Annotated in this window: 49 protein-coding genes and 2 pseudogenes (1 of these 51 running past the window's edge); 28 read left to right on the top strand and 23 right to left on the bottom strand. The window is 70.4% G+C overall.

Annotated elements, in window-relative coordinates; all coding sequences use genetic code 11:
- Positions 1 to 686 carry the final stretch of a SulP family inorganic anion transporter gene (locus tag DQW85_RS43635; protein WP_113705607.1) on the top strand. Its footprint begins 958 nt before the window's first position, so the window shows 686 of its 1644 coding nt (coding positions 959-1644); its start codon lies off the left edge, out of view; its stop codon occupies positions 684 to 686.
- On the opposite strand, the gene fdhF is transcribed toward DQW85_RS43635, so the two are convergent.
- The 3 genes and pseudogenes from fdhF to DQW85_RS47855 form a co-directional block, all read right to left on the bottom strand.
- On the bottom strand, positions 683 to 3361 hold the full coding sequence (gene fdhF, locus DQW85_RS43630) for a formate dehydrogenase subunit alpha (RefSeq protein WP_113705614.1): 2679 nt from the start codon (positions 3359 to 3361) through the stop codon (positions 683 to 685). The two genes, DQW85_RS43635 and fdhF, sit on opposite strands and share 4 nt — an antisense overlap.
- The gene (locus DQW85_RS47860) at positions 3358 to 3600 is read right to left on the bottom strand and encodes an NADH-ubiquinone oxidoreductase-F iron-sulfur binding region domain-containing protein (protein ID WP_476703631.1); all 243 of its coding nucleotides are present in this window, start codon (positions 3598 to 3600) and stop codon (positions 3358 to 3360) included. The genes fdhF and DQW85_RS47860 overlap by 4 nt, the downstream gene beginning before the upstream one ends.
- Before the next feature lie 345 nt (positions 3601 to 3945).
- A pseudogene (locus tag DQW85_RS47855) lies at positions 3946 to 4986 on the bottom strand (NAD(P)H-dependent oxidoreductase subunit E); the annotation flags it as partial.
- Between the two features lie 227 nt (positions 4987 to 5213).
- Between DQW85_RS47855 and DQW85_RS43620 the strand changes: the two are divergent.
- The 3 genes from DQW85_RS43620 to hypF all read left to right on the top strand — a co-directional run bounded on the left by DQW85_RS43620 (position 5214) and on the right by hypF (position 8367).
- The gene (locus DQW85_RS43620; RefSeq protein WP_113705605.1) at positions 5214 to 5381 is read left to right on the top strand and encodes a universal stress protein; all 168 of its coding nucleotides are present in this window, start codon (positions 5214 to 5216) and stop codon (positions 5379 to 5381) included.
- An 85-nt stretch (positions 5382 to 5466) separates the two neighbouring features.
- Entirely contained in the window at positions 5467 to 6123 is a 657-nt protein-coding gene (locus tag DQW85_RS43615) for a CBS domain-containing protein (protein ID WP_240197802.1), read from the top strand.
- A 9-nt stretch (positions 6124 to 6132) separates the two neighbouring features.
- Entirely contained in the window at positions 6133 to 8367 is a 2235-nt protein-coding gene (hypF, locus tag DQW85_RS43610; protein WP_113705604.1) for a carbamoyltransferase HypF, read from the top strand.
- On the opposite strand, the pseudogene DQW85_RS43605 reads toward hypF, so the two are convergent.
- The 3 genes and pseudogenes from DQW85_RS43605 to DQW85_RS43595 all read right to left on the bottom strand — a co-directional run.
- A pseudogene (locus tag DQW85_RS43605) lies at positions 8364 to 8902 on the bottom strand (LuxR C-terminal-related transcriptional regulator); the annotation flags it as partial. The gene hypF and the pseudogene DQW85_RS43605 sit on opposite strands and share 4 nt — an antisense overlap.
- Positions 8895 to 9236 (bottom strand): hypothetical protein, encoded by a 342-nt coding sequence (locus DQW85_RS43600; RefSeq protein ID WP_113705603.1) that lies wholly within the window; start codon positions 9234 to 9236, stop codon positions 8895 to 8897. The gene DQW85_RS43600 and the pseudogene DQW85_RS43605, both read right to left, overlap by 8 nt.
- Complete coding sequence (locus DQW85_RS43595) at positions 9233 to 9673, bottom strand: SigE family RNA polymerase sigma factor (RefSeq protein ID WP_113705602.1); 441 nt, start codon at positions 9671 to 9673, stop codon at positions 9233 to 9235. Before DQW85_RS43595 ends, DQW85_RS43600 begins: the two co-directional genes overlap by 4 nt.
- Positions 9674 to 9979: 306 nt before the next feature.
- On the opposite strand from DQW85_RS43595, the gene DQW85_RS43585 reads away from it, so the two are divergent.
- From DQW85_RS43585 to hypE, 15 genes are all read left to right on the top strand, one after another.
- The gene (locus DQW85_RS43585) at positions 9980 to 11326 is read left to right on the top strand and encodes a PucR family transcriptional regulator (RefSeq protein ID WP_113705600.1); all 1347 of its coding nucleotides are present in this window, start codon (positions 9980 to 9982) and stop codon (positions 11324 to 11326) included.
- 178 nt (positions 11327 to 11504) lie between these two features.
- Positions 11505 to 11999 carry a flavin reductase family protein gene (locus DQW85_RS43580; RefSeq protein WP_113705599.1) on the top strand — a complete coding sequence of 165 codons (495 nt, stop codon included), beginning with the start codon at positions 11505 to 11507 and terminating at the stop codon, positions 11997 to 11999.
- A gap of 38 nt (positions 12000 to 12037) precedes the next feature.
- Positions 12038 to 13252, top strand: a complete 1215-nt coding sequence (locus tag DQW85_RS43575; protein WP_113705598.1) for an acyl-CoA dehydrogenase family protein — start codon at positions 12038 to 12040, stop codon at positions 13250 to 13252.
- A gap of 12 nt (positions 13253 to 13264) precedes the next feature.
- Positions 13265 to 14113, top strand: coding sequence for a cupin domain-containing protein (locus DQW85_RS43570; protein WP_162795879.1), 849 nt, complete (start codon positions 13265 to 13267; stop codon positions 14111 to 14113).
- On the top strand, positions 14110 to 14862 hold the full coding sequence (locus DQW85_RS43565; protein WP_162795878.1) for an HpcH/HpaI aldolase family protein: 753 nt from the start codon (positions 14110 to 14112) through the stop codon (positions 14860 to 14862). The genes DQW85_RS43570 and DQW85_RS43565 overlap by 4 nt, the downstream gene beginning before the upstream one ends.
- Positions 14859 to 15347, top strand: a complete 489-nt coding sequence (locus DQW85_RS43560; RefSeq protein ID WP_113705595.1) for a nuclear transport factor 2 family protein — start codon at positions 14859 to 14861, stop codon at positions 15345 to 15347. The genes DQW85_RS43565 and DQW85_RS43560 overlap by 4 nt, the downstream gene beginning before the upstream one ends.
- 8 nt (positions 15348 to 15355) lie before the next feature.
- Positions 15356 to 16594 carry a DUF3500 domain-containing protein gene (locus DQW85_RS43555; RefSeq protein WP_113705594.1) on the top strand — a complete coding sequence of 413 codons (1239 nt, stop codon included), beginning with the start codon at positions 15356 to 15358 and terminating at the stop codon, positions 16592 to 16594.
- 218 nt (positions 16595 to 16812) lie between these two features.
- Complete coding sequence (locus tag DQW85_RS43550) at positions 16813 to 17748, top strand: NADP-dependent oxidoreductase (protein ID WP_113705593.1); 936 nt, start codon at positions 16813 to 16815, stop codon at positions 17746 to 17748.
- A gap of 334 nt (positions 17749 to 18082) precedes the next feature.
- Positions 18083 to 20380 (top strand): phosphoketolase family protein, encoded by a 2298-nt coding sequence (locus tag DQW85_RS43545; protein ID WP_113705592.1) that lies wholly within the window; start codon positions 18083 to 18085, stop codon positions 20378 to 20380.
- 79 nt (positions 20381 to 20459) lie between these two features.
- Positions 20460 to 21800, top strand: coding sequence for a wax ester/triacylglycerol synthase domain-containing protein (locus DQW85_RS43540; protein WP_113705591.1), 1341 nt, complete (start codon positions 20460 to 20462; stop codon positions 21798 to 21800).
- A gap of 149 nt (positions 21801 to 21949) precedes the next feature.
- Positions 21950 to 22471 (top strand): DoxX family protein, encoded by a 522-nt coding sequence (locus tag DQW85_RS43535; RefSeq protein WP_113705590.1) that lies wholly within the window; start codon positions 21950 to 21952, stop codon positions 22469 to 22471.
- 290 nt (positions 22472 to 22761) lie between these two features.
- Positions 22762 to 23427 carry a CBS domain-containing protein gene (locus DQW85_RS43530; RefSeq protein WP_113705589.1) on the top strand — a complete coding sequence of 222 codons (666 nt, stop codon included), beginning with the start codon at positions 22762 to 22764 and terminating at the stop codon, positions 23425 to 23427.
- A 17-nt stretch (positions 23428 to 23444) separates the two neighbouring features.
- Positions 23445 to 23651, top strand: a complete 207-nt coding sequence (locus DQW85_RS43525) for a HypC/HybG/HupF family hydrogenase formation chaperone (protein ID WP_240197801.1) — start codon at positions 23445 to 23447, stop codon at positions 23649 to 23651.
- Positions 23635 to 24723, top strand: a complete 1089-nt coding sequence (gene hypD, locus DQW85_RS43520; RefSeq protein ID WP_113705587.1) for a hydrogenase formation protein HypD — start codon at positions 23635 to 23637, stop codon at positions 24721 to 24723. Before DQW85_RS43525 ends, hypD begins: the two co-directional genes overlap by 17 nt.
- Positions 24724 to 24815: 92 nt before the next feature.
- A complete protein-coding gene (hypE, locus tag DQW85_RS43515; protein ID WP_240197800.1) occupies positions 24816 to 25769 on the top strand; it encodes a hydrogenase expression/formation protein HypE in 954 nt (317 codons plus the stop codon).
- Here hypE and DQW85_RS43510 read toward each other — a convergent pair.
- The 7 genes from DQW85_RS43510 to DQW85_RS43480 are packed head-to-tail and all read right to left on the bottom strand — an operon-like array spanning position 25716 to position 33497.
- Positions 25716 to 26210 carry a hydrogenase maturation protease gene (locus DQW85_RS43510; RefSeq protein WP_113705585.1) on the bottom strand — a complete coding sequence of 165 codons (495 nt, stop codon included), beginning with the start codon at positions 26208 to 26210 and terminating at the stop codon, positions 25716 to 25718. The two genes, hypE and DQW85_RS43510, sit on opposite strands and share 54 nt — an antisense overlap.
- Positions 26203 to 27486 carry a Ni/Fe hydrogenase subunit alpha gene (locus DQW85_RS43505; protein ID WP_113705584.1) on the bottom strand — a complete coding sequence of 428 codons (1284 nt, stop codon included), beginning with the start codon at positions 27484 to 27486 and terminating at the stop codon, positions 26203 to 26205. The genes DQW85_RS43510 and DQW85_RS43505 overlap by 8 nt, the downstream gene beginning before the upstream one ends.
- Entirely contained in the window at positions 27476 to 28225 is a 750-nt protein-coding gene (locus tag DQW85_RS43500) for an NADH-quinone oxidoreductase subunit B family protein (RefSeq protein ID WP_113705583.1), read from the bottom strand. Before DQW85_RS43500 ends, DQW85_RS43505 begins: the two co-directional genes overlap by 11 nt.
- Positions 28222 to 29025, bottom strand: a complete 804-nt coding sequence (locus tag DQW85_RS43495) for an FAD/NAD(P)-binding protein (RefSeq protein WP_113705582.1) — start codon at positions 29023 to 29025, stop codon at positions 28222 to 28224. Before DQW85_RS43495 ends, DQW85_RS43500 begins: the two co-directional genes overlap by 4 nt.
- Positions 29022 to 30092 (bottom strand): 4Fe-4S dicluster domain-containing protein, encoded by a 1071-nt coding sequence (locus tag DQW85_RS43490; protein ID WP_113705581.1) that lies wholly within the window; start codon positions 30090 to 30092, stop codon positions 29022 to 29024. Before DQW85_RS43490 ends, DQW85_RS43495 begins: the two co-directional genes overlap by 4 nt.
- A 1-nt stretch (position 30093) precedes the next feature.
- Positions 30094 to 30837 carry a CBS domain-containing protein gene (locus tag DQW85_RS43485; RefSeq protein ID WP_240197799.1) on the bottom strand — a complete coding sequence of 248 codons (744 nt, stop codon included), beginning with the start codon at positions 30835 to 30837 and terminating at the stop codon, positions 30094 to 30096.
- Between the two features lie 59 nt (positions 30838 to 30896).
- Positions 30897 to 33497 carry a bifunctional acetate--CoA ligase family protein/GNAT family N-acetyltransferase gene (locus DQW85_RS43480; protein ID WP_240197798.1) on the bottom strand — a complete coding sequence of 867 codons (2601 nt, stop codon included), beginning with the start codon at positions 33495 to 33497 and terminating at the stop codon, positions 30897 to 30899.
- A gap of 111 nt (positions 33498 to 33608) precedes the next feature.
- Between DQW85_RS43480 and DQW85_RS43475 the strand changes: the two genes are divergently transcribed.
- Both DQW85_RS43475 and DQW85_RS43470 read left to right on the top strand, forming a co-directional pair.
- Positions 33609 to 36047, top strand: a complete 2439-nt coding sequence (locus tag DQW85_RS43475) for a cation-translocating P-type ATPase (protein WP_113705579.1) — start codon at positions 33609 to 33611, stop codon at positions 36045 to 36047.
- An 89-nt stretch (positions 36048 to 36136) separates the two neighbouring features.
- Positions 36137 to 36658, top strand: coding sequence for a universal stress protein (locus DQW85_RS43470; protein ID WP_240197797.1), 522 nt, complete (start codon positions 36137 to 36139; stop codon positions 36656 to 36658).
- 542 nt (positions 36659 to 37200) lie between these two features.
- Here DQW85_RS43470 and DQW85_RS43465 read toward each other — a convergent pair.
- The 3 genes from DQW85_RS43465 to DQW85_RS43455 form a co-directional block, all read right to left on the bottom strand.
- Positions 37201 to 37908 (bottom strand): DUF305 domain-containing protein, encoded by a 708-nt coding sequence (locus tag DQW85_RS43465; RefSeq protein WP_162795877.1) that lies wholly within the window; start codon positions 37906 to 37908, stop codon positions 37201 to 37203.
- 573 nt (positions 37909 to 38481) lie between these two features.
- Entirely contained in the window at positions 38482 to 38949 is a 468-nt protein-coding gene (locus tag DQW85_RS43460; RefSeq protein WP_162795876.1) for a pyridoxamine 5'-phosphate oxidase family protein, read from the bottom strand.
- A 346-nt stretch (positions 38950 to 39295) separates the two neighbouring features.
- Positions 39296 to 39427: a YHS domain-containing protein gene (locus DQW85_RS43455; protein ID WP_205315830.1), complete on the bottom strand. Its 132-nt coding sequence runs from the start codon at positions 39425 to 39427 to the stop codon at positions 39296 to 39298.
- 26 nt (positions 39428 to 39453) lie between these two features.
- On the opposite strand from DQW85_RS43455, the gene DQW85_RS43450 reads away from it, so the two are divergent.
- Both DQW85_RS43450 and DQW85_RS48480 read left to right on the top strand, forming a co-directional pair.
- A complete protein-coding gene (locus DQW85_RS43450; RefSeq protein WP_113705576.1) occupies positions 39454 to 39666 on the top strand; it encodes a universal stress protein in 213 nt (70 codons plus the stop codon).
- A 108-nt stretch (positions 39667 to 39774) separates the two neighbouring features.
- Entirely contained in the window at positions 39775 to 40086 is a 312-nt protein-coding gene (locus DQW85_RS48480) for a universal stress protein (RefSeq protein WP_420819228.1), read from the top strand.
- Here DQW85_RS48480 and DQW85_RS43440 read toward each other — a convergent pair.
- The 3 genes from DQW85_RS43440 to DQW85_RS43430 form a co-directional block, all read right to left on the bottom strand.
- Positions 40028 to 40294 (bottom strand): DUF1876 domain-containing protein, encoded by a 267-nt coding sequence (locus tag DQW85_RS43440; protein ID WP_113705575.1) that lies wholly within the window; start codon positions 40292 to 40294, stop codon positions 40028 to 40030. The two genes, DQW85_RS48480 and DQW85_RS43440, sit on opposite strands and share 59 nt — an antisense overlap.
- 419 nt (positions 40295 to 40713) lie before the next feature.
- Positions 40714 to 42207: a bifunctional aminoglycoside phosphotransferase/ATP-binding protein gene (locus DQW85_RS43435; protein ID WP_113705574.1), complete on the bottom strand. Its 1494-nt coding sequence runs from the start codon at positions 42205 to 42207 to the stop codon at positions 40714 to 40716.
- A gap of 194 nt (positions 42208 to 42401) precedes the next feature.
- A complete protein-coding gene (locus DQW85_RS43430; RefSeq protein WP_113705573.1) occupies positions 42402 to 42701 on the bottom strand; it encodes a CATRA system-associated protein in 300 nt (99 codons plus the stop codon).
- Positions 42702 to 42788: 87 nt separating this feature from the next.
- On the opposite strand from DQW85_RS43430, the gene DQW85_RS43425 reads away from it, so the two are divergent.
- The 3 genes from DQW85_RS43425 to DQW85_RS43415 are packed head-to-tail and all read left to right on the top strand — an operon-like array spanning position 42789 to position 49333.
- Complete coding sequence (locus DQW85_RS43425; protein WP_113705572.1) at positions 42789 to 44819, top strand: CATRA conflict system CASPASE/TPR repeat-associated protein; 2031 nt, start codon at positions 42789 to 42791, stop codon at positions 44817 to 44819.
- Between the two features lie 9 nt (positions 44820 to 44828).
- The gene (locus tag DQW85_RS43420; RefSeq protein ID WP_113705571.1) at positions 44829 to 46262 is read left to right on the top strand and encodes a macro domain-containing protein; all 1434 of its coding nucleotides are present in this window, start codon (positions 44829 to 44831) and stop codon (positions 46260 to 46262) included.
- Positions 46263 to 46300: 38 nt separating this feature from the next.
- Complete coding sequence (locus DQW85_RS43415; protein WP_113705570.1) at positions 46301 to 49333, top strand: CHAT domain-containing protein; 3033 nt, start codon at positions 46301 to 46303, stop codon at positions 49331 to 49333.
- Positions 49334 to 49348: 15 nt separating this feature from the next.
- Here the strand turns inward: DQW85_RS43415 and DQW85_RS43410 are convergent, their stop codons facing one another.
- The 4 genes from DQW85_RS43410 to DQW85_RS43395 form a co-directional block, all read right to left on the bottom strand.
- Positions 49349 to 51958, bottom strand: a complete 2610-nt coding sequence (locus tag DQW85_RS43410; RefSeq protein ID WP_113705569.1) for a CHAT domain-containing protein — start codon at positions 51956 to 51958, stop codon at positions 49349 to 49351.
- Complete coding sequence (locus DQW85_RS43405) at positions 51958 to 52461, bottom strand: Pycsar system effector family protein (protein ID WP_113705568.1); 504 nt, start codon at positions 52459 to 52461, stop codon at positions 51958 to 51960. The genes DQW85_RS43410 and DQW85_RS43405 overlap by 1 nt, the downstream gene beginning before the upstream one ends.
- Before the next feature lie 159 nt (positions 52462 to 52620).
- Positions 52621 to 52917 carry a hypothetical protein gene (locus DQW85_RS43400; protein WP_113705567.1) on the bottom strand — a complete coding sequence of 99 codons (297 nt, stop codon included), beginning with the start codon at positions 52915 to 52917 and terminating at the stop codon, positions 52621 to 52623.
- A 221-nt stretch (positions 52918 to 53138) separates the two neighbouring features.
- A complete protein-coding gene (locus DQW85_RS43395) occupies positions 53139 to 54347 on the bottom strand; it encodes a coiled-coil domain-containing protein (RefSeq protein WP_162795875.1) in 1209 nt (402 codons plus the stop codon).
- 540 nt (positions 54348 to 54887) lie between these two features.
- Here DQW85_RS43395 and DQW85_RS43390 point away from each other — a divergent pair.
- Positions 54888 to 56090 (top strand): tyrosine-type recombinase/integrase, encoded by a 1203-nt coding sequence (locus DQW85_RS43390; RefSeq protein ID WP_240197796.1) that lies wholly within the window; start codon positions 54888 to 54890, stop codon positions 56088 to 56090.
- A 753-nt stretch (positions 56091 to 56843) separates the two neighbouring features.
- Positions 56844 to 57671, top strand: an 828-nt coding sequence (locus tag DQW85_RS43385) for a coiled-coil domain-containing protein (protein ID WP_113705565.1), incomplete at its 3' end; no start/stop codon positions are given.

The raw sequence follows: 57671 nt of genomic DNA, 5'->3' as shown, positions 1-57671 counted from the left end.
CCCTGGCCGCTGTGCTCGGGGTCGTCCTGTTCGCCGGGCCGCTCCTGGCAGATTTCCCCACCGCCGCGCTCGGCGCCATCGTCGTCTACGCCGCGATACGGCTGATCGATCTAGCCGCTTTCCGGCGTCTTGCGGCTTTTCGCCGCAGCGAGTTGCTGCTCGCCCTGGCCGCGTTCGCGGGGGTGCTGGTCTTCGACATCCTGTACGGCGTCCTCCTCGCGGTGGCCCTGTCCGTCGTGGAGATGCTGTCCCGCGTGGCCCGCCCGCACGACGCGATCTTGGGCATCGTCCCGGGGCTGGCCGGGATGCACGACGTCGACGACTATCCAGAGGCCTGTACCGTCCCCGGACTGGTCGTCTACCGCTACGACTCCCCACTGTTCTTCGCCAACGCCCAGGACTTCCGGCGCCGCGCACTCGCCGCGGTCGATGAGCACCAAGGCCGCGTATCGTGGTTCGTGCTCAACGTCGAGGCCAATGTGGAGGTGGACTCCACGGCGCTGGAGGCCGTCGAGTCCCTGCGCGCCGAGCTGGCCCGCCGGGGCATCGTGTTCGCCATGGCCAGGGTCAAGCAGGACCTGCGCAGCTCGCTCGACGCGTTCGGCCTGACCGAGGCCATCGGTGAGGACTTCCTGTTCCCGACCCTGCCGACCGCCGTGGCGGCCTACAAGCGAGGGCTGTCCTAATCCGAGGGCCCTTGACGTGCGCGCAGGCGTACGGCGGTGACCTTGTACTCGGGGCATGACGTCACGGTGTCCGCATGGCTGGAGGTTAGGGCGTTCACACCGCTGGACGGGAAGTGGAAGGCGCAGAAGAGCTGGCCGTGCGTCACCTCCTCGGTGACGCGCACGGACAGCGTGGCCTGACCGTGGCGGCTTTCCACGACCACCGCCTCGCCGTCGCGGAGGGCGAAGCGAGCGGCGTCGGCGGGATGGACATCGAGTCGGTCCGCAGGATCGAGCTCGATCGCGCCGCTTCGCCGCGTCATGTTGCCGGAGTTGTAATGCGCCCAGCGGCGGCCGGTGATCAGGATCAGCGGGTAGTCGTCGTCGGCGTTCTCGCCGGGGGGCAGGTAGGGGCGGGCGGCGAGGTGGGCCAGCCCGTCCACGGTGGCGAACCGGTCCCGGTAGAGCGTGGCCAGTCCGGGCCGCTCGGGATCGGGACACGGCCAGGGGATGGCGCCTGCCCGGTCCAGCCGCTGGTGCGACATACCGGCGAAGACGGGTGCCACCCGCCCGCATTCGGCGAGTGCCTCGGCCGGTGTGGGGCACCCCAGGTCGACGCCGCAGGCCGCGGCGAGCGCGTGCACGATGGCGAAGTCGGTCCGCGCCCGACCGGGCGGGGCGAGCGCGGGGCGCACCCGCTGGAAGCGCCGGTCGAAGTTGACGAAAGTGCCGTCCTTCTCCAGCCACGACGCGGCCGGCAGCACCATGTCGGCGCGGCGAGCGGTCTCCGAGAGGAAGAGTTCCTGGCTGACCACGAAGGGGCAGGCCTCCAGCGCCTCGACGACCTGGTTGGCGTCCGGGTCGGTGGAGACCACGTCCTCGCCGACGACCCACAGAACCCGCAGATCTCCCGAACGCGCCGCCGCGAACATCTGCGGGATGCGCAGGCCGTCGTGGTCCGGCAGGCGGGTGCCCCACACCTGCTCGGCGCGGGCGCGCGCCACGGGATCGCCGACCTTGCCGTAGCCGGGCAGCAGGTCGGGCAGAGCTCCCATGTCGGAGGCGCCTTGAACGTTGTTCTGGCCCCTGAGCGGGTTGACGCCGAATCCGCGGCCGGTGCCCACCGCGCCGCGCAGGATCGCCAGGTTCGCCAGCGTGCGTACGCCGTCGGTGCCGTGCAGGTGCTCGGTCACGCCGAGCCCGTAGACGATGGCGGGACGCTCGGCCTGCCCGTAGAGCCGCGCCGCGGCGACCACATCCGCTGCCGGGACGCCGGTGAGCTCGGCCACCCGGGCGGGCCGGTAGTCATCGAGGATCGCGGTGAGGTCGGGCAGCCCGGCGGCGCGGTGGCGCAGGAACTCCTCGTCGGCCATGCCCTCCGCGAGCATGACGTGCGCGAGCCCGTTGAACAGGGCGACGTTGGTACCCGGCCGGGGCCGCACATGCACATCGGCATGCGTCGCGAGCCCGACCGCGCGCGGATCCACGACCACCAGCCGTGCGCCGCGCAGCACCTGCTGGAGCAGCCGGGCCCCGACGACCGGATGCGCCTCGACGGGGTTCGCGCCCACCACGAGCAGGCAGTCGGCCCGCTCCACGTCGTCAAAGCTGTCGGTGCCGCCGGACAGGCCGAACGCGGCGGTCAGCCCGGCGGCCGACGGGGAATGGCACAGTCGGGAGCAGTTGTCGACGTTGTTGGTGCCGACGACGACCCTCATGAACTTCTGGATCAGGTAGTTCTCCTCGTTGGTTGCCCGGGCCGAGGAGATCGCCGCGACCGAGTCGGGGCCCGCCTCGGCGATGGCGGCTCGCAGCTCGCGGGCGATGCGGCCGAGCGCCTCCGGCCAGCTTACGGGCTCCAGACCGGAACGGCGGCGCAGCAGGGGCTGGGTGAGCCGCTCGCGGGAGCGCAGGAATCCGTGGGCGAAACGGCCCTTGACGCACGCATGGCCGCGGTTGACCGGGCCGTCTCTGGCCGGCCGCACGGCGGCGACCTGGCCGTCACGGGTCAGCACGTCGAGGGCGCAGCCGACGCCGCAGTATCCACATGTGGTGCGGGTACGAGTGAGCGCGGCCTGGTCGGTTCCGATGGGGAGTCCCGGCTCGGTGAGAGCGCCGGTCGGGCAGCTGTCCACGCAGCCCCCGCACGCGACGCAGTCGGAGTCCGCCCAGGGGCCGCCGGTGCCCGGCGCGACCACGGTGTCGGCGCCTCTCCCCACTAGCGTGAGCGCGAACGTGCCCTGGACCTCCGCGCACATGCGTACACACCGGCCACAGGCGATGCACAGATCCCGGTCGAGACGGACGAAGGCATGAGTGGTGTCGTGACCCCTTCCGGCGCCGCCTTGCGCGGCGTCGGGTCCGATGCCCAGGGCCCGGCACACCCGCGCCAGTTCCCCGTCCCCCTCCAGGGCGTAGGGTGGGAGAGCCGAGACGATCATCTCCACGGCGTCACGGCGCAGCCGGCGCAGGTCCTCCTGCTCAACGCGGACTTCAGTGCCCTCCACTGCGGGGGTCACGCATGCCGCCACCACGCGCTCGTCGATTCGTACCAGGCAGGCTCGGCAGGAGCCCACTGGAGCCAGCCGGTCGTCGTGGCAGAGCGTGGGCAGATCGAGACGCGCGGCCCGTACCGCTGACAGTACGGTCGCCTCCTGCGGGAGATCGACGAGAGTGCCGTCCACCGTGACTCTCATCCGCCCCACCCTCGGAGACGGTCTCCGTAGGCGCGGGCCAGGCTCCGGACGGCCTGTGGCAGCCGCCGGCCGAACGCGCACAGGCTGGCCTCGCTCATCACCCGCATCATGCGCGCGTACGCGTCGCCAGGCGGATCACCGGTCCTGGCCAGCTCCAGCCCCCGCTGCGAGCCGACCCTGCAGGGCGAGCAGGCGCCGCAGCTCTCGGCGGCGGCGAAGGCCCACACGTGCCGCAGCACCTCCAGCGGCTCCAACCGCTGGTCGATGGCCACCAGCCCGGCATGGCCGAGCGCCGCGCCATAGCCTGCCAATCCCACCTCGGCGAGCGGCACGTCCAGATCTTCTTCCGACAGGAACCCGCCCAGCGGGCCGCCGATCTGCAAAACGCCGAGCTCTGCCCCCTCCCGCAAGCCGCCGCCCAGCTCGGTGACGATCCACCGCACCGGCACGCCCAGCTCGACCTCGTAGCAGCCCGGGCGGGCGAACCGCTCAGACAGGCAGACCAGCTTCGTGCCGGTCTCGCCGGACGTGCCGCGGCGGGCGTAGGTTTCACCGCCTCGGTCGACGATCCACGGAACCGCGGCCAGCGTCTCGACGTTGTTGACCACCGTCGGCGCGTCCCACAGACCCCGGTTGGTCGGATACGGCGGGCGCGCCCGCGCGCAGCCTCGGCCGCCCTCGAGCCCCGCGATGAGCGCTGTCTCCTCGCCCGCGACATAGGAGCCGGCGCCGGCCACCACCTCGACCTCCAGATCCACGTCGCTGCCGTGCACCCCTCGGCCCAGGTGGCCCTCCACACGTGCCTGCACCACGGCCTGCCGCATCCGGGCGAGCGCGCGAGGATACTCCGAGCGCACCAGCACCAGACCGTGACGGGCCCCGCAGGCGAAGCAGGCGAGCGCCAGTCCTTCGAGCACCCGCGCCGGGTCGTTCTCCATCAGAAGCCGGTCGGCGTAGGAACCGGGGTCACCCTCGTCGCCGTTGGCGATCACCACGGTGTCCGGGGAGCGGTCCGCGGCCGCCCACTTGGCCGCCACGGGAAAACCCGCCCCGCCTCTGCCGCGCAGCCCGGAGGCGGCGACCTCGGACTGGACGAGCTCCGGAGTGCGCCGGCCGACGGTTTCCGCCCACGTCTGCCATGGGGCGTTCCCGGCCACGATCCCGGCAAGCACGATCGGGTCGCCGGTGGCGTCGGCCGCGGGGATCGGCGGCGCGTTCGGCGGCACTCGCCCGGCCACCTGGTCGGCCACGGACGAGCCCACACAGGGCGTCTCACCGTCCAGGCAGGCCGGTCCCGCGTAGCAATAGCCGAGGCAGCGGACGGTCTGCAAGGACGCATCGGGGTCTGGATCCCGATCGTCGTCGGCCATGACACCGAGCGCGTCCTGGATGGCGGGCAGATGCCGCCCACCTTGGACCGCGAAGCACGCCGTCGCGGTGCAGACCCGTACGTGACGGCGCCCGTGCGGGGCGGCCAGATCTGCGTAGAAGGTGGCAGGACCGAGCCCCGCCGCCGCGGGCAGCCTGAACTGGCGGGCCACCTGCGGCGCCCAATGTTCCGGCCGCTCGCCTACCTGCTCTGCGGCACCGGCGGCAAGGGCCTCGATCAGGCGGACGCCCGGCCGTCCGTGCCGTTCGGCAAGGGCTCGAAATCCGTCAAAAGGGTCGCTTCACGAATTTCATCATGCCCGTTTCATGGGTATCGGACACGAAGTTTTGCCGCTTGTGTCAAATGCCGGAAATTCAACGAATACGTTCCTATCGCGATGCGTATGGGGCATCCAGGTCCATCTGCAGTTGAGATCGAGTTAACCGATGCTGAGCGTGCCCGGCTACACGGCCTGACAGAGGCATGTCCGCGCATCCGGTGGACGCGCTCACCGAGGCGTCCGAACACGCGAACCTGCTGGTGGTGGGCTCCCACGGGAGCGATGCCCTGGGCTCGGTGCTCGGCTTGGTCAGCAGCGATGTGCTGCATCACGCCCTCTGCCCGGTGGCGGTGGCTGGCGCAAAGGAGTGACCAAAGGCCCGGCCATCCGGGCCGTTTCGCCGCTGCGAGGCGAGGTCGTCATGCAGCACCGTGGGGTGAAAGTGAGGAGGACATCATGTCGATCGAAGTCAAGAACGTCATGGGCCGCGTGGCCATCACCGTGCTGGAGAGTGCGCCGTTCACCGACATCGTGGCCGCGATGGAGCGATTCGCGGTCGGGGCGGTCACTGTGATCGACGCAGACCGGCGGCCGGTGGGCGTGGTCTCCGAAGACGACCTGCTACTGAAGGAGGCCGACACGGTCCGGCACAGCATCTCGATTTTCGAGTCTCGCAGGCAGCGGCGCGAACACGAGAAGGCCGCGGGCGTGACGGCGGCCCAGCTGATGACCTCTCCCGCGATCACCGTGACACCGGGTACCACCGTGCGCGACGCTGCCCGCCTGATGCACGCCAAGCGCATCAAGCAACTGCCCGTGATCGACGTGGTCACCGGGCGGGTCATCGGCACGCTGCACCAGCGGGACGTGCTGCGTGTCTTCACCCGCCCGGCCGATGAACTGGAGGCGGAGATCAGGGCCATGCTCCCCAGCAGCGAGGCGTTGTCCATCGAGATCGACCGGGGCATCGTGACGATCGATGGCAAGGTCGAGTGGAAATCCCAGGCCATCGCGCTCACGGAGGCCGTCCGGACGGTGGAGGGCGTCGTCGACGTGGTCTGCCAGGTGACCTCGGAGAAGGACGACCTCCTGATCGTGCCCTCGGGAATGTAGGAGGCATTCGTGGACGAGGCGTGGCGGATCGAAGTGCACGGGACCGTGCAGGGCGTGGGTTTCCGCCCGTTCGTTCACCGGCTGGCCACCGATATGGGGCTCCGCGGGCACGTCAGGAACGTCGGCGGGCACGTTGTCATCTCGGCGAGCGGCTCGGTGGCCCGTCTGGAGGCCTTGGTCTCCGGGCTGAAGGCGTCGCGGCCCCAGGCCGCTCGTATCCGCGACGTGGTCGTCACTCCGGGCAAGTTCGACGCGGAGGTCGCCGGGTTCGAGATCATGGAGAGCGAGGCCTCGTCCGGCACCACCCGGGAGATCCCGCCGGATTTGGCCACGTGCGCTGACTGTCTGCGTGAGCTGTCCGACCCGGCCAACCGGCGCTACCGCTATCCGTTCATCAACTGCACGGCCTGCGGCCCCAGGGCGACGATCATCGAGAGCATGCCCTACGATCGGGCGCGCACGTCGATGCGCGGCTTCGAGATGTGCTCGGCCTGCGCCGCTGAGTACCATGACCCGGCCGATCGGCGCTTCCACGCCGAGCCGATCGCCTGCGCGTCCTGCGGCCCTCGCCTGCGCTTCCTGACCATGACGGGGGAGGCGGCGCTTCAGGCGGCGGTCGACGTCGTCGTGGGCGGCGGGGTGATCGCGATCAAAGGGCTCGGCGGCTTCCAACTCGTGTGCGATGCCATAAACGACGAACCCGTTTCCCGAGTGCGGGAGATCAAGGCACGCGACACCAAACCGCTGGCGATCATGGTACGCGACATGGTCACCGCAGGCGCGCTGGCCGACCTGTCGGAGGCCGACCGCAGCCTGCTCGCCGCCCCGTCCGCGCCCATCGTGCTGGTCCCGCGGTGGCAGGGAGTCCTGTCGCCCGGCGTCTGCCATGGCATGCTGGACATCGGAGTGTTCCTGCCGTACACGCCGCTGCACCACCTGCTGCTGGACGCGCTGCGCCGCCCACTCGTGGTGACCAGCGCCAACCATGCCGACAGCCCCATGCTGATCGACGACGTCTCCGGGCTGGACGTGGACGGCGTGCTCACCCATGACCGGCCCATCGTGGCCCGCTACGACGACTCGGTGGTCCGCTCGTTCGGGCCGCGGTCTACCACCATCCGCCGTGCCCGCGGGCTGGCGCCTGCCCTGCTGCGTCTGCCGGCCGCCGCCCCGCCGCTGGTGGCTTTGGGGGCCCAGCTCAAAAGCACGTTCACGCTTGCGGAGGGTGACCGCGCGATCATGGGGCCGCACATCGGTGACCTCTCCGACGCCCAGACGTTGGATGCGTACGAGGCCGCGCTCGACCACCTGCACGACATCCATGGCATCGAGCCGGCGAATGCGGTGCACGACCTGCATCCCGGCTACCTGTCGACCCGGCTGGCACGACGCTGGCCCAGCCGCGTCGCCGTCCAGCACCACCACGCGCACGTCGCCGCAGTGGCCGCCGAGCACCACCTGGAGCCGCCGTTCCTCGGGGTCGCCTACGACGGGCTCGGGCTGGGCGACGACGGCACGTTCTGGGGGGGTGAGTTGCTGCTGGCCAGCTACACCGGCTATCGGCGTCTGGGCCGCTTCTCTCACGCTCCGATGCCCGGCGGTGCTGCAGCCGTACGCCGGCCCGCCCGCATGGCACTGGGTTACCTGCTCGGCGGTGAGACCACCGGCGGCCCCATCCCTGAAGGTCTCACCGCCGACCTTCCCGATCGGGAGGTCATCGGCCGCATGATCGCGCAACGGGTGAACTGCCCGATCGCGTCGAGTGCGGGCCGCCTCTTCGACGCCGCCGCCGCGTTGCTCGGCCTGTGCGACGTCAACGGGTTCGAGGGCGAGGCTGCCATGCGCCTGGAGCAGGAGGCCGGAGCGTTTCCCGGGACGGAGCCGCTGGCCTGGCGGCTGGAGCGGCAGGGCGGGCTGTGGGTGTATGACAGCGTGGCCACGCTGCGCGATCTGCTGGAGGCCAACGCGGACGGCGAGCCGGTCGGCCGCATCGCCGCCGCCTTCCACGCCACCGTCGCCGCGGTCACCGTGCTGCTTTGCGCGCGCGCCGCCGCCGAGCACGACGTCACCCGGGTGTGTCTGTCAGGCGGGGTGTTCCAGAACCGGCTGCTGGCCACCGACGTGCTCGCTCGGCTGACCGCTGCCGGGTTCGAGCCGTACATCGGCGAGCAGGTGCCGGTCAACGACGGCGGCATCAGCTACGGCCAGGCGGCCATCGCCGCGGCGAGGCTGTCGTCCGCCTAGGATTCGCGGCGCCCGGCACGCAGCCGGGCGGCCAACGCTGCGGCCTGCGTGCGGCGCTGCATGTCGAGCTTGGACAGCAGGTTGGACACGTAGTTCTTGACCGTCTTCTCGGCCAGGAACAGCCGCTCGCCGATCTGCCGGTTGGTCAGGCCCTCACCGATCAGGTCGAGGATGTGCCGCTCCTGCTCCGACAGCTGAGCGGATCCTTCGTGGCCGCTTGGTCGCGCAGCCGCTGCAGCATGGCCGCCGTGGTCTGCGGGTCCAGCAGCGACTGCCCCGACGCCACCGTGCGCACGGCACCCACCAGATCCGAGCCGTGGATCTGCTTGAGCACGTAACCGGCGGCCCCTGCCATCACCGCGTCGAACAGCGCGTCGTCGTAGGCGAACGATGTCAACATCAGGCACGCCAGCCCCGGCACTCGTGAGCGCACCTCACGGCACAAGTCCACGCCGTTGCTGTCGGGCAGTCGCACGTCGAGCACCGCCATGTCGGGCATTCGACCGCAAAGTCCTCCGCGGGCTGCTTCAGCGGTCGCCCTCGCGTGTCGCGATCCGCCAGGCACGCTCGGCGCACGCCTTGGCGGTGCTCCGGCACTCCGGCCGGTACGCCTGCTCTACCGGCCCGATGTCCTTCGCGGGTAGCGGAAGCACCTTCGTCTCCGGCGGGGTGAGCACGATCGCGGGCGCCGGGCGTACCTTCTGGAGCAGCATGGCTCCACCGCCCGCGATCAGGCAGGTCACTGCGGCGGTCATCACGGCCAGCCGGGTTGCGCGCCTCCTGCGCGCACCTCGCACCGCCTGTGCCGCCAGATCGACGGCGGGCGCCTGCTCGGCCAGCGCCCGCAGATCCTCACGTAGCGTCTTCATCGATACACCTCCTTAGGGGTGAGCGCGCGCAGCTTCGACAGCGCGTAGTTGGTCTGGCTCTTGACGGTGCCGATTGAGACGCCCATGAGCTGCGCGGTCTCGTGCTCGGTGCGATCCTCGTAGAAGCGCAGCACGATCACGGCCCGCTGCTTCGGCGTGGGCTGGGCCAGCGCATGGTGCAGGGCGATGCGGCGCACGGTCGCCTCGTCGTGCAACTGCCCGGACTCGACTCGCTCGGGCAGTCCGGCTTCGGGCAGCTCGACCTGCTTGCGTCGGCGCCACGAGATGGCCTGGTTCACCAGGGCTTTGCGGGCGTACGCCTCGGGGCTGCAATCCCTGGCGAGCTTGGCCCAGTACGCGGCGACCCGAGTGAGGACCGTCTGCAGCAGGTCCTCGGCGAGATGGGCGTTCCCGGTGAGCAAGTACGCCGTCGGCATCAGCGATCTCCGCGCGCCAGTCCGTGAAGGTCAGAGAGGTAGTCGGTGCTGAACGAGCAGGCGTGGGGCGGTATCGTCGGCATGGTCACCGAGGCCGTCGACGGGGACTTCGTGCGCTGCCGGGGCATGTGTGCCCCCATCTGTGGGCCGCCGCCCATGGTCAGGGCCGCCGTGCGGACCCTCAAGAAGCGGCGAATGGGCTGGCTCGGATCTTTCGTGAGGCATTCGCTCCGGCACAGTCGCCTCAGGTTCAGGTCGTCGACGTAGGTGGCCCCGTCGCGATGTCGAAGCCCGAGGGAGGGCAGTGTGACCGAGACCGGTCAGCGGCGGCTGCGGCGGGCCTGGATCGCGCGGCTGGGCCCGCAAAGTGAGGTTGACGTCGACCGGGCGGCATGCCCGCGCGCGATCGTTGAGGACGCCGTCGCGCTCGTCGGTGCGGACCCCGTGCGGTGGGCGATCGAATTGAGTTCCGTGGTCGTGCGGCGGATCGTCGACGAGGTGCCGGCTCTCGGCGGTAGCCCGGCCGCGGTCGAGATGCTCCGCCGAGGCAATGAAGTGACCACTCTGCGGGCGCTGTTCGCTCTGGTGGAAGGCCCGGCCGCCGTCCCGCCCGTCGGTGAGGCGATCCTGGAGAGCATCCGCCAGTTCGTTCACCGGGCCGTACCGCTCGAACAGGTGTTGCACGGCGTCCGGGTCGGGCACGCGGCGACGACCGAGGCGTTCCTGCGGGCCTGTACCGAGCTGGTCGACCCGGAGGTCGCGGTCGATGAAGTCACGGCGATCTCCCGCGAGCTGTTCGCGTATGTCGACGACCTCTCCGACGCCATGATCCGCGCCTACCTCGTGGAGCATGAGGTGTGGACCACCAACGCAGCCGCGGCACGGGCCGACATCGTGCGTTCCCTGCTGAGTGATGCCGCGACGGCGGACGTCGGCGAGGCGTCGCGTGCCCTTGGCTACGACCTGCGGCGGACCCATGAGGCGGTGGTGGTGTGGTCGGACTCGCCGAACGGCAGCTCCACGCTACAGGCGGCGGCGATCGAGGTGCTCCGAGCGCGGGGCGCCACCACGACGCTGGTCGTACCCGTGGCCTCAGGGCGGTTGTGGGCGTGGGCCACTGTACCTCCGGACGGCACGCGCCGGACCGGTTCGTGGGAGAGCATCGCGGAGACACTGTCCCGGCAGCAGATACAGGCGGCCTTCGGGACCCCGGTCGCCGGCGTCGCGGGCTTCCGCCGCTCTCACCGCGAGGCCGAGCGCGGGGAGAGGCTCGAGCGACTGCGGCGCGAGGCCGGGCGGGTTCCGAGGCATGCGACGGCCTACGCCGACGTCGCCGTCGTCGCGCTGCTGGCCACCGATCTCGACGCGGCCGGTGACTTCGTGCGACGTGAACTTGGCGGGCTCTCCGCCCGCAGCGCAACGATGGAGGCACTGCGGACCACGCTGTACCACTACATCGGCGCCGAGCGCAGCCTCGTGGAGGTCGCCCAGCGCCTGCACGTGGCCAGGGGGACCGTGACCTACCGCGTGAAGCGAGCCCAGGAGGTGCTGGGACACGACCTCGACGACCGCCGCTTCGCCGTGCACACCGCCCTGGCACTCGCCGAGGAACTGGGGGACGCGGTCCTCCTGCCTCGCGACGCCCGGCAGTGAGCCCGATGCGCCGGTCGCGGCCCGAACCGATCCGGCAGATCAACGGGAGACCGGGATCCTGAGCCAGCAGACCAAGCGGCCACCCCGGATGTCGAAGTTTACTTCGTGATGTCGGACGCGTTACTTCACGAGGCCACGCATCCCGACAGCCGGACTCAAGGACACCGGGAGGCGTACGTTGATCGACCGAGAGACTTTCCTCGAGCTGATGAGCGGGGTGTGCTCCCCGGTCACCGTGGTGACGGCGATGACCGCCGACGGGCGACCGCACGGCACCACCGTGTCGAGTTTCGCCTCGCTCTCGCTCGACCCTCCGCTGGTGAGCTTCGCCCTGGACCGCGCCTCGAGGCTGCTGGCCCACCTGCAGCCGGGTGACCGGGTGGGGGTGAACATCCTCGGCGCCCACCAGCAGGAGATGGCGTCGACGTTCGCCCGTCGGCGGCGGGAACCGGGCCTGAAGTTCGACGGCGTCACCTGGACCGTCCGCGCCGGACTGCCCTACCTGCCGGAGTCTGCCGGCTGGACGGCGGGACGCGTCGAACGCCACGTGGACGGCGGTGACCACGTCCTGCTGGTCGTGCACGTCGAGGAGGGCGAGTCGACCTCCACGGCCCCGCTGATCTACGCGCGTCGAGTCTTCGGTACGCACTCCCTTCTCGCTGCCGCGAGCTGACCGCTACCCCGCATGACCCCGACACCGGAGTGACGACGATGAGCATCATCATGGACGCCCCCCGCGCTACCGACGCCGCGCGCGGGCTGCGGGCCGACCTCGTCAAGCGCGCCGCCGCGCTGCGCCCGCGACTGGCCGGCAACGCCGATCTCACCGACCGCGGGCGCAGGGTGGCCACGGAGAACATCGGCGCCCTGGCCGAGGCCGGCCTGCTCTCGCTGATGCAGCCCGCCCGTTACGGTGGTCTGCAGACCGACTTCCGCAGCCTGCTGGAGGTCAGCCGGGAGGTCGGGCGCGCGTGCGGCTCCACCGCCTGGGTGACCGCACTGCTCAATGCCAGTGCCTGGTTCGTCGGCTTCTTCCCCGCCCAGGCCCAGGACGACGTCTGGGCCGACACCCCCGACGCCCGGATCGCCGGCGTCGTGACCCCCTCGGGTACCGCGCGCGTAGTCGAAGGCGGGTACCGGGTGAGCGGGCGCTGGGCCCCCGCCTCCGGGTGCGCCCACGCCGACTGGGCGATCCTCGGAGTCACCCGGCCAGACGCCGAGGGCACGCCGGACGCTGTCGGCATCGTGCTCGCGCCGATGTCGGAGCTGACCATCGAGGACACCTGGTTCGTGGCGGGCATGCGCGGGACCGCGTCGAACACGCTCGTCGGCGAGGACCTGTTCGTGCCCGCGCACCGCTTCCATTCGGTCCCCGACGCCGTCGAGGGCCGCTACGCCACGCCCTTCACCGACGAGGCGCTCTACCGGGCACCGTTCGTGCCGGCCGCCGCGCTCGTGTTGACCGGGCCCCAGCTCGGGCTGGCTGCGGCTGCTGTCGATCTCCTGCTGGAGAGGGCCCCGCGGCGAGCGTTGACCATGACGAGCTACGCCTCCCAGGCAGAGGCACCCACCATCCAACTCGCCGCCGCGAACGCGGCGTCGCTCGCCGACTCCGCCCAGCTGCACGCCTACCGCGCGGCCGCCGACATCGACGAGGCCGCGCGGGCCGGTGCGTTCCCCGATTACGGGGCCCGGGCACGGATGCGGATGGACGCCGGGATGGCGGCGGTCCACGCGCGTGAGGCGGTCCGCATCGTGTGCTCGGCCCAGGGTGCTTCGAGCTTCGGCGAGTCCAACCCGCTGCAACGCATCTGGCGCGACATCGAGACCGGGAGCCGCCACGCCGTCCTCAACCCCGAGGTGGCCGCCGAGATCTACGGGAAGTCGCTGTTCGGCATCCGGGGCACGGTCTCCGTGCTGGTGTAGAGGAGAGGTCCGATGACCATCGCTGCAATTGTAGGAACCTCCGTCGTCGACGAGATATCAGAGCGTGATCCGGACCTGGTCTCTGCCGGTGGCAGCCGGACGTGGACGGTGTGCGGCCGGAACTTCGTGGTAGCGATCACCGAGCTCGAAGCGAGTGACCGCCTCACCGAGCACGAGCTGCCCGACGAGTACGTGCTCTTCCTCCAGGACCACACAGTGGTGGGCGTGGAGCACGACGGGCGGGCACCTGTGTCCGTGTCCGAGCCTGCACTCGTCGTCGTACCGGCCGGCACCAGCGCTGTGCATGCGGCGTCATCGACGACAGTGGCGCGTGTGTTCACCGCCCGCTGCGACGAGCAGATGAGGCGGGCCGTCAACCACGCGGCCGGAGTCGACCTGCGGGCGACACCGCTACCGGCGCCCACCGAGGCCGGCGGCGACAGGATCCGGATACATCGCCTACGCGACATACCCGACGAAGAAGGACGCCTCGGCCGGATCTTCCGGACGACGTCGCTGATGGTGAACTGGTTTCCGGTGCACGAGGGGCCACGCGACACCGAACGGCTCTCGCCCCATTCCCACGAGGACTTCGAGCAGATGTCGGTGACCCTCGTCGGAAACTACATTCATCACCTCCGGGTCCCGTGGACCCCCCGGATGAGTGAGTGGCGCGACGATGAGCACGTCCAGGTCAGTAGTCCCTCGATGACACTGATCCCGCCGACCGTCGTGCACACCACCCGCGCCGTGGGCGCAGGCCCGCACATGCTCATCGACGTCTTCGCCCCACCGCGGGAGGATTTCCTCGCGAAGGGTTGGGTGCTCAACGCCGGCGAATACCAGGGAACACACCCTTGAGGGGCGATTCGTTCCCCCGGCTCGGAGCCTGGGTCAAGCTTCCCGCACCGGAGAGCGTCGAGCTGCTCGCACTCGCCGGGTTCGACTTCGTCGTGATCGACGCCGAGCACGGCGCGATCGACACCCGCACGACGTCGACCATGATCGGGCTGGCCCGTGGCTGCGGGCTCGCGCCGTTCGTCCGGGTCGCCGGCACCGCACCACGCGACGTCCAGGTCCCGCTCGACGCGGGTGCGGCCGGCCTGTTCGTCCCGCAGGTCGACGACGCCGCCCGGGCGCGGGACGCCGTACGAGCGACACGCTTCCCTCCGCTCGGACGACGCGGGGCCAGCACCTCCGGACGAGCCGGCCGGTGGGGGCTCGAGGCTCTCGGCGACTACCTGCGGTCCGGCAATGACGAGGTTCGCCTCGTGGTCCAGGCCGAGAGTGTCGTAGCTCTCTCGGCGATCGTCGAGATCGCTGAGGTCGCCGGCGTCGACGCGGTCTTCATCGGCCCGACCGATCTCGCGGTCTCCAGCCAGTTCCGCGAGGGTGACGGCAGGCTGGCAGACCTCGTCGCAGCGGCCGAACGACGCTGTGTCGACCACCGCATCACCCTGGGAACCACGGCCTCGGGCAACGCGTCGGAATTGCTGGATCGTCGTGGGTACGACTTCCTCGTCCTGGGGGCCGACACCACGATGCTGCGCCAGGGCGCACACGCGTTGGTGAGCGGTGTACGCACCGCCTCGTCGGCGGTCGGCCGATGACCGCCGACGCTCGGACCGTCGGCAGGCCGACCCTCGCCCTCGTGCACACCGATCTGTCGATGCTGGTGACGGCGCTGTGGTTCGAAATCGACCACGGTGACGGTTCGGCGGCCTCCAGCTTCTTCACCGTCGACGGCGAGCTGACGTTCTCGCGCAGGACCTTCCGCGGCACCGACGAGATCAACGGCGTGTACAGCGACCGCGCCGCACGGGGACCGCGGGTCTCGCGTCACCTGATGTCCAACTTCCACCTCCTTCATCACGAGACCGATCTCGTCGAGGCCGTGTCCGCCCTGGTGCTCTACGCGCAGGACGGAAGGCCTCCCATACCGACGACCGTTCCGGTGCTGGTCGCCGACGTGTTCGACCGCTTCGTCCGGGTCGGCGAGCCGGACGGGGAGGCTCGCCGGTGGCTCATCGCCTCCCGGCGGATCGAGAACCGCTTCCTCGTGCCGGGCGACGTCCTCGCTGTTCCCACCGAGTAAGGAGACCGATGTCTCACCAGCGACACCCGGGAGAATTCCCCCTGCCGACCACTCGAGGCGATCTGCCGATCGTCGACTCCCATCTGTTCGACGACCTGCTCCCCCCGGAGGCGGCCTTCGAGCTGACCGCCGGCCAACGCCGTCATCTCGAGCCCTACGTCGGCATCACCGAGAACGGCACGCCGCGCCCAGGCCTCTACCGTCTCGACGGTTCCGGGACGTCCCCGAACTCCGCTGTCGTGGCCGCCCAGGCCTACCTCGACGGGCTGGCGCCCCACCAGAGGGTGGTCGGTGCCCTGCCGATGGACGCCCCGGAATGGCGGTTGTGGACGAACGCGATCCCGACGTGGCATCCGAAGGGCATGCGCCTGGAACGGCTCGCCGACCGTGACCGCGACCGCGCACTCGCCGTCGTCGAGGCGAGTCTCAGCCCCGTCGGCTACGCCCAGGTGCGAGCGGCGATGGCGCTCAACGAGAACCTGGGCGAGCTCATCGACGACTACCGGGACACCCTGACCGAGTTCGCCTACTGGTTCACCGTCTTCGGGACTCCCTCGGGCGATACCCCGTGGGGATGGCAGCTGATGGGTCATCACGTGGACCTGCACTGCGTCTTCGTCGGAAGGCAGGTGGTTCTCGCCCCTGTGTTCCTCGGTGCCGAGCCGACGACCGGGACGGGGCGATTCGAGGGCGTCCACGCCCTCCGCGACGAGACCGACGTCGCCCTGACGTTCCGCCGCACCCTGGACCCCAACCGCGAGGACGAGTTCCTGATGGGGTCGTCGCTGCGCGCGGAAGACCTTCCGCCCGAGCTCGCCGGCCCCTGGAATGGACGGCATCTCGCCGGCGCGGGCGGTGACAACCTCATCCTGCCTCCCGAGGGGATCGTCGCGGCGAGCCTGCCAGCCGACCAGCGTGACGGTCTGGTGGAGCTGATCCGGGTCTATCTCGACCGCCTCCCGCCGTCACAGGCCGAGCGCACCCTGGCGCTCGTGCGTGAGCACTTCGACGAGACGCGGTTCGCCTGGCGCGGCGGCCACGACGACGAGTCCGCCTTCTACTACCGGATCCACTCACCCGTGCTCCTGATCGAGTACGACAACCATCCCGGTGTCTTCCTCACCAATCCCGAGCCCGCCCGCTTCCACGTCCACACCATCGTGCGGGCGCCCAACGGCAACGACTACGGACGTGATCTCCTCGCCCAGCACTACCGGCTTCACCACGGCGGTCATGGAGTCTGTTGACATCAGGCGACGAGATGGCGCGTGAAGCCCCCCGGACGCAGCGCCCCCTGGAGCGGCCACGTCACGAGGGTGAAGCCGGCGCGCAGCCGGTCACTCGGATGCGCTGGTCATTTGACTCCCGTCCCAGCACCGTGACAAGCGCTTCACACATCGAGATCTGCTCCAAATTCTCTGATCGTTTTATCCCTTTGCATCGACACACACTGGAGGAAAGCGCCATGAAGGCAATACGTTTCCACGAGTTCGGCAGCAGCGAGGTCCTGCGCTACGAGGACATCAAGCGGCCGGTCCCCGGCACTGGACAGGTGCTGGTGCGGGTGGCGGCCACGTCGTTCAACCCCGTCGACGACCACATCCGCGCCGGCGTCCTGGCCGAGATGATCCCGATCACTCTCCCGTACGTGCCGGGAATCGACCTGGCGGGCACCATCGCCGAACTCGGCGCGGATGTGACGGGCCTGGAGGTCGGCGACCGGGTCGTGGCGATGTTGCCCCTGGACTCTGCCGGGGGCGCCGCCGAGTACGTGCTCGCCCCGGCCGAGTCCCTGGCCCCGGCACCCCAGACGATCGAGCTGGTCGACGCCGCGGCGCTGCCGCTGACCGGCCTGGCGGCCTGGCAGACGGCGTTCGAGCTCGCCGAACTGAAGCCTGGTCAGACCGTCCTGGTCAACGGGGCGGGGGGCGCGGTGGGCAGTCTCGTGGTGCAGCTCGCCATCGACGCGGGAGCGCACGTAACCGCGGTAGACGCGCCGCACCACGCCGACCGCCTCCAAGGCTACGGCGCGCACCGGGTCGTCGGCCCTCTCGACCTCGCCGCGGGCCCGGCCGCAGTGGGCGGCCTGTTCCAGGTCGTGGTGAACCATGTGCGCGTCTCCCCGCAGGAGCTCGCGCTGCTGACGAACTACGTCGCAGACGGCGGGGTCGCCGCCAGCACAGCTGGCCCGATTCCGGAGGACCCTGCCCGCGGGGTGCGCAGCGCGAGCCTATGGGTCCGCAGCGACGGAGCCCAGCTGACCGAGCTGGTCGCCAGGGTAGATGCTGGCAAGCTCCGGCTCCACGTCGCCGCCCGCCGCCCGGCGGCCGAGCTGGCCGCCGTACATGAGGACTCCGGCGCCGGTCGGCTGACCGGCAAGACGGTCGTGCTCGCTCCCTGACCCCGGCCGACCGGGTCGCCCGCCGCCCACTTTCCTCACTCTCCCACCGGTGGGCGGCCCGGAAGTTCGACGACGGCCGGGCCGCAGCCCGGACCAGGTGGTGGGCTTCCTGGGTAGCAGACGAGGGTGGAGGTCGTTGTGCTGGATTCGGATGTGGGCTGTTGATCCTCATCGTGCAGGCGGGAGCTTGTCACAGCTTCCGGAACGCCTTGTTACTAACGGGTAGCGCCAATGGCTGTCCGCCCTGGAAGGCCGGCCATCAAAAGCTTGTGGTCCGCGAGATCGGGACCAAGGTCCCTAGGACCATCGCGATGGATCCGAGATATTCGGACCCATGACACCCCTGGAAAGAATCGATGCGTACTGGCGTGCCGCGAACTACCTGTCCGTGGGACAGATCTACCTGCTGGACAACCCGCTGCTGACCGAACCACTGCGCCCGGAGCACATCAAACCGCGCCTGCTCGGCCACTGGGGCACCACACCCGGCCTGAACTTCTGCTTCGCCCACCTCAACCGGATCATCGCGGAACGCGGCCAAGACATGGTCTACATCGCCGGTCCTGGACACGGCGGCCCCGCGGCGGTGGCGCACGCCTGGCTCGAGGGTTCCTATTCGGAGAAGTACCCCGATGTGTCACAGGACACCGCAGGCATGCGCAGGCTGTTCCGCCAGTTCTCCTTTCCCGGCGGCATCCCGAGCCACGTCGCGCCCGAGACGCCCGGCTCCATCCACGAGGGCGGCGAACTGGGCTACTCACTGGCACACGCGTTCGGGTCCGCGTTCGACAACCCCAGGCTGGTGGTGGCGTGCGTCGTCGGCGACGGCGAGGGCGAGACCGGGCCGTTGGCTGCGAGCTGGCACTCCAACAAGCTGCTCGACCCCTACCGCGACGGCGTCGTGCTGCCGATCCTGCACCTTAACGGCTACAAGATCGCCAACCCGACCGTACTCGCGCGGATCCCCGAGGAAGAGCTGGTCAAGCTCATGGAGGGGTACGGCTACCGCCCGCACATCGTCGGCCCGGACCATGAACAGATGGTGCAGACGCTGGATAAGGTGTTCGACCAGATCGCCGCCTACAAGGACGGCCACGCGACCAGGCTGCCCATGATCATCCTGCGGACGCCGAAGGGCTGGACCGGCCCCCGCGAAGTCGACGGCCGCCCGGTCGAAGGCACCTGGCGGGCCCACCAGGTGCCACTGTCCGGCGTCCGCGACAACCCCAAGCACCTGGCCATGCTGGAGCAGTGGCTGCGCTCCTACCGGCCCGAAGACCTCTTCGACCCCGACGGCCGGCCGGTCCCGCAGATCCTGCAAACGGTGCCGGAAGGGCCGCTGCGGATGAGCGCCAACCCGCACGCCAACGGTGGTGAGCTACTGCGCCCGCTCGTGCTGCCGGACTTCCGCGATCACGCGGTCGAGGTCAAGGCGCCCGCGACGCAGTCCAGTGAGCCGACTCGGGTGCTGGGCGCGTTCCTGCGCGACGTGATCACCGCGAACCCGCACAGCTTCCGGCTGATGGGCCCGGACGAGACGGCCTCCAACCGGCTGCAGGCCGTCTTCGAGACCACCGATCGGGCCTGGAACGCCGCCGTCGAGCCGACCGACGAGCATCTGGCCGCCGGTGGGCGAGTGATGGAGGTGCTGTCCGAGCACCTGTGCCAGGGCTGGCTGGAGGGCTACCTGCTCACCGGCCGCCACGGCCTGTTCAACTGCTACGAGGCGTTCATCCACATCATCGACGCCATGTTCAACCAGCACGCCAAATGGCTGCAAGCCTCGAAGCGGATCCCGTGGCGGCGACCGGTCGCCTCGCTCAACTATCTGCTGTCCTCGCACGTGTGGCGCCAGGACCACAACGGTTTCAGCCACCAGGACCCCGGTTTCCTCGACCTCGTCGTCAACAAGAAGGCCGAGGTCGTGCGGGTCTACCTGCCGCCGGACGCCAACACGCTGCTGTCGGTCGGCGACCACTGTCTGCGCTCCCGCGACTACGTCAACGTGATCGTAGCTGGGAAGCAGCCAGTGCTGGACCTGTTCACCAGGGACGAGGCCGTCGCCCACTGCACCCGCGGGCTGGGCATCCTGCCGTGGGCCTCCACCGACGAGGGCGTGGAGCCGGACGTGGTGCTGGCCTGCGCCGGCGACGTGCCCACGCTGGAAACCCTCGCCGCGACCGCCATCCTCCGCGAGCACCTCCCCCACCTGAAGGTGCGGGTCATCAACGTCGTCGACCTCATGCGGCTCCAGCCCCCGTCGGAACACCCGCACGGCATGCCGGACGCCGAGTTCGACACCCTCTTCACCACCGACAAGCCGATCATCTTCAATTTCCACGGCTACCCCTGGCTGATCCACCGCCTCACCTACCGCCGCAACGGCCACCACAACCTCCACGTCCGCGGCTACAAGGAGGAAGGCACCACCACCACACCGTTTGACATGGCCATGCTCAACGACATCGACCGCTACCACCTGGTCATGGACGTCATCGACCGCGTCCGCGGCCTCGGCAGCACCGCCGCCCACCTGCGCCAGCAGATGACCGACGCCCGGCTCCAGGCCCGCGCCCACACCCGCGAACACGGCGAAGACGCACCCGAGATCCGCGACTGGACCTGGGCCTGACCTCGCCGGGACGACTCGACGCGAGGCCTCAGACGGAGATGGTGGCGGTTCGACCTGGCCGGTGAGAGGGAGGACTTCGATGCAGTACACGCAATCTCAGGACGCGAAGTCGACCCGGCACGCTGTGGACCGGGCGAGCGCGGGCGACCTGCTGAACCTCACGATCGACGTCGGCCCCGTCCCCATGCACGCCGGAGCCTGCCTGGTCCTGGACACCCGGCCGGGCTACGACCTGACACACCTGCGGCGGCTCATCGCCAGGTGCGTGGCCGCGGTGCCGCGGCTGCGCCAGCGACTGGTGGCCACCCCGCCGGGGTACGGCCGCCCCGTGTGGGTCGATGACCCGGCCTTCGACCTCGACCACCACATCCAGATCACGGCCTGCCCGCCACCAGGTGACGAAGGCGCGCTGCTCGACCTGGCCGTCGCAGTGATCAGTCGGCCGCTCACGCCGTCCAACCCTCTGTGGTCGATGACCCTGGTGACCGGCCTGAACAGCGACCGGATCGGGTTGATCGCCTGCTTCCACCACGTGCTCGCCGACGGCATCGGCGGCCTGGCTGTTCTGGGCTGCCTCGTCGACGGCGCGCCCTCGCCACCGCCATACGCGTTTCCCCGTCCGGCGCCACCACTTCGCTGGATCGCCGTCGACGCGTGGCGCACTCGGCTGCGTGCTCTCGCCCGCTTCCCCTGCGGCTGGCCGGCACTCAAGCGAGCCGCCTCCGAACTCGGCACCCCGCGGCGAGCCGCGCCCTGCTCGCTCAACCAGCCCACCGGACCACGCCAACGTCTGGCAACGGTCACCGCACGGCTCGACGACGTCCGCCGATACGCCCACGCCCACGGCGGCACCGTCAACGATGCCGTACTGGCCGCGATCACCGGCGCCGTGCGGGCGCTGCTGGCGAGCCGTGGCGAGAGCATCCCTGACTTGGTCGTGTCCATCCCGGTGTCCGCTCGGGCCTCCACCACGGCCACCCGGCTCGGCAACCAGGTCGGTGTCATGCCCGTCCGCCTGCCCACCCAGGGCAGCCTTCCAGACCGGCTGGAACGGACCGCGGCCATCACCCGCGCCAGGAAGTCCACTGCGCCAGGGACTTCGGCCGAGCTGCTCGCCGCTGTGAACCGGCTCCTGGCCCGGCTGCACATCTTGCGCCGGCTGCTCAACCGCCAGCACCTCATCCACACCGTCGTGACCAATCTGCGCGGACCGGCAGAGCCGTTGGTCATCGGCGGCGCCCGCATGCGTACGATCATCCCGATCTCGCTGACCCGCGGAAACGTGACCGTCGCCTTCAGCGTCCTCTCCTACGCGGGCATCCTGACCGTCACCATCGTCGCCGACGCCCACCGCGTCCCCGACCTTCTGACCCTTGTCACCGCACTGCGGAAAGAACTCGCGGAGATGGCACGAACCTGAGACGGCGGCGTCCCCATCGCCCGGGCGGCATTGCGATGGGGACGAAGGTCATGGCTCCTGCGGGTCGTACGGCACTGCCCCGAAAGAGTCCCAGACGGTGTGCTTGGGGTGCGACAAAGACGACGAATCAGCACCGAAAGGGGGCCGTCATGGCCACCACCGTCAACAGGCCCGGCATGGAGAACGGCACCACCTCACGCCGCCCGGTCGACTACGTCTGGGCTGTCGCCCGGATCTCGATCGGCTGGATCTTCCTGTGGGCGTTCCTGGACAAGACCTTCGGCTGGGGCTTCGCCACCCCCGCCAACCGTGCCTGGATCGCTGGCGGCAGCCCGACCACCGGATTCCTCAAGGGCACCCGCGAGAACGCGCTCGGCGGCTTCTTCAGCTCGCTGGCCGGGCAGGCATGGGTGGACTGGCTGTTCATGGCCGGTCTGCTGGGTATCGGCTTAGCGCTGGTCCTCGGCGTGGGCACGCGGATCGCCGCCGCCGGCGGCACCCTCATGCTGGTCCTCATGTGGGCGGCCGAGCTGCCCCTGTCCAACAACCCGTTCATGGACGACCACATCATCTACTCGATCGTCCTGGTCGGCCTCGCCCTCGCCAACGCCGGCACCACGCTCGGCCTCGGCAACTTGCCGATCGTCCAGCGCAACCCGTACCTCAAGTAGTGCGAACGATCACGCGCCCGCCTCCGGCGCCAGAGGCGGGCGTTCGCGCTTCCTCGTTGCCCTGTGATTGCGAGCCTCCCGATCGGCACGGAAGGTCATGACGTGACGCTGGTCATTGCGCCAGACGGACGGCTGGGCGCGGCAGATGAACGGAGCAGGTGCCCAAGTCACTGACCGATGGCCCCGAAGACCTCATGCAGGACCTATGACCTTCCGGCCCCGGGACGTTCGCCGGTGTCGGCCCTGGCGGGAGGAGGGGATCGTGGAAGGGGAAAGGCGAGGTGGAAGCGATGTCCATTGAGGTCAAGGACGTGATGGGGCGCGTCGCCATCGCCGTGCTCCAGGAGGCTTCGTTCGCCGACATCGTGAGCGCGATGAGGCACTTCGGCGTAGGCGCGCTCACGGTGATCGACGCGGAACGGCGGCCTGTGGGGGTGGTCTCAGAAGACGACCTGCTGCTCAAAGAGGCCGACACGGTACGCCACAGCGTATCGATCTTCGAATCCCGCGCGCAGCGCCAGGAGCACCGGAAGGCGGCCGGCGTGACGGCGGCCGAGCTCATGACCGCTCCGGCGATCACGGTCACCCCGGAGACGCCGGTCCGCGACGCGGTCCGGCTCATGCACGACAGACGCGTCAAGCAGCTGCCGGTGATCGCCCCAGAGACCGGGCGGATTGTCGGCACCGTGCACCAACGCGACGCCCTGCGTGTCTTCACCCGCCCCGAGGCGGAACTGGTAGCGGACATCCAAGCCCTGCTGCCGGATCGCGGGTCCTTGTCGATCGAGATCGACAAGGGCGTCGTGACCATCTGCGGCGAGGTCTCACGGCGTTCGAAGGTGAAGGCCCTGGTCGAGGCCGTCCGTGCCGTGGAGGGGGTGGTGGACGTCGTCCCCAAACTGGTCCACGACAAGGACGTCATCCCTGGCCCAGATGTGGAGCCCCCATGTGTCTAGGAATTCCAGGACGGATCGTGGATCGGGACGGCGAGATGGGCATGGTCGACTTCGACGGGCTGCGCCGCGAGGCGTGCCTGTCGTACACGCCCGAGGCCCGGCTGGGCGACTACGTCATCGTGCACGTCGGGTTCGCGATCTCAGTGCTGGACGAGGACGAGGCGCTGCGCACGCTCGCGGTCCTGCGCGCGATCCCGGGAGGTCTGGATGAGATATCTGGATGAGTACCGCGACCCGGTCCTGGCCCGCCGCCTCATCGCCGAGATTCGCGCCGCCGCCACCCGTCCCTGGTCGATCATGGAGGTGTGCGGCGGACAGACGCACACGATCGTCCGCCAAGGCATCGACGAGCTCATCCCGGTACGGATGGTGCACGGACCTGGCTGTCCCGTCTGCGTGACGCCCCTGGCGACCATCGACCGCGCGTTGGCCATCGCCGCCCGCCCCGAGGTGATTTTCACGTCGTTCGGTGACATGCTGCGCGTGCCCGGGTCCGGCAGTGATCTGCTTTCGGCCAAGGCCCGGGGGGCGGACGTGCGGGTGGTGTACTCGCCGCTGGACGCGGTGCGGCTGGCCGGCACGCACCCGGACCGGCAGGTGGTGTTCTTCGCGGTCGGGTTCGAGACCACCGCGCCGGCCAACGCCATGGCGGTGCTGCGCGCGGCCGAGGAGCGGCTGGCCAACTTCAGCGTGCTGGTCAGCCACGTCCTGGTGCCGCCGGCGATGGCGGCGATCATGGAGTCGGCATCGGTGGACGCGTTCCTGGCCGCCGGGCACGTGTGCGCGGTGATGGGCTGGACCGAGTACGAGCCGCTGGCCGTTCGGTATCGGGTTCCGATCGTGGTGACCGGGTTCGAGCCGCTCGACCTGCTCGAAGGCATCCTCATGGCGGTCCGCCAGCTGGAGGAGGAGCGGTTCGGGGTGGAGAACCAGTACGCGCGGGCGGTCCGCCGCACCGGCAACACCTTCGCCCAGGACGCCATCCGGCGGGTCTTCCGGGTGAGCGATCAGACGTGGCGAGGGATCGGGGAGATCCCGGCCAGCGGCCTGGTGCTGGCACCGGAGTTCGCGGCCTTCGACGCCGCGGAGCGCTTCACGGTGGGCGGACTGAGCGCGGACGAGCATCCCGGTTGCATCGCGGGGGAGATCCTGCGCGGCACCCTGACACCGCTTGACTGCGCCTCCTACGGGACCCTGTGCACGCCACGCCGTCCCTTGGGCGCGCCGATGGTCTCGGCCGAAGGCACCTGCGCCGCCTACCACAACGCCGGTCGTACCAGACAGGAGACGTCATGACCACGAGGTCCGATCCGATCGCCGCCACGTGCCCGGCGCCGTTCGCCGAGACCGAGCGGGTACTCCTGGGCCACGGCTCTGGCGGGCAGCTCATGGCCGAGCTGCTCGCCGATCTCACCCCGCGCTTCGGCGTTCCGGTCCTTGAGGACGCGGCGCTGGTGACCACGGGCTCGCCCGAGGTCGTCATGTCGACCGACGGGTTCGTGGTCACGCCGCGCTTCTTCCCTGGCGGCGACATCGGGTCATTGGCCGTTCACGGCACGGTCAACGACCTGGCCATGATGGGCGCGGTGCCGATTGCGCTCAGCCTGGCCTACATCGTCGAGGAAGGTTTGCCGCTGGAAGAGCTGCGGCGTGTGACGTCCTCGGTCGCCGAGGCGGCCCGGGCTTGCGGCGTCCGCATCGTGACCGGTGACACCAAGGTCGTCGGGAAGGGCGCGGCGGACGGCCTCTACGTGACCACGACCGGGATCGGCATACGGCTGCCCGGTGCGGCACCGGCCGCCGCCAACGGTCGTCCTGGCGACGTGGTGCTGCTGTCGGGCCCGATCGGGCTGCATGGGGTCACCATCCTGAGCACTCGCGAGGGGCTCGGTTTCGAGAGCGAGCTGACCTCGGACAGCCGGCCATTGCACGGCCTGGTGACCGCCATGATCACGGCGGCGGGCTGCGGTGTGCACACGTTGCGCGACCCCACCAGAGGCGGCTTGGCCAGCGCGCTCAACGAACTGGCCGCCGCCTCACGGGTGGGCGTGGAACTGGAAGAGTCCGCCATCCCCGTGCCTGCCCAGGTCGCCGCCGCGTGTGATCTGCTCGGGTTGGATCCGCTGCACGTGGCCAACGAAGGCTGTCTGGTGGCGTTCGTCGATCCGGCCGAAGCGAATGCCGTCCTCGCCGCGATGCGCGAACGCCCGGAAGGGGCGGCCGCACGGCGCATCGGCGTCGTGGTCGCCGATCACCCGGGCCGGGTCACCGTGCGCACCTTGGTGGGCTCATGGAGGGTCGTCGACATGCTGGTAGGGGAGCAGCTTCCCCGTATCTGCTGAGGTTTCCCACAGGCCCGTGTCCCGCTTGATCGTGTGGGCCATGCTCGTCACCGCCTCTGCCACGGGCTCCGACAGCGTGGCGCCCAGAGCGAAGGTGGCGCCTTCCACGGTGTAGATGGTCAGCTTGCCCGGCAATCGGTCCAGCGTTCGGGCCAGTGCCACGGCGTCGGCCAGTGACAAGGCGTGGGTGCTCGAGGAGTCGCCGGACAGGTGGGAGAGATCGTTGTGACACCGGACGGTGCCCGCGGGCTCGCCCGAGCGGGCCGCGTCGATCACGATGGCGACATCGGCGCCCGTCCAGGCTTCGATGAGCTCGGCCGGGTCGCCACCGTTCTCGATAGCGGGCACGCCCATGTCGCGCAGCAGCCGGGCGACTGCGAGCCCGGCGCCGTCGTCTCCCCGGTAGTCGTTGCCGAGCCCGATGACCACGGTCTCAGTCATGGTGCAGGTGCAGATCGAGGAAGTGGGCCGAGCAGGAGATGCACGGGTCGTGGTTGCGGATGGCGCGTTCGCACAGCTCGGTCAGCTCCGGTACGGGCAGGTCGAGCCGGGGCTGCAGGAGGGCGTGCAGATCGGCTTCGATGCGAGCCTGGTTCTGGGCGGTCGGGGGGACGATGTCGGCTTCGGCAATCAGGCCGACGTCGTCGATGCGGTAGCGGTGGTACAGAGCGCCGCGCGGCGCCTCGGAGGCGCCGTGGCCCACACCGGGGCGGGCCGTGACGGGCAGGGCCGGCTGGTCTGGCGGGGTATATCGGTCGATGAGGCGCAGTGCTTCCTCACAGGCGTGGACGATCTCCACGGCACGGACGACGATGCTGCGGAACGGGTTGCGGCACACCCGCCCGAGCCCGGCGTCGGCGGCGGCTCGCAGGGCCAGGGGCGACAACTGCGGGGCGTTGAGCGCGTAGCGGGCCAGCGGACCGGTGAGGTAGCCGGGCAGGCCGTCGAGGCGGGCGTGCAGCGCGGTGGAGTGCGGCACCTGCTCCTCGACGACGTGATACGGCCACTCGGTGACGGGGAAGAAGGTGCCATCGCTTACGGCGACGTCGCCGGACAGGATGGCGTACTCGGCGGGGTGCTGCAGCGCCAGGAAACGGTAGTCGTGCTCCACGTCGGGGAAGTCGAAGCCGCTGACCCACTCGACGGTGGCCAGCGCGGCGTCGAGGGCGTGCCGGAGCCGTTCGGCGATCGGCGTGAGATCGACGGGTGCCCGGTAGAAGCCGCCCAGTCGCACGTTGATCGGGTGGATGGCCCGTCCGCCGATGGCGGCGACCAGCTCGTTGCCTGCTTTCTTCAGTGCCAGGCCGCGCTCGACGAGCGGGCGGTGGTCGGCGGCCATGGCGACGCCGCCGGGATAGCCGAGGAAGTCGGGGGCGTGCAGCAGGTAGATGTGCAGGGCGTGGGACTCGATCCACTCGCCGTAGTACAGCAGCAGACGCAGGTCGCGCAGCGTCCCCTCCACGGTGACGCCGCAGATCGACTCCAGGGCCTGGCAGGCGCTCATCTGGTAGGCGACCGGGCAGATGCCGCAGATGCGGGCGGTGATGTCGGGCGGCTCGGTGAAGGCCCGGCCGCGCAGCAGCGCCTCGAAGAAGCGCGGCGGCTCGTAGATGCGCAGCTGCAGGTCGGTGATGCGGCCATCGTGGGCGCGGACGAGCAGGGCGCCTTCGCCCTCGACTCTGGTGAGGCCGCCGACCCTGATCGTCTTATGCGTCACTGCTGCTCCCGAACGTGGTGACGTTGAAGGTGCGGTAGACGCGGCCGAGCTCGTCGTCGTCCATGCCCGCGGCCCTCAGGCGGGCGTTGAGCGCGGCCGCGTTCGGGCTCTCCATGGGGCCGAAGCAGCCGAAGCAGCCGCGATTGAACGCCGGGCACAGCGCGCCGCAGCCGGCCTGGGTCACCGGGCCGAGGCACGGGGTGCCGTGCGCGGCCAGCACGCACGGGTTGCCGCGGGCCTTGCACTCCACGCACACGCTGTGCGCGGGCACGACCGGGCGTCTCCCCGCGAGGAAGGCGCCGATGATCTCCAGGAGCTGCCCCCTGTCGATCGGGCAGCCGCGCAACTCGAAGTCGACGGGCACGTGCGCGGAGACCGGCGTCGAACGATCCAGGGTCCTGATGTAGTCCGGCCGGGCGTAGACGACCGCGGCGAACTCGCGCACGTCGGCCAGATCCCGCAGGGCTTGCACCCCGCCGGCGGTGGCGCAGGCGCCGATGGTAACCAGATGTTTGGAGACCCGGCGCACGTGCTTGATCCGCTCGAGGTCGTCGGGCGTGGTGATCGACCCCTCCACCAGCGACAGGTCGTATGGACCCGCGCCTCGATCGCTGGAGGCTTCCAGGAAGTAGGCGATGTCCACCTGGGCGGCGACCGACAGCAGCTCGTCCTCGCAGTCCAGCAGGGTCAGCTGGCAGCCGTCGCACGAGGCGAACTTCCACACGGCGAGCCTGCTCATAGCTGCTTCACCTCCATCAGGGCCGACACCCGGTCGTAGGTGAGGACAGGCCCGTCCAGGCAGGTGAACAGCGGGCCGAGCTGGCAGTGACCGCACCGTCCGATGCCGCACTTCATGTTCCGCTCCAGCGACAGCGCGATCCGCTCGGCGGGCACGCCCCGCCGCAGCAACTCCTCGGCAGTGGCGCGCATCATCACCTCGGGCCCGCACACGAACGCGTAGGTGCGGCGCGGCTCGAACACGATCCGGCCGACCAGCTTGGTGATCAGTCCGGTGGGCCCCTTCCACGCCCGGTCGGGATGGTCCACGGTGACCTGGACGTCGAAGTCGCGACCCCAGCGGGCCAGCTCCCGCGGATACATCAGCGTGGCGGGCGTGCGGGTGCCGGCGATGAGGCTGATCCGGCCGTACCGGACGCCGTGCGCCTCCAGCTCGCGGATCACCGGCCGCAGCGGGGCGAGCCCCAGCCCGCCCGCGGCGACCACCACGTCCAGCCCGTGCGCTGCCGCCAGGTCCCAGGACGTGCCGAACGGACCCCGCACGCCCACGATGTCGCCACGCCGCATACGGCACAGCGCCCGGCTCACCGCACCCACCGCGCGGATGGTCTGCACGTAGCCGCCCGAACGGGCACGGCCGCTGATGGAGATCGGGATTTCGCCGACCCCGGGGGCGTACAGCATGGTGAACTGGCCGGGCAGGAAGGGCGGGCACGTGCCCTCGACCGGCTCGAGGGTGAGCGTGACGGTGTCGGCCCGGTCGGGGCGGCGCGATCGGACGCGGTACGGGGCGGGGATCATCGCAGCCTCTCCAGCTCTTCAGTGATGTCGATGCCGGTCGGGCACCAGGTGATGCACCGGCCACAGCCGACGCAGCCGTAGGTGCCGAACTGATCGACCCAGGTGGAGAACTTGTGGGTGAGCCACTGCCGGTAGCGTGCGGCCCCCGACGACCGCACCGGCGCGCCGCCCAGCTCGGTGAACTCCAGCGTGAAGCAGGAGTCCCAGCGTTCCGCGCGTGAGGCGGAGCCGTCGGCCAGGTCGGTGCCGTCCTCGATCGTGGCGCAGAAGCAGGTGGGGCAGACCATCGTGCAGTTGGCGCAGGTGAGGCAGCGGGAGGCGATCTCGTTCCAGACGGGCGACTCACGCCGCTCAGTCAGGCGCTCCTTGACGCCGTCGAGTTCCACGTGGCGGCCCATCCGCTGCTCGGCGGTCTCGCTGACCTGCCGGGCGGCCTGACGGTCGGCGTCGGTGGCGGGCCGGGACGGCAGGGCCTCCAGCAGCGTGGCGCCGCGCTCGCTGCCTGATTCGGCCAGGAACCGGTGCGGGCCCGTCAGCTCGGTCAGCGCCAGGTCGAAGCCGGACGTCGCACGCGGGCCCGTATTCATGGAGGCGCAGAAACACGTTCCGCCAGGGACGGCGCAATTGACCGCGATCAGGAACAGCGCCGCGCGCCGCGCCCGGTACGCCTCGTCCGGGTACCGCCCGCCGAGGAAGACCCGGTCCTGCACGGCCAGCCCGGCCAGGTCGCAGGCCCGCACGCCCAGCAGCGCCACCTTGGGTGCCTCCACGGGCACCGCCTCCGGCACGCCGTCGCGCATGCGGAACAGCGTGGAGCGGGGCGGGTGTGTGAAACGCTTGACCGAATCGGGGCTCGCGGCGAAACCGAAGACCGGCTCGCCGCCCTCGCGCAGCCGATAGGCGCCCGGCGCCTGCTCGTCGGTCCAACCCGCGGGCAGGTCGGCGGCCGAGCCGAGCTCGCAGAAGCGGATCACGCCGTCGCGGACCGTCGGGCCCACGACGGCGTACCCGTGCTCGCGCAGCGCGCCGATCAGCGGGTCCAGCGAGGTCAGGACGGCCTGTTCCATATCAGGCGCCGCCCCACATGGGCAAGTTCACGATGTCGTCGTGTTTCCAGCTGAGGTTGTCGTGCACGGCGACGACGCCGTCGATGTTCTCGGTCAGGCGGACGGCTGTGATGGCCTGGCTGTGCTCGTTGAGCGTTCCGGACAGGGTGACCACGCCGTCGGTCACCGTGACCTCCACGCCGAGGGCGTCGCTGTGGACGGTTTCCCGCACCTGGCCGGCGATGTCGGTGTCCTGGCGGAGGAAGACCTTGATCAGGTCGCGGCGGCTGACGATGCCGACGAGCCGGCCGTCGGTGTCCACCACGGGCAGGCGTTTGACGCCGTACTTGTCCATCTGGCGTGCGGCGAGCACGACGGGGGCGTCGGGGGTGGTGGTGCGGGCGGGCGAGGTCATCAGCTCGCCAGCCTTCTCGCCGAGCGCCTTGTAGTAGCCGCTGCCCTCACTGCCGACGGCGTGGCGGATGCGGGCGCGCAGCGGCGGCCGGTAGCCCTCGCGGTCGAACTCCTCCCGGAATTCCTCCTTGCGCAGCAGGTCGGCCTCCGACACCATGCCGAGCACATGGTCGTCGTCGTCCACGACAGGGACGGCACTGATGCCGCCGGTGATGAGCGCTTCGGCGATGTCCTTGAACGGGGCGGTGGCGGCGACGGAGACGACCTTGCTGGTCATCACGTCCGCGACGGTCATGCGCATGGCGGTCAGCTCTCTTCTGGTGTCCGAGGAGTCCTTTTCGGCTGCTTTCATCACATCTCGCGAGAGCGACGTGGTTTAGGGGCGGAAGTCCCGAGCCGGGCGGTCGTTGGTCAGCGCAGGCGGCGCAGCAGCGGTGAGGGCGGCGGCTCGCAGGGCGCCACCCTGATCCGCGCGTCCACCGCGGCCGCGCCGTCCGCGGTGACGATGACCGGGTTGAGGTCGAGCTCGGCCACTTGGGGCAGGTCGTCGAGCAGCCTGCCGATGCGGGTGACCTGGTCGGCCAGGGCGTTGATGTCGACAGGTGGCGAGCCGCGGTAGCCGTGCAGCAGCGGGGCGCAGCTCAGCTCGCCGATCATGTCGGCGGCGTCGGTGACGGGCGGCACCCGGAAGGCGCGGTCGGCCAGCAGGTCGGCCATCACCCCGCCCATGCCGACCATGACCAACGGCCCGAACGCTGGGTAGTTGACGCCGCCCACGATGGTCTCGACGCCACCGGCGAGCATGCGCTGGACGATCGCGCCGGTCATCTCAGGGCCAATGCGTGCTGACATTTCGTGATAGGCCCGCCCCACCTCGTCGGGAGTTCGGAGGTCGAGCCGGACACCGCCGACCTCGCTCTTGTGCACGGGACCGACGGCCTTGAGCACGGCGGGCAGCCCGACACGCGCCGCCGCCGCGGCGGCGGCCTCGGGACCGTCCACTTCGACGGATTCAACCAGGGGTACGCCGTAGCAACCGAGCAGCCGGGCGGTGGCAGCGGGGGAGAGCCAGCCGCCCTCGGGGCGTGCCTCCAGCTCTGCCTGGATGATCTCGCGTGCCTTCCGCTCGTCCGCCGACACGAGCACGGTGGCGGGCTCGCCCGGGTCTTGGCGCCATTCGGCGTAGCTCACTGCGCGCGCGAGGGCTTCGACGGCCTGCTCGGGGAAGGCGTAGGCGGGCACGCGGCCATCGATCAGGCCGTCATGGCCGACCACGCACGCCAGCACGGTTTTCGCCGCCGCCTTCGTCGCGTCCGCGATGGCCTGCCGGGTCGCCTCCAGGCCCGAGCCGAACGGCGGGGTGTAGACGGCGAGGACCACGTCCACCTCGGGCGAGGCGGAGAGCGCCGCGACGGCGGCGCCGATCTCGGCCGCGCTCGCATCCGCCGTCAGGTCTACCGGGTTGCCCAGTGCGGCGGCGGTCCGGGCGTTGAGCAACCCGGGCGACAGTTCGGGGACGATGAGGCCGTGGCGTTCGCAGGCGTCGGCGGCCATCGCCTGGGGGCCGCCGGAGTTGCCGACGATGGCCACCCGGCGCCCGCGTGGCAGCGGCTGGGTGGCCAGCAGCTTGGCGGTGTCGATCAGCTGATTGACACTGTCGAGCCGGATGACGCCGGCGGCGCGGGCGAGCGCGTCCACCGCCACGTCCGGGGTGGCCGCAGCGGCGGTGTGCGAGCGGACCGCCCGCCCCCCGGCTCCGCTGCGGCCGCTCTTGACCAGCAGCACCGGCTTGCGTCCACTCACCCGGCGGGCGATCCGGGCGAACTTCCGCGGATTGCCGAAGGACTCCAGATACAGCGCGATCACATCGGTGTCCGCGTCGTCCTCCCAGTACTCCAGCAGGTCATTGCCGCTGACGTCGGCCTTGTTGCCAACGGAGACGAACGAGGAGACCTCCAACCGGTCCAGCAGCGCGGCCCCGACAGCGCCCGACTGCGACATCAACGCCACCCGGCCCTGTACAGGATGGTGCGGCAGGAAACTGGCATTCAGCCGCGCCCCGGTGTTCACCACGCCCAGGCAGTTCGGGCCGATGAGCCGCATCCCGGCCGCGCGGCAGATCTTCAGTAGCTCCGACTCCACGTCACGCTGCCCGGCCTCGGCGAACCCCGACGTCAGCACCACCAGCCCGGCCACCCCCGCGTCCGCGCAGTCGCGGGCCACCTCCAGCACGTGCCGGGCGGGGACCGCCACCACCGCCAGGTCCACGCCGTCCGGGACCTTGGCCTGGCAGGTCAGCCCGGCCACTTCGGCGGCGTTGGGGTTGACGGGGTAGATCGGGCCGGGGAAGCCGCCGTCGATGAGATTGCGCAGCACCTTGTGCCCGACGGCCCGCTCGTCGCGGCTGGCGCCGATGACCGCTACGGAGCGGGGTGCGAGCACCGGCGCCAGCGACGCCCGTTCGGCCTCGTGGTCGCGGGACGAAATGGCCGCGCGCAGCCTGGAGGTGGGCTCGGCGGCGATGTCGAGGTGCAGTGTGCCGCCGTCGAAGCGCTGGGCCATCTCCAGGCCGAGGTCGCGCAGCACCCGGAGCATGGGCCGGTTCTCACCCAGCACGTCGGCCACCAATTCGCGCACGCCGTGCGTGGTCGCGTCCAACGCGATGTGCTCCAGTAGCAGGGTGCCGAGGCCGTGCCCGTGGACGGCGTCGTCGATGAGGATGGCCAAATCGGCGCGACCGTCGTCGATAGGGATGTACTCGGCGACCGCGACCAGCCGGTCGTGCAGGCTGGCCACCAGCGCGTGCCCGCGGTACTTGTCGCTGGTAACCCGGTCCATGTAGGCGTGCGCGGTGTTGCGGCCGCCGGTGAAGAAGCGCAGGTACGCCGAGCGTTCCGACGAGCGGTCCACCAGCTCGTGCAGGGCCTCCCGATCGGCGGGGCACAGCGGGCGCACGTGGGCGATGCCGCCGTCGCGCAGCAGGACGTCGTATCCCTCAGGCATGGTGTTCATCACGGTATGAGACTGTCCGACAGGCGGATGAGGCGGGCAGTGCCGGACGGCCCTGGCCTTGGGGCCCAAGGTCCCTGCCCGCTGAGCCGCTGCAGGGTGAGGGTGGCAGACATGACAACCGTGTCCCCGGCAGGCCCCGGGCTGACCGCTGCCGCGGCCGGGGCGCGGCTGATCGCCGACGGGCCGAACACGTTGCCGGCCGCACGCCGTACCTCTCCCATGGTGTTGCTGTTGCGCGAGATGGTGCACTTCTTCGCCCTGCTGCTGTGGGGCGCGTCCGTGCTGGCGCTGCTGGCCGGGATGCCGCAGCTGGCCGTGGCCATCGTCATCGTCGTGCTGCTCAACGGGGTGTTCGCGTTCGCCCAGGAGTACCGCGCCGACCAGGCCGCGCAACGGTTGGGCGAGCTGATCCCGGCCAACGCGGTTGTCCGCCGGGACGGCAAGCGCTGCCTGATCGGCGCGGCCGATCTCGTGGTCGGGGACGTGGTGCTGCTGGAGGCGGGCGACCGCGTCTCGGCGGACCTGGGGTTGGCGGAGGTGCACGCGCTGGCGGTCAACGAGTCGATGCTGACGGGGGAGAGCCGTCCCGTCCGCCCCGAGGCCGGGGACCGGGCCTATGCGGGCACGTTCGTGGTGGAAGGGCAGGGCGAAGCCGTCGTGATGGCCACCGGCCGGCATACCAGGCTGGCCGCGATCGCCAAGCTCACCAGGGAGGCCAGCCGGCCGCCCAGCCCGTTGGCGGTCCAGCTGGGCAAGGTGGTCAGGATCGTCGCGGGGGTCGCGGTCGCGGTCGGGGTGGCGTTCTTCGGGCTGGCCCTGCTGCTGGGCATGGAGCCGGGCCAGGGTTTCCTGTTCGCCATCGGCGTCACGGTGGCCCTGGTCCCCGAAGGGCTGCTGCCCACCGTCACCCTCTCGCTGGCCCGGGCCGCGCAACGCATGGCGACCAGGCACGCCCTGGTCCGCCACTTGGAGGCGGTCGAGACGCTCGGCTCCGCCACGTTCATCTGCACCGACAAGACCGGCACGCTGACCCGCAACGAGATGACCGTCGCCGACGTGTGGGCGCCGGGGCACTCGCCGGCCGACGTGATGCGCTCGGCGGTGCTCAGCTCCACCGGCCGGATGAGCGACGGTAAGCCGGTGGGCGACCCGATGGAGGTCGCCCTACACGTCGAGGCGCTGCGGCTGGGCGTCGACCTGGCGGGGGAGATCGCCGCGCGTTTCCCCTTCGATCCGGTACGGCGCCGCGCCTCCGTCGTGGCCGACGGTCGCCTGCACGCGAAGGGCGCATCGGACACCGTGATCCCGCTCTGCGGCGTCGTACCCGGAGTGGATGAGGCACTGAACAGGATGAGCCGGCACGGTCTGCGCGTGCTGGCCGTCGCCAGGGGGGACACGGCGGAGGAACGCGATCTAGAGTTTCTCGGCCTGGTCGGGCTGCACGACCCGCCACGCGACGACGTGGCCGAGGCGATCTGGAAGTGCCGGATCGCCGGGATCAAACTGGCCATGGTCACCGGCGACCACCCGGGCACCGCCCGCGCCATCGCGGCCGAGGTCGGCCTCCTGGGACGGGACGAGCTGGTCGTCACCGGCGCCGACCTGCCCGGCGACGACGTGGCGCTGGGCGAGCTGCTCGACCGCGACGGCGTGGTCGTCGCTCGCGTCACCCCAGAGGACAAGCTGCGCATCGCTCGCGCCCTGCGCTCGCGCGGCCACGTCGTGGCCATGACCGGTGACGGCGTCAACGACGGCCCGGCCTTGCGCGAGGCCGACATCGGCATCGCCATGGGCGCCTCCGGCACCGACGTCGCCCGCGAGGCCGCCGACCTGGTATTGCTGGACGACCACTTCGCCACCATCGTCTCGGCCGTCGAACTGGGCCGCGCCACCTACGCGAACGTGCGCCGCTTCCTCACCTATCACCTCACCGACAACGTGGCCGAGCTGACCCCGTTCGCCGTATGGGCGCTGTCCGGCGGCACTATCCCCCTCGCGCTGAGTGTGCTGCAGGTGCTCGCGCTCGACATCGGCACCGACCTGCTGCCCGCCCTCGCCCTCGGCGCCGAACCGGCCAACCCGCGTACCATGCACGGCCCTGCCCGCACCGGCAACCTGGTCGACCGCCGCCTGATCGGCCGCGTCTTCGGCGTCCTCGGTCCGACTCAGGCCCTGGCCGAGATGGGAGCCTTCGTCGCAGTCCTCGTGTTGGGCGGCTGGCACCTCGGCACCGCGCCGGGTCCCGCCCTGCTTGCCACCGCCTCGGGCACCGCGTTCACCGCCGTCGTGCTCGGCCAGTTCGCCAACGCCTTCGCCTGCCGCAGCGAGTCCCGCTGGATCGGCAGGTTGCGCTGGCGTACCAACCCGCTCCTGCTGGGTGCCCTCGCCTTCGAGGCCGTCATGCTGCTGCTCTTCCTCGGCCTGCCACCCGTCGCCGGGGTCCTCGGCGGCGCCTTCCCGCCGCCGGTCGGATGGTTGCTCGCCGCGCTGGCGATCCCCGCCATGGTGGTGGCCGACGCCGCGCACAAGGCCTGGCGAGCCAAGAGGTGACCAACGTCCCGCCAGACGCGGGCCGCCCGGCCCTACGGCGCGGCCGTACCGGAGGCGAGGCTGGACGCCGGAGGGGAGGGTTCACGGACATGGACCACATCGTGCTCGGCTACGACGGCTCCGACTTCTCGATGCAGGCTCTGGACTGGGCACTCGACGAGGCCGAGCTCAGGAAGCTGCCCCTGACGATCGCCCACGCCTGGCAATGGCCCTACGGCGAGGCGGACGAGGAGGCCAAGGCACATTTGCGCAAGGCGGCCGAGCACGTGCTGTGGCACGGCGCCGATTGCGCCCGCGCCACCAGCTCGGGCGTGCGCGTCGAGACCGACCTGTACGAAGGCCCCGCGGCCCAGCGCTTGGTCGAGCTGTCCAGCGACGCCACGCTCATCGTGGTCGGCTCCCGCGGCCTGAGCGCGCTCCCCAGGGCGGTCGTCGGCTCGGTCGCCGGATATGTGGCCGCCCACGCCGACTGCCCTGTCATCGTCGTACGTGGCCCGGGGCCCCTGCCCGCCCCACGAATCCAGCGCCGATCGTCATGGTGGAGGAGGAGCCGGACGCCTCCGTTCTGGAGTTCGCCCTCGGCGAGGCCGCCCTGCGCCAGCTGCCCCTGAGCGTCCCCGGGGACTTGACGCAGTGGGCGGCGCGCCACCCCGGCGTCCTGATCCAGCAGGGTAACGCCACTGCCCACGCGACCCTCTTGGTCGTCGGACGCAAGCGGGCCGCTGTGAGTTTCCTCCACAACGCGCCCTGCCCCGTCGCGGTGGTGACCGAAGGTGAAACCTACGCACCTGTCACGTGATCTCAGGGGCCATCTCGATGATGGAGATGCTCCCTGACTCCGTGCCTTCGACCCTGACCGACGACATCCAGTCGGCCGTGATCTTCACCGGAACACCCGGCCCCTGGAGCAGTAGGTGCGCCGGGTCTCGGCCGACAGCGGCGCGTGCTCCACCGCGTGGCGTACTGGGCCAGGACAGTGTCGTAAGCGGGCGGGAGCCGGGTGGGTCGGCGCCCGGGCGGCGCTTCGTAATCTCGGAAGCTGATCCGGGCTCCTGTGACGCCTCGCTGTACGCCATCTCGGAAGATAGGGCAAGGGGTTTGCTGGCGAGGGCGCGAGGCTTGTCCCCGTCGGGTGATGGGTGGCCAGGCGTGTTCACCAACCCATCATTCCGCCGAGCATCCACGGTGAGCCCGTTCCCTGTGATGGTGAGGGTGTGGAGCCATCCGGCCATCCCCACGGGCCGCACGGCATCCGCCAGCCGGTGCCGAACCAGTCGGCCAGGTAGCGCTGCATCTGGAACATCTCGGTGTGCTGGCTATCACGCACCGTCCGGGCGAGGTCGGCGATCTGCGGATGCTGGATGCGCCCGTGCATGAGCACCTGCTGCGACATCATCACCGCCACCATGTGGTGCGGAATCATGTCCTGCAGGAATGTCTCATCCAGCGCATCACCCGACAGCTTGGACAGATCGCGCATCATCGGCCGTGAAAGCGCGGCCTTCTGGCCTGGGTACCACGTGGTCAGCCAGCTTTTCATGGTGGCGATCTCGGCGGTCTGCGTCTTGACGATGGAAGCGCCCAGGGCGCGCATCTCGGTCCGGCTTGAGCGCTGCAGCTGGCGGGCCGCCTCGACCGCCTCCTGGTGGTGGGCCACCATCTGGGCCAGGTAGCCGGCCTCGTCATTGACCACGATCCGGTGCATGGAGCCCATCGGCCAGCAGGGCTGCCGCCATCCGGCGGCGGCGGTGGTGGGTTTCGGCCCGCGGTCAGCGGTGGCAAGGGTGGCTCCGCTGACCGCCGTGGCGGTTGCCACTGCCGTGGCCGCTATTGCCACGCCCATGGAGCGTTTCATGTCCATCCCTCCGCTCCTTGGAGCAAGCATCTTGCCTTCAGCCTCCTCCCGGCACCCTTCCGCGCCCAGGGCCGTTATGCCTGTCCACCCTGGGGCGATGGTCCTACACGCCCGGGATGCATGCCACGGCGGTGTGGCGGCAGACGAGGGCCGTAATGTTGCCAACGATTGTGGCTATGGGGGCGTCTGTTCGTCAGGAGGTATGGTGGACGTTCTGAACGGCTATGAGGAGAACATGCGTCTCGAGTTGCTCCATGTCGAGGCGCTGCACTGAAGCGGAGCGACGCAGGGCGACGACCATTCGGCACGTGAAGCCCGGGATGGTGCAGTGCCCTGTGTTTCCGAGCCGGTAGATGCGCGCGGGAAGGCAGAGTTCCAAGGTTCACGGATCGCGATCGGCTGGCTACTGGTATGCATGAGCGGTGCGTGTCGTGTTCTGAAGGGGGGGCGCGCTCGCACACGAGACGGCCCGGCCGGCAGCCGTGCGTCACGTCGGCCGGACGCCTCCTTAGTCCTCGCCGAGAAGCGTGTGCGGGCCACCGAGCTCACCAGCCACGAGTCCATATCCCTGGCGCTGCATCAGGCGTCGTCGACAGGCTGGGTGGTGACACCGCCTGCGTGCAGGGGAATGCGGCGACCGCTGATCTCATGCGGGGACAACCGCACGAACACCGGCTCAGCCATCGGAGCCCAGGCAGCCCCGACGAACCGCTCCAGACGACGAACTTGTCCACGCTCAGTGACGACTTCGGCTCGACCGTTCAGCACAACGCTCCAGCCCACGTGCAGGGCGGGCTCCACATCGTCTGCTTCGAAGGTCAGCGGCACACCGTGGCGGACGGCGTCGAGCTTGCCGCCCCGCGCGGTCTTGAACACGATGCTGTCGCCGTCCAGCACGAAGTTGACCGGCACGATCTTCAGATCGTTGGTGGATGCCGACCAGGCGATGCGACCGACGACGACCGTCGACAGCAGCGCCAGGCAGGCATCACGGTCCAGGGTCTCGATACGGCCCGCGGGCCCCGATCCCCTTTCCTGCTGCTCCATGAACACAGCCTCTCACGTGGCCGATCAGCCGTCTTCCAGGCCTCGCCGCTCCCAGGCAGTCAGCATGTGGTACGCGACGGCTGGTACGCGACGGCGCCCGCGCATCCCGCAGATCGGGTCGGCGACCAGAGCGTCCAGGTCGCGGAAAGCGGCCGTCTTCCAGCCATAGGGTGCGGTCGGCGATCTCGCGCAACCGTTCGTCGTGGCTGGCGATGACCATGCTGCGGAAGCCCAGCCGTGCGGACAGGCGGGCCCCGGTCCAGGACGGCTCGCGCCCGGTCCCTGGCCGGTGTGCCGGTCTGTGCGGCCAGGTCGGCGGCCTGCCCCGCCCTAAGCCTCTGTCCGGTCAGTGATGGGCCCGCTTGCCGGTGAAGGCGTCACGGCGGGCGGCCGAGCAGAACCAGTACATGCCCCCGTCGCGCTCGGCCGAGGCGGCGGTCTGCGGGTCCACCCGCATCCCGCACACCGGGTCGGCCACCGGGCCGGTTTCGGTGGCGGCCGCAGGTGCGGGTGGTCGAGGAGATCGTCGCGGGCTCGCCCGTGGAGGTCGTCTGCCGGGCGTCGGAGTCGGCGGACCTGGTGGTGGTGGGCTTGCGGGGACGCGGCCTGGTGAGCTCGGCGCTGCTGGGCTCGGTCAGTCGCGGCGTCGTGCACCACGCGCACTGCCCCGTCGCGGTCATCCGTCCCGCCCTGTCTCCCGCAGGGGGTACGGGATGAGGGTCATCCTCCATCTGGTTGAGCCGTCGAGAGCGGCATTGCGGGAAGTCGGCATGGGCGGATGCCCCTCCGGCGTAGGCCTTTGGCACTGACCTGTGACTTCATAGCGTGTTGCGGATCGTCGACGACCAGGTGTGTGACCACCCGGTCGCGGCCCACTTAACGGCCGCGACCACCGCTGACCTGGTCGTGGTGGGCTCGCGTGCGCTGGGCGGGTTCACGTCGGCGGTGCTGGGATCGGTCAGCCATGGGGTACTGCACCACGTGACCTGCCCGGTCGCCGTGGTGCCGCCGCGCCGGGCGCGGAGCCGAGCAGCGGGACAGCGAACGCCCGGCGGTCCCGCCGGGCGTCGGACTGCCCTCAACGCGCTTCTACGGGTCCTCCCAATTGCGCGACGTCGTCGGCGGCGTCACCGATGAGCTTGTCGGCCAGGTCCATCAGGGCCCGGCCGGCGGCCAGCTCGTCGCCGATCTCCGGCACCGGGCGGTCGCCGGGGTTGCGCCTGGCGAGCCCCACGCTCTCGTGCCACTTGCTGCCCCGCGCGTACAGGACCGCGCGCGCCAGCGTGCGGTCGTCGCCGTCGTCCTCGCTGATGAAGATCTGGACGGTCCACCTCTTGGCTTGCATGATTCCCCCACACGGTCATTGCGCACCTCACCCCAGCATCCGTCCGGGTCGGCCCGCCGGCATGGGGCTAAGGTCCCGATCCGAACCGCCGATGGGCCCGTACCACGGCGCAACGGCAGCCTGTCGGACAGCCCAGTCAACGACAGGGAGGTCCAAAGACCCAGGAGTTGCGCACAGAGCTGACCGCCTTCGGCCTCACGAGGCTGGGCGCGATGGCGCCAAAGGCGCTCACCCTCCACCAGCACCCGCCGCACACCCTCAGCGGCAAGGTGATGCGCCGCCTGCCCAAGGTCCCTCGAGCCGGATCTGCCCGAAGGCTACACCTCCACGCTCGAGAGGTGGCCCTCCGGCTCCGGGGGCCACGTCCGACGGGTGAGCGGGGCATGCCGCCGCGGTGGTTCGAAACAGGCCGTGGCAGGTCAGCCGGGTTCCATCTGCGAGCGCCGGAACCGCCACGGCGCGGTGGCCCAGCGTGCGTGGATCGCGCCGAGCGCCCGATCGAGAGCCTGATCCGGGCCGCTGCTGGTGTCGATCTCGGCCGCCTCCGGCCAGGGCCCCGTGCTCGCCGCCATCGCCGCGGCGATCGCCTGGTCGGCGTCCGAGACGCCGCCGGTGCGGCGAGCCAGGCGTTCTGTGCTGACTTGTCGCGGAGCGATGCAGCGCAGTTCCACGACATCGCTGGACGTCCGCTGGGCGACATCCCTGGCATCCGCTCGGGACGCGGCGTCTGTCCAGGAGGCGTCGAGCACGACCGGTTCGCCGTGACGGAGCAGAGTTTCGGCTCGGGCCAGCAGTTCGTGATACGTACGCCGGGTCCACTCCCGGCTGTAGATGCCTTCGCCGAACGGCGCGGGCGCGGGCTGTTCCGGTGCGAGGCAGGCGAGTTCCTTGCGGATGCGGTCGCTGTTCAGGATCGGGTAGCTGAGACGTTCGCCGATGGCGGCGGCCACGGTCGACTTGCCCGTCCCCGGCAACCCGCCGACAAGGACCAGGGTGACGGCGCCGGCCTGCAGGTGGCGCAGCGTGAGCCCGGCCAGGTCGCGCGCCTCCCACGCCGCGGCCGGACTTCCCTGCCAGTGCCGTAGGCAGGCCACCTTGGCGCGGACGAAGGCCCGGTAGGCGACATAGTGGTGCCACAGCGAGGGCGGCGAGGGGTCGCCGGAGAACTCGGCGTACCGGTGGAGGAACGACTCCGCCAGTCGGGGCGCGCCCAGCCGTTCCAGGTCCATGGCCAGGAAGGCCGCGTCGTCCAGCCCGTCGAGTGAACGGAGCCGTTCGTCGAACTCCAGGCAGTCCAGGATTCGCGGCCCGTCGTCCAGGCAGAAGATGTCCTCGGCCATCAGGTCTCCGTGCCCCTCGACGACCCGCCCCTCGGTGATCCGGGTGGCGAACAGGCGCTCCCGGCCGTCGAGGAAACGCAACGTGAGTCGCTCGATCTCGCACACCGTGTCGGCGTTGACTGCCGGCTCCGGCAACGCGCGGACCTGCTCGAAGCTCGCCGTCCAGCGGGTCCGCAGCGCCTCCTGCGTACCCTGCCTGTCGATCTCCGGGCTGCGACGGGCGCTGCCGTGCATGCTCGCGAGCATCCGGGCGGTCTGCCGCACGTACCCCTCCACCGGCTTGCCCGACCGAACCATCGTGGCCAGGCGGCGCTCCTCGGGCATGCGCCGCATGACGACGAGATGCTCGCAGGGCCGGCCGTCAGGCCCGAGCACGTCGGCGACCCCTTCGTAGACATCGGGCGCCAGCCGCCGGTTGAGCTCCACCTCATCCCGGCAGACCCTCTGGCGGGCTTCCCTGGTGGTGAAGTCGAGGAAGGCCAGGTTCACCGGCTTCTTGATCTTGTACGCGTGATCACCGAGAAAGATCACCACGGAGGAGTGCGTCTCCCTGATCTCTGCCCACGGTCTCATCTATGTCGCCTCCGCGCTCTGCCGCCGCCGAGACCTCGTGCCACGGATCGGGCTCACGGTTCAGGACGTGTACTCCTCATGCCAAGAGTTTCCCCAGGCCACCGCCCCCAACCCGGACCGTCGGCAAGGAACCACGATGGCGGCTCACCGCGCCCAGCAGCAGTGCGATGAACCCGCCACCCTCCGCCGAGAGGTCATGTGGACTCCTCGGATTCGGGTGAATAGTCGTGGATCAGCTGATTCGCGCGTTCCAACACGAGGGGCGGCGGAGGCGTATCCACCGGCTCTTCACGCTTGTGCCCTATGCGGCGGACACGCCGAGGGCTGATGAGCTCGAGTTCGGCCGTCAGCGCGGGTGGTGCGTCAGGAAGAGCCTCGATCATCCTGATGAGGATCTGGTCCACGTCACGCCATCGGTGCGCCGGCAACGTCCACTGGAGGAGATCCTCCAGCACGTCGGCGGCTGCGGCGGCGTGCAGCGGATCCCGCGTCATGCGCTCAACTCTAGTTGCCTCGCGGCCCGGAGTCGCGGCGAGCCAGGCACTAGGATTGGTGGGACGCCAGGGCGAAGCGGAGCCGGCATGGTGCAGATCCGTGTGGTGGAGCAGGAGCTGGTCGCACACGCCTACGTGCTGCTCGAAGGCCCCCGCGCTGAAAGGTCGGTCGGGCTCGTCCGCGAGATGTGGCAGCGCGGGCGCGACCTGCTCGGCACGGACCGTCCGACCCCCGACTCCCATCTGCCCGACGGCCTGCCCGCCGACCTCCGATCCGGACCGGAGTCGAAGGCGCTCGCCGTGCAGGAGAGCGTGGACGGCGGCCGGCAGATGTTCCTACGCCGCGAACACGACGTCCTGAACCTGGCGTTGCTGTCCGCCGCTCCGCGTGGTCCCCGTGCGGAACCTCCCCGCTGGGAGGAGCACGGCCGGCTCATCGCACAGGTGCTCCAGCCGTCCAAGGCGTTCCTCGGCACGGCACACCTCTACCTCGCCAAGGTGACCGAGCCCCGGCATCCTGACGCGGCACGCGCCCTCTTCACCGAGTGCCCGGTACGCCACGCGCCAGGCAGCGGGTGGCGGCCCCTGGGGCTGACGCTCCCGGCGGGCCTGGTGGCCTGGGAGTTCTCCGACACCGATCCCGAGCGGTCGGCCAGGGCGCTCATCGTGGCCGCGCCTCCGCGGTCGGACGACGCGCTCAGCGACTGGACCTGGTCGCTCCACAATCCAGAAGAGATGCCTGTGCTGGCTCGCTACCTCATGCACATCGCCAAGCTCAGGTACGAGCTGAGGACGCACAAGACCTACCCCTCCGCCGCGACCCTGCGGGCCTCACTGCAGGCGGGCAGCGACGAGGTGCTGCAGCTCGCCGGCCGTGCGGGGGCGCGACTGGCCGACCGGCTGGCCGGGCTGCGGCTCGACATGGCGCGGTCGGGCCACCTGGTCTCGGTGCTGAAGAACCTGGAGCACACCGCGGAGATCGCCGCGGACAACGCCGGGTCGGCGCTGGGTTCCGCGCGGCGGGGGATCGCACCCGACGGTTCCGTACGGAGCGATCTGGACCTGGCCGACTGGTTCAGGCGCCGGCTGAAGGACGAGATCGTGTACTTGGAGGGGGCCGTGGAAGGGGCGCGTTCGGTGAGCGAGGTCGCCGCGCGGACAGCCGGACGACACGACGGCGGCCCCCCAGAGGACGCTCCGACGATCGGGATCATCACGGCGATGCCGGAGGAACTCGCGGCCGTACGGGTCCTGCTCGACGGCGAGAGCCGGTGGAACATCGAGGACGACCGGGCTCACTACTTCACCGGGACGATGCCCAGCGCCGACCGCGAGCGTCCGCACCATGTGGTCGTCACGCTGCTAGGCGACACCGCCAACGATGCGGCGGCCGACGGGTGCGCCAATCTTTCGCGCAGCTTCCGGTCGGTGGGCTACGTCCTCGTGGCCGGCATCGCGGCCGGCGTCCCGGACCTGAGGCGGCCTGACAAACACGTCCGGCTGGGCGACATCGTGGTGTCGAGCTGGGGGATCGTGGACTACGACCATGTCGTGGACCGGCCGGCGGGCGCCGAGCCGAGACAGCCCTTCCCCAGGCCGTCGTCGCTGCTCACGCGGCAGACCGCGTTCCTGGAGGCCGACGAGATGGCCGGACGGCGACCATGGGAGGACATCCTGGGCCGGGTCACCGCGGTCGCCGGTTTCGGCCGGCCACCGGCCTCCACGGACCTGCTCTACCTGTCGGACGACGACGAGGAGCCGGCCGCCCATCCCGACCTGGCGGCCAGCGGGCACCGGCCGGGCCTGCCGAAGGTGCACCAGGGCTACATCGGCAGCGCCGACCGGGCGCTGCGCAATGCCAAGACCCGTGACCGGCTCGCCCGGGAACATGACCTGCGGGCCATGGAGATGGAGGGCAAGGGCGTGGGACGCGCGAGCTTCTTCAACGGACTGGAATGGCTGGTCGTCCGGGGCATCAGCGACTACGGCGACGAACGTACCGGCCGCACCTGGCGAAACTACGCATCCGCGGCGGCCGCCGCCTATTCCCGGGCCCTGCTGGGCCAGTGCCCACCTCTCGCACCGCGCGGTGGCCAACCCCGGCGCGTACGACGATAGGCGCCGGGCATGACCGGCTCGCAGTGGGTCCTCGTCGCCGTCGGCTCCGCCGTCCTGGCGGTCGCCGCCCTGTGGGCGATCCGCCTCCGGCTGGTGCGCGGGAGCGGACGTCCGCTCCATTCCATGGAGATCCGGTATTTCCGGGTACGTGCCGTCAAGGAGCCGCCCAGCCGGTACGTCGGCATCGTGTGCGGCGACATCAGGCGTGTCCGCTGCGCCGAGGTATGGGTGAACTCCGAGAACACCGGCATGAAGATGGCGCGGGTCGAAGAGTTCTCGATCTCCAGCATCATCCGATACGAGGGCGCGGAACGCGACGCCGCCGGGCGAGTCGTCCGCGACGTCATCACCGAGGAACTGACCAGGAAGACGAGCGGTCGCCTGCCGCTGCCCGCCGCCACCGCGGTTGTCACGGGACCGGGCGACATGCGGCGCATCGGAATACGCGCGATCGTGCACGTCGCCTCCGTCCAGGGCGAACCGGGCTCGGGGTTCCGGCAGGTCCCCGAGATCGGCACCTGCGTGACGAACGCCCTGGCTGAAGTCGACCGGATGGGGGGACGACCGCCGCCGGCGAGCGTCCTGTTTCCCTTGCTGGGCGTCGGGCAAGGCGGCGGGGAGCTGGAACCCACCATCGCGATGATGCTCGGCGCGGCCGTCGACCACTTCCGTACCACGCCGGGCACCCATGTCTCGATCGTCTACCTGCTGGCCTACACCGACAGGGAGCTCGCGGCGTGCGCCCGGGTCTTCGCCGCGTCCAGAGCGCTGACCGCGCTCGTCGCCCCGCCCGCGGAACTGCCCGTCATCGTCCCCGAGAGCGGCTTCACGGCGGCGCGTACGAGGGCGCCGGTGCGCAAGCGGCTTCGGATGGGCTTCGTGGTGGACGTCATCGGTTACGGTGCCCGGCCCGGACCCGCCCAGGAACGGGTCCAGGAACGGCTAAGGGACTTAGTGTCCGGCGTGCTGCGGGACTGTGACACGGCCGTCGGCTCGGTCGAGCATCAATGGGCGGGCGACGGGTTCACCGCCTTCCTGCCGGACGACGTCGATCCGACGACGGCCCTGTCCACCCTCATCCGCTCGTTCACGAGCAGGCTCGCCGAGGACAACCGGAACGAGGCGGACAAGATCCGGCTGCGCATGGCGGTGGGCGCCGGACTCGCGGGCCCCGGTGCCGCCGGCTTCTCCGGCTCCGTGATCGTCGACATCAGCCGCATGGTCGACAGCGCCCCGCTGCGGACGGCGGCGGTCGAAGCTCCGGACGCGGAACTGGTGGTTCTCGTCTCCGAGCAGATGTACAAAGACGTGATCAGACCGGGGTACTCGGAACTCTCCGCGGACGACTTCCGTCCGGTTCACGTGGCGGTGAAGGAGTTCGCGGAGAACGCATGGCTCTGGACCTCGCCGCCTCGTGACGATTCAGACACCAGCGTGGACTGACGATCCCGCGCCGTATCGGTGTTTCGTACGCTGCAACGGTGAATCAGGCGGACGCGCTCGAAGCCGAGGCCCTGAGGGTTCTTCTGCACGCTCTGCGGACCGGGGACGCGAGCGATCTGAGAGCAGCGATCGAGTCGCTGCGGGCGGCGATAGCGGCCGCCCCCACACCCGCCCACGCCGCGCACAGCTTATCGCGCCTGAGCGTGGCGGCCCGCCGCCTCTCCGAGATCACCGAGCGAGTCGACCTGCTGCACGAAGCCGTACGCGCCGGGCACTCGGCGGTGGAGGCGACGCCGGAGGACCACCCCTGGTACGCCCGCCGGCTCGCCAACTACGCCAACGCCCTCCAGCGTCTCTACGAACGGGTCAGGGACGTGCAAGCGCTCGAAGAGGCGGCGCGGGCGCACCGGCTCGCCGCGGACCGCAGCACGGGTCATGACCGTGGCGTCATGCTGATGAACCTCTGCGTGTCACTGCGCTACCTGGGCGGTGAGCGGGGCGATCCGGAACAGTTGCGGCTCGCCGCGGCCGCAGGCCGCGAAGGGGTCGCCCTGGTGCCGGCCGGCGGTTCTGACGAGGCCGGCCTGTTGTCCAACGTCGGGCTGGCCCTTCGCGTGCTCTTCTCCATGACGGGCGACATGAGCGCGCTGCGCGAGTCGGTGGCGGCCGGCCGTGACGCCGTCGACCTGCTGGCGCAGGACGACCCGTACTGGCCGGGACGCCAGCACAATCTCGGCCTGACGCTCCGCCACGCCTACGAGCAGACCGGAGACATCGACCTGCTGGATCAGGCGGTGGAGGCGCACCGTACCGCGCTGGAAAGGGCGGATCCCGGCCATCCGGCCGCCGCGATGATCGCGACGGGCCTCAGCGGGGCGCTTCGCCGCCTCTTCCAGCAGCGAGGCGACAGCGAGGACCTGCACGAGGCGGTCAAAGTGGCCCGCCTGGCCGTCGAGGCCTCTCCAGCCGATCATCGCAAGCTGGCGGTCCGCCTCGTCAACCTGGGCGGCGCGCTCCTGACGCGCTACGAACGAGAGCTTCGCGACGCCGACCTGGTCGAGGCGATCGCGGTGAGCCGCCGCGCCTTCCACGTGACCCCAGCGGATCATCCCGACCACGCCGACGCCTTTGCCCTGCTCTGCACCACCCTGCAGCGAGGCGCCGAGGCAACGGGCGACGCGCGTATGCGGAAAGAGGCGCTGGACCGGGCTCGTCATGCGGTGGCGGCGACACCGCGCGGATATGAAGATCTGGGCGCCAACCTCGTCAACCTCGGCTCCGCGTTGCTAACGGAGTACGAGCGGACAGGCGACCCCTCGGTACTCGAAGAGGCCGTGAACACCTACGACGGCGCCATGGACGAGACCCCGCAGGACCATTCCCGGCGCTCCCATCGGCTCATCGACATGGGCCGTACCTTGGCCCGCGTCTTCCACGCCACGATGGAGCCCGCCGTCGGCGTGCGAGCCCGCGCCGTGTTCCACGAGGCCGCCGCCTCCGCGAGCATCCCCCCGGCCGTGCGCATCAACGCCTACCGGGCGGGCGCCCGCCTGGCGACGGCGATGGACGACAGGCGCGACGCCCTCCACCGGTACGCCGCCGCAGTGGCGCTGCTACCGAGGACGGCCGCGCGTTCTCGGGCGCGCACCGACCGCGAGCACGGCATCGGAGAGGCCGAGGGGCTACCGTCAGAGGCCGCGAGCGCGGCCCTCGACGCGGGCGATCCTCGCCGTGCCCTGCTCCTGATGGAGGAAGGCCGGGGCTTGATGCTGAACGAGGATCTGGCCATGCGGGGCGGGCTCGCCGAACTCCGCCGCCGCCACCCGGACGACGCCGACGACCTGATCCGGCTGCGCGCCTTGCTCAACGCCTCGGAGACCGACGTCGTCGACCTGCCAGGAGCCGCGGCCCGCCGCCGGTCACTGGCCGTGGCCTGGGAGGAGAGTCTGGAGCGGATCCGCCGGCTGCCCGGCATGGCGGGATTCCTGTTGCCGATGACGTTCGACCAGATGCGTGCGGAAGCGAGGCACGGCCCCGTGGTGGTGGTCAACGTCAGCGACCATCGCGCCGACGCGCTGATCCTGACCGGCTCCGGTCTGCGGGTCCTGTCCCTGCCGCGGCTGTCGGCCGAGGATGTCAAGAGCAAGGCGACGGCGTTCTTGTCCGCGGTGGACGCCGAACCGGCCGAGGAGGACGTCATCCTCGACACGCTCGCCTGGCTCTGGGACAGGATCGCCGCGCCGGTCATGCGCGTGCTCGCCATCAACGGCCCGCCACGGCCGGGCGGCCCATGGCCTCGCCTGTGGTGGTGCCCCACCGGCCCGCTGGCCTACCTGCCGCTGCACGCCGCAGGACGTCACCGGGAGCCCGGACACGCCGCCGTACCGGACCGGGCCGTCTCCTCCTACACGCCGACCGTACGGGCGCTCGCCCACGCGCGCCGCGCCCGTTTCCCGGAACCCGAGGACGGCTCGCCCGATCCTCAGGGGCTGCTGGTGGCCATGCCCACGACGCCTGACGCCTCGCCCATCCCCGGAGCCTTTGGCGAGGCCGCCGCCGTTCGCGACCTCGTCCCCGGCGACGCCGCCATCATGACCGGTCCCCAAGCCACCCACGAGTCCGTGCTCACGGCGCTGGCCGAGGCCCACTGGGCCCACTTCGCCTGCCACGCCTGCGACGAACCCACGGATCCGTCGGCGGGCAGGCTTCTCGTCCACGACCATCTCTCGCGACCGTTGACCGTGGTCGACGTTGGCAGGCTCGACCTTCGGCGGGCCGAGCTGGCCTACCTGTCGGCGTGCTCATCCGCGCGTCCTGGCATCAGGCTCACCGACGAGGCGATCCACCTGGCCTCGGCGTTCCAGCTCATCGGATACCGGCACGTGATCAGCACGCTCTGGCCGGTCAGCGACCGTATCGCGCTGCGCTTCGCCAAACTCGTGTACGCGGGGCTGGACTGGCGCGGCACGATCGACGGCGCGGTGGCTCTGCACAGCGCCGTCCGGAGCGTCCGCGAGCTTCTCCCGCTGCATCCGTCCGCCTGGGCATCCCACATCCACAGCGGCGCCTGACCCACCGGACGCCGGTCATTCCGGCCCGCTTCCGGCGAAGCGCAGAGGGACGAAACCGTCACCGATGATCGTCAGCCCTGCCCAGGTGCCTGGTGCCGTATCCGGCCGCTGACTCAGGTACGCGGTCTGCGCCCGCTGCAGGGCCGCGGCGGGTGTCATACCGTCCGCCAGCTCCCGATAGAAGCCGGCCAGCAGGGTCGCGGTCGATGTGCTGCCGATGTCCACAGTGCCAGCCAGCACCCAGCGCGCACCGGCGAGCAGCGCGGCCGTCGGCAGGCCGAGAGGCTCGATCGCGGCCCGTACGGCCAACCGCCCCGACCAGCACGACGCGGTGATGAAGGCGTCCGGAAGTCTGCAGCCCAGCAGTTCCGCAGCCGTCAGCAGGTCGTCCGGCGTGAGTTCGAGAGCCTGGGCGAGCCCCGGATGCCGCCCGACACCGTCCTGCTCCTGCTCGGGCGAGGCGCCGTGAGCGCTGATGACCACGGCCGCGTACGCAGAGGCGTCCGCGAGCATGCCGCGCACCTCGTCGGCACCGGCGAGGTCGACCGGCGCGAGCGTGGCTTGCAGCGCGGCGTTCTCCCTCCGCCAGCCGGGCACGTTGGAATCGAAGTACGCCAGCGTGCCCCGGCCCGGCCGATGGCCGCGCGACCGCAGGGCCGGCCACAGTGCCAATGAGGGCACCACGGCGAGTTGCGCCTGTTCGGCAAGGTATCTGCCCTCGATCATCACGGCCGCGAGGGGCACCGGGCCCAGGACGCTCCCGGTCCCTATGACGAGCGGCGGGTTCGCGCCTGCCGCCAGCGCCTCGGCCAGCCCGTCCGGGACGATCGTGTGACCGAGCGCCGCGAGGTCGTCCCGCTGGGGCCGCCACGCGGCCTCCTCCCGCGCCTGGTGGTAGGCGTCCAGGAACCGTCGCACGCCCATCGGCAGGATCACCTCGTCGACGTGCGGGACGCCGTCGGGAGACAGCCAGATCCTGTTGCAGAAGGTGTCGTCCTCCTCCAGAACGTCCAGTAGCAGGGCGTGCCCGCCGCGTGGCAGACTGGCGATCATCTCATCGAGGTCAGTGTCGGCTTCGACGGTCCGCCGCATCTGGCGCGAGGTCTCGTGCTCCAGACGTCCGTAGAGATCACGCAGCCGGTCCTCGGCCTGCTGCCCGGGTTCGGCGCTCGCCAGCGTGATGTCCTGGACCAGTTCGTGGAGTTGCGGGGTGAACCGGGCCCCCGCCCGTACGAAAGCCGCCAGCGCGTCCGATCTCGCGGCGGTGGCGACCCTCAGAGCGGCACGCCCGTCACCCGACCGGGCGGCGCAGTGCAGGGCCAGCCCGTACGTCTCCCGGTGCGCCTCGTAGAAGGAGCGGCGTTCGGCCGGATCGAGCAGGCGGCGGCCGGCGGCCTCGTTGAGCGAGAAGGCGGCCACGGCGTGATGCGTGGCCTGCTTCACCTCGTCCATCAGGATCAGGTCCGTCGCGAGGTGATAGTGGACGAGGCTGGCGGCGCTTGGATCATCGGCCACCCGCAGCGCGGCGAGCGCATCGTGGAACCGCGCGATGGCGGCGGCCCGATCGCCGCGTTCCCGCGCGATCAGCCCCGCCTCCATGGCCACCTGCGACAGCCCACGGGCCACGCCCTGCCCGGCCTCCATGCCGGAGTACTGCTGCACGGTCTCGTACAGCAGCTCTTCCGCAGCGTCGAGATCGGCTTCGAGCCGTGCGAGCTTGCCGAGGTAAAGGGTGCTCAGGACCCGGTTCACCGGCTCGCCGCCGCCGAGGCGAAGCGCCTGGGTGAATCTGCGCCGGGCCCGCCGTGCCGCCGCCGCGTCACCGACCGCGGCGAGCAGATCGAGGTATCCCAGGCGGCGGGCCACCTGGGCGGCGCCCATACGGCGGCCCGCGCGCATGTAGCCGGTGAAGGCCTCGGTGAAGTACCGCCGCGCCTCCCGCTCGTTGCCGACCTGTTCGAGCACCGCGCCGAGTTCCCGCTGGGCGTTGGCCGCGCCGACACGGCGGCCGATGCTCCGGTAGCTGTCGAGTGACTGGACGAGCAGCTCACGCGCGGTGTCGAAATCGCGCACCAGCCTCGCCGACACCGCACATTCACGGCGGACGTCGGCCAGGAGCTGGACGGCCGCCTCGCTCGGCGGGCAGCGTTCGGCGGCGCGGCCAGCCTCCTGGAGGAGCCGGCGGGCCTTGACGAACTCTCCGACGTGATGCGCGACCGTGCCTCGCTGAAACAGCGCCTGGCCGAGCTCCAGGTCGTGCCCCTCGTCCCTGGCCACCTGTTCGGAACGCTCGAAGAACCGGTCCGCGGCCTGGAACTCACCTTCGTAGCGAGCCACCGTGCCCGATTCGCGTAGCGCTTCGCACAGAAGTCTCCAAGACCGCAACGACTCCGCCACCGCGACGGCTTCGGCCAGAGCCTCGCGAGCGGGTACGTAGCGTTGCGTGGCGCCATGAAGCCAGCCCCATTCCAGCAGGACCCGTGTCCGCCGGTCGGGAGGAAGGGAGGGCGAATCCTGCATCAGCGGCTTGAGCAGGCGTTCCGCGGAGTCGAGCTGATGTGCGTCGATCAGGGCGACCACACGCGACAGCGTGGCGTCGACGCGGGCGAGGTCAGCACCGTCCATCAGGGGCTCTGGAACACGCCGATGGCAGCGGTGAGCGCGAGGGCCGCCAGGGCCAGGAGCAGCGCGTTGATGGCCAGGCCGGCCCAGTGGTACTTCTGGCGGGCGACCCGGGAGTTGGACCACACCTGATCGGCGATGGAGGCGACAAGCGCGTCAGGGTTCTTCAGCAGTGTGCCCAGCTCACCCGCATAGGCGCCGGAGTCGGCGAGATAGTGCGCGGCGATGTGGCGGTAATACAAGAGGTTGGCGGGTACGGGACCGCCGCGAAGGCGGGGGACCAGCGCCAGCCCGGCGCAGCAGGCACCGCCGATCACCAGGAGGGCGCAGGCCGCGGCGGCGATCCCGAACCACGCGCTCGGCTGCGGCACGCTCCTGACCATCGTGTACATCACTCCGCCGACGGCACCGCAGGCGGCCAGCGTCAGTCCCGCCTTGGTCTCGGCGTGCTTGATCAGGTCTATGACCAGCGAAAGCGCCTTCCAGGCGTCGTCCGCGCGGGCCATGGCAGGGGGTGTGCCGAGGGGTGCACGCTTCGCCGTGGCCCGCCTGCCCCAGATCACCTTGCCAGCATCGCACCCGATCCCGCCTTTTGCACGCCGGCCGGCAATCCGTCCCCGAGCCGATTCTCAGGCTCATGGACGTTCGGTGGATCGGGCGGTTTTTCAGGCCGGCAACTCGCCGACCTCATGGGAGACAAGCGCGGCGGTGTGATCGGCCCTGTACTGGAACACGCCGATCGGTGCCCTCGCTGGATCGCCCTTGTCGGTGAAGTCGATCGGGCCGCTCACCCCGTCGTAGTCAATGTCCCTGCCGGCGGCCAGGCGGCGACGATCGTCGCGTCGTACGCCTCCGGCGCGTACGTGAAGCTCCGTCGGCGCGGAGTCGACGGCGAGCAGCCGCTGGTGGAAGGCGGCGGCCATCTCGGCTCCGGCCTGGGTCGCCTTGACGCCTGTGAGCATGCCGCGGGGCAGGCCGGTGCACGCCGTTCGCCCGGGACGATCGTGAACGCCGCCGGGGCCGAGCAGACTCCCATGCGCAGGATCGTCGAGGCCGTCGCCACGACGACCGGAGCCCACGCCGCCGGCCCCTTTCCGACTTCATCTGCGCCAAGCTCGAACACGTGTTGCATAACCGCGGTGACTACTGGTGTTCACGGCCGCTCTGTCCTTGCTGGTGCTCGTCAGCCGGTTGCGGGCGGTGTCGCTCGCTCTGCGCGCTGCTCGGCGGCGACCAGGCGTTGCTGGAGATCGGTGCTGCGCTCGGTGGCGGCGGTGAGCTTGGCCCAGGTGACGGCCAGTTCCGTCGCGGCGGCGTCGGCCCGCTGAGTCTCCTGTCGTAGCTGCTCACGTATCCGCTCCAGCTCTGTGGCATGGGTTCGGGCTGCTGCGGCGGCCTCTTCGCGGACGGCCCTTGACTCGGCGCGGGCCTGCCCGGCGGCCGCGCGTTCCTGCCCGGCCCGCTCCTCGGCGGTATCGGCGCGCTGCTGCTCCCGCTTCAGTTGGCCGGCCAGCAGCTCCATCTCAGCCCTGGCGGCGGCCAGTTCCCGACGCGCATCGGTGAGCTGCTCGCTCTGCTCGCGCAGCGTGCGATCCTGCCGCTCGCCGGCTTCCCGCGCCAGGGCCACCTGCTGCTCAGCCTGGGCGCGTGCCGCATCGGCGGCCTGCTGGGCCTGCTTGGCCGCGTGCAACTGGGCCGCAGCGGTGGCCAGCTGACGTTCCAGGGTGGCCGCCTTCTCCAAGGCCAGCCGCTCGGACGCCACTGCGGCGCGCTCGTGGTCTTGGGCCTGGACCATGTCCTGCCTGGCCTGGCGGGCCTCGCGCTGGGCGTCGTCGCGCGCTTGGCGGGCCTGCCGGGTCGCATCCACGGCGGCGTCGCGCTCGGCGAGCGCCCGCCGCGCCCTTTCCTGGTCTTCCTCGCTGGCGGCGGCCGCCTCATCGGCGTCATCCTCGGCGGCGCGCAGCCGCTCGGCGGAGATCTCGGCGAGCACCTTGGTGTGCGTGTTTCGTTCGGCGAGGTCCGCGTTCAGCTGCTCGATCCTCCCGGTGAGCTGCTCGATCTGCGGCGCGATGCGCTCGTCCAGCGCGCCGGCGCGGCGGGTGGCCTCCTGCATCGCGTTCTTCTGGCTACCCAGACGGCTGCTGCGGTAGCGCGAGCGGCACGCGGCCGAGCAGTAGTCACGGCGACGGCCACCGCGGCGTGCGCCGGGCGGGCGGGACGGCAGGGTGTTGCCGCACGGACAGTGCCGCGCAGGCTCGTCGCCGTCGCGAGCCACCGCGATGCCGCCCGCCGTGTCGGCGGCCAGGGCCGCAGGAGACAGGGCAGCGGAATCTTCGCCACGACCCTTCGCCTGATCATCATAGCCGTGCAGATCATCATCGCCATCGAGCATGATCCGGATGATATCTGAATCGTGCAGCTCCGGTACGAAAATGAATCGTGCTGATCAACACTATTGAAGGCGATCCATCATCTTAGCCACGGGAATGCGGATCCCCACAGCTAAACCGCTATGATCATGCCGTGACGTCATCGGATCGCAATGCCCGTCCCGAGGACCCAGTCCGGTACTGGCGCCCTGGGGGGAGGAGGCCCATCCCCTGGAAGCCGAGGCGCGCCACGGCGCTTTCGCCGCGCTCCACCGGCGGCCTTCTGGCCGGGGGAGTCCGGGGCGGCGCCCGGCGAAGACAGGGACGGCGCGCAGCGACCAGATCTCCCTGGACCTCACGCGGGGCATGGCTTCTTCGCCGGACCGCGCTGGGCGCCACATGACCAACAGGACGGACAGTTTCGTGACCAAAAGCCCAATCCGGCACGCTGACACGGGCCTTTATCCCGTGAAGTCCCCCGGCTGGTCACCTGTTATCAGCGGCCCACAACCCTGGTGTCCGCCGCACCCCAGTGCGGCTCACCACCGGGACGGAGTCCGGTCGTGACCGACCCCACCCCGGCGCTCAGCGCCGACACCGGCACACGTCCCTCGTCGAGCGCTGTCGCGCCCCCCGTCATCACACCGACCGGAGCTAACACGGCCGGCCCGACCATCGCGACACGCCTGGCCGCCCTGGCCGCGCTGCCGGTCGCGCCCCAGCCGGAGGACTACCAGCTGGCCACAGCGTCGCTGCGCGACCCGTATGACGCCTACCTGGCCAGCCTGGAGAGCCCCGAATCCCGCCGCACCCAGGCCGGGTGCCTGGACCGCATCGCCCGCCTCCTCCAGGGCGCCCACCTCGACGACAAGACCATCACCGGGCAGGGCCAACCATGGTGGCTGCTGCGCTACGAGCACACCATCCACATCCGGCGTCTGCTCACCGAACAGGGCTGGGCCGACCGGTACGTCAACCGGCACCTGACCGCACTACGCCGGGTCCTCGAAGAGGCCTGGCGGCTCGGCCTCATGAACAGCGAGGACTACCAGCGCGCCCGCAGCCCCAAGAACATCAAAAGCCAGCGCAAGCCCGCCGGCGCCTACATCCCCGACGAGGTCATTGGCGCCATCCTGGCTGCCTGCGAAGCCGACAACTGCGCCGCCGGCGCCCGCGACATGGCCCTCGTCGCCGTGCTGGACAGCTGCGGTCTGCGCCGCGCCGAAGCGGCCAACCTAGAGATGAGCGACTACAACAACCCAGTCACCGGCATGCTGCGGGTCATCGGCAAGGGCAACAAGGAACGGCACCTGCCCCTCAACAGCTTCGTCACCCGCAGCCTCGAACGCTGGCTGACCCTCCGCGGCGACCGACCGGGCGCGTTGTTCCCCCGGCTGGAGCGCAACGGCGCCATCCGCCGCAGGAACGGCCGCCCCGCGCACATGCAGCCGCAAGGCATCGCCGACATCCTGGACAAACGATGCCGGCAAGCCGGCACCCGGCGCGTGCGGCCGCACGACGTGCGCCGCTCCTTCATCTCCAACGTGCTGCCCGTGGTCGACGCGATCAAGGCCGCCAAGCTGGCCGGACACGCTCGTCCCGAGACCACCATGGGATACGATCTGCGACCGGACCGGGAGCTGCTCGAGGACATGGAACGCCTCCGCACCCCTCCCGTGCGGCCCTTGCACCCGCCCGCCCCGGCTGGCGACGGCCCATCCTCGCCCACGCTGCCAGGCTGCGCTGCCGGCGGGCACTATCGATGACCGAAAGCCTGGACACTACGTGACGAACCCGCTGGTCGGACGCTCATTGGTCACCGAACTGTCCTCGGGATGGTCATAACCTGTCCTACGCCTGAACCGCCATAGCGCCTCTTCGCGTAATCGACAAACTACGGGAAGAGGGCATGGTTCAAGCGATCAACCGAGCCCGTACCATGCCGGGCTCCAGCGCTATATCCGGGCGAGCCTTGGCGATCGACATCTAAAAGATCCGCAGGTCAAAGCATCATCCCGGCTTCCTGGCGACAAAGATAATACACTCGGAATTGAGTCGGCCAGAATACGATGCTGATGAGAGGGAAGGGAAACAGGGAAGCTGCTCGCACCTTCCCCTCGCCGCAGTGCAGGCATATAGAGGAATGAATGTATATTTGCATCAACTTGATAATTCAATATTGCAAACGAACCCACGAAAGCGCCTCGGTGCGGCACGGGGATTGGGTCAAACGTGCAGAAACAGGCAATCATGCATAAGAGAGGGGCTTGCCGGAGTGACAAGACGTGACCAATTGGGTGACAGGTGACGACGAACCTGCAGGACAGTTAGATGACCAGTCTCACCTGCAGGACAGTTAGATGACCAGTCTCAGATGCAGCAGATACGACACCCCGCGTGGCTCCGGACTACTTGCGGGAATTCTGCATTCCCGCAAGTTAGCCAAGCTCGTCATGACACAACGGATGTGGTTTTCTGAAATGTGATTTCTAGAAAATAAAAAATGCTACGGTGGCGCCGTGACCGAAGAGACGGGTGTGGTGACGCCGTGCAAGCACTGTGGGACGGCGATCGAGCAGCGGCGGGGGAGAGGGCGGCCCAAGGCGTACTGTCCTGAGGGGGACTGCCAGGCGGCCGCCAAGCGGGAGCGGGAGCTGCGGCGCGCCACCCCCGGTCTGGAAGGGGCGCTGGCCAGGGCGGAGCAGCTGTACGAGCGGATGGAGACGGGCCTGGCGTCGGCCATCGAGCCGCTGGCACGCGCGCTGGCCGAGGAGTTGAGCCCGGCCGGGGTGGAGGCGAGGCTGAGCGCGGTGCAGGCCGAGGCGCATACCCGGGTGGCGATCGCGCGTACCGAGCGGGAGCAGGCGTTCGAGCAGGTACGGCTGGCGCGCGAAGCTGCTGAGCACGCGCGCAGGGAGGCCGCGCAGATGCGGTCGCGCGTCCAGGAGGCCGAGGGGGAGAGGGACACCGCGCTGGGTGACGCCGAGCGGGCACGCGAGCAGGCGCTGGCCGCGCTGCGCGAGGCGGCCAGCACCGAACGGCAGGCGTTGCAGAACGCCGAGGAGGCCGCGCGCCGGGCCGACGCGGCCGAGCGGCGGGCACAGAAGGCCGAACGGCGGGCCGAACTGGCGGAGAGGGCCAGGGATCAGGCGGTTCGGGAGCTGGCCGAGCGGGTGGAGGAGGCCGAGGCCCATACGGGGGAGGCCCAGGCGCGGGCCGTACGGGCGGTCGAGGATGCCGAGCTGGCGCGGAGCGAGCGTGATCGCGCGGTCGAGGACGTCGCGGCGGCCGTGCGGGCCCGGCAGGAGGCCGAGCGCGGTGTCGCGGCGGCGGAGGCCAGGGCCGAG

Source organism: Nonomuraea lactucae, assembly GCF_003313395.1.
Lineage (GTDB): Bacteria > Actinomycetota > Actinomycetes > Streptosporangiales > Streptosporangiaceae > Nonomuraea > Nonomuraea lactucae.
This window is presented reverse-complemented; position numbering and strand designations above follow the sequence as displayed.

Coding starts and splice junctions, on each gene's coding strand:
- DQW85_RS43465 (WP_162795877.1), bottom strand. CDS start 37,908: ATGGACATGAAACGCTCCATGGGCGTGGCAATAGCGGCCACGGCAGTG.
- DQW85_RS43570 (WP_162795879.1), top strand. CDS start 13,265: ATGACCATCGCTGCAATTGTAGGAACCTCCGTCGTCGACGAGATATCA.
- DQW85_RS43410 (WP_113705569.1), bottom strand. CDS start 51,958: ATGGACGGTGCTGACCTCGCCCGCGTCGACGCCACGCTGTCGCGTGTG.
- DQW85_RS43540 (WP_113705591.1), top strand. CDS start 20,460: ATGCAGTACACGCAATCTCAGGACGCGAAGTCGACCCGGCACGCTGTG.
- DQW85_RS43405 (WP_113705568.1), bottom strand. CDS start 52,461: ATGGCCCGCGCGGACGACGCCTGGAAGGCGCTTTCGCTGGTCATAGAC.
- DQW85_RS43595 (WP_113705602.1), bottom strand. CDS start 9,673: ATGCCGACGGCGTACTTGCTCACCGGGAACGCCCATCTCGCCGAGGAC.
- DQW85_RS43470 (WP_240197797.1), top strand. CDS start 36,137: ATGGACCACATCGTGCTCGGCTACGACGGCTCCGACTTCTCGATGCAG.
- DQW85_RS43530 (WP_113705589.1), top strand. CDS start 22,762: ATGTCCATTGAGGTCAAGGACGTGATGGGGCGCGTCGCCATCGCCGTG.
- DQW85_RS43440 (WP_113705575.1), bottom strand. CDS start 40,294: ATGCAAGCCAAGAGGTGGACCGTCCAGATCTTCATCAGCGAGGACGAC.
- DQW85_RS43480 (WP_240197798.1), bottom strand. CDS start 33,497: ATGAACACCATGCCTGAGGGATACGACGTCCTGCTGCGCGACGGCGGC.
- DQW85_RS43500 (WP_113705583.1), bottom strand. CDS start 28,225: ATGAGCAGGCTCGCCGTGTGGAAGTTCGCCTCGTGCGACGGCTGCCAG.
- DQW85_RS43475 (WP_113705579.1), top strand. CDS start 33,609: ATGACAACCGTGTCCCCGGCAGGCCCCGGGCTGACCGCTGCCGCGGCC.
- DQW85_RS43545 (WP_113705592.1), top strand. CDS start 18,083: ATGACACCCCTGGAAAGAATCGATGCGTACTGGCGTGCCGCGAACTAC.
- DQW85_RS43615 (WP_240197802.1), top strand. CDS start 5,467: ATGTCGATCGAAGTCAAGAACGTCATGGGCCGCGTGGCCATCACCGTG.
- DQW85_RS43555 (WP_113705594.1), top strand. CDS start 15,356: ATGTCTCACCAGCGACACCCGGGAGAATTCCCCCTGCCGACCACTCGA.
- fdhF (WP_113705614.1), bottom strand. CDS start 3,361: ATGAGAGTCACGGTGGACGGCACTCTCGTCGATCTCCCGCAGGAGGCG.
- DQW85_RS43485 (WP_240197799.1), bottom strand. CDS start 30,837: ATGAAAGCAGCCGAAAAGGACTCCTCGGACACCAGAAGAGAGCTGACC.
- DQW85_RS43535 (WP_113705590.1), top strand. CDS start 21,950: ATGGCCACCACCGTCAACAGGCCCGGCATGGAGAACGGCACCACCTCA.
- DQW85_RS43435 (WP_113705574.1), bottom strand. CDS start 42,207: ATGAGACCGTGGGCAGAGATCAGGGAGACGCACTCCTCCGTGGTGATC.
- DQW85_RS43550 (WP_113705593.1), top strand. CDS start 16,813: ATGAAGGCAATACGTTTCCACGAGTTCGGCAGCAGCGAGGTCCTGCGC.
- hypD (WP_113705587.1), top strand. CDS start 23,635: ATGAGATATCTGGATGAGTACCGCGACCCGGTCCTGGCCCGCCGCCTC.
- DQW85_RS43600 (WP_113705603.1), bottom strand. CDS start 9,236: ATGAAGACGCTACGTGAGGATCTGCGGGCGCTGGCCGAGCAGGCGCCC.
- DQW85_RS43400 (WP_113705567.1), bottom strand. CDS start 52,917: ATGCTCACAGGCGTCAAGGCGACCCAGGCCGGAGCCGAGATGGCCGCC.
- DQW85_RS43420 (WP_113705571.1), top strand. CDS start 44,829: ATGACCGGCTCGCAGTGGGTCCTCGTCGCCGTCGGCTCCGCCGTCCTG.
- DQW85_RS43395 (WP_162795875.1), bottom strand. CDS start 54,347: ATGCTCGATGGCGATGATGATCTGCACGGCTATGATGATCAGGCGAAG.
- DQW85_RS43620 (WP_113705605.1), top strand. CDS start 5,214: ATGTCCGCGCATCCGGTGGACGCGCTCACCGAGGCGTCCGAACACGCG.
- DQW85_RS43495 (WP_113705582.1), bottom strand. CDS start 29,025: ATGATCCCCGCCCCGTACCGCGTCCGATCGCGCCGCCCCGACCGGGCC.
- DQW85_RS43460 (WP_162795876.1), bottom strand. CDS start 38,949: ATGGAGCAGCAGGAAAGGGGATCGGGGCCCGCGGGCCGTATCGAGACC.
- DQW85_RS43510 (WP_113705585.1), bottom strand. CDS start 26,210: ATGACTGAGACCGTGGTCATCGGGCTCGGCAACGACTACCGGGGAGAC.
- DQW85_RS43560 (WP_113705595.1), top strand. CDS start 14,859: ATGACCGCCGACGCTCGGACCGTCGGCAGGCCGACCCTCGCCCTCGTG.
- DQW85_RS43430 (WP_113705573.1), bottom strand. CDS start 42,701: ATGACGCGGGATCCGCTGCACGCCGCCGCAGCCGCCGACGTGCTGGAG.
- DQW85_RS43575 (WP_113705598.1), top strand. CDS start 12,038: ATGAGCATCATCATGGACGCCCCCCGCGCTACCGACGCCGCGCGCGGG.
- DQW85_RS43490 (WP_113705581.1), bottom strand. CDS start 30,092: ATGGAACAGGCCGTCCTGACCTCGCTGGACCCGCTGATCGGCGCGCTG.
- DQW85_RS43425 (WP_113705572.1), top strand. CDS start 42,789: ATGGTGCAGATCCGTGTGGTGGAGCAGGAGCTGGTCGCACACGCCTAC.
- hypE (WP_240197800.1), top strand. CDS start 24,816: ATGGCCGAGCTGCTCGCCGATCTCACCCCGCGCTTCGGCGTTCCGGTC.